This is a genomic window from Bacteroides sp. OF03-11BH (genome assembly GCF_003604005.1).
GTDB lineage: Bacteria > Bacteroidota > Bacteroidia > Bacteroidales > Bacteroidaceae > Bacteroides > Bacteroides ovatus.
In genome coordinates, this window is sequence record NZ_QTMW01000039.1 from 1 (window position 1) to 55,569 (window position 55,569).

45 protein-coding genes, 2 tRNA genes, 3 pseudogenes and 1 riboswitch are annotated in these 55,569 nt (G+C 41.6%); of the genes and pseudogenes, 15 read left to right on the plus strand and 35 right to left on the minus strand.

Annotated features, from left to right (window positions below; genetic code table 11):
* The first annotated feature begins 200 nt into the window (after positions 1–200).
* A tRNA-Asp gene (locus DXA54_RS21160) sits at positions 201–274 on the plus strand.
* A gap of 55 nt (positions 275–329) precedes the next feature.
* A tRNA-Asp gene (locus tag DXA54_RS21165) sits at positions 330–403 on the plus strand.
* A 217-nt stretch (positions 404–620) separates the two neighbouring features.
* On the opposite strand, the gene DXA54_RS21170 is transcribed toward DXA54_RS21165, so the two are convergent.
* The 6 genes and pseudogenes from DXA54_RS21170 to DXA54_RS21195 form a co-directional block, all read right to left on the minus strand.
* The gene (locus DXA54_RS21170) at positions 621–1,043 is read right to left on the minus strand and encodes a GNAT family N-acetyltransferase (protein WP_004311505.1); all 423 of its coding nucleotides are present in this window, start codon (positions 1,041–1,043) and stop codon (positions 621–623) included.
* 64 nt (positions 1,044–1,107) lie between these two features.
* A complete protein-coding gene (locus DXA54_RS21175) occupies positions 1,108–1,686 on the minus strand; it encodes a Crp/Fnr family transcriptional regulator (RefSeq protein ID WP_004311506.1) in 579 nt (192 codons plus the stop codon).
* A 105-nt stretch (positions 1,687–1,791) separates the two neighbouring features.
* Complete coding sequence (locus tag DXA54_RS21180; RefSeq protein WP_004311507.1) at positions 1,792–2,355, minus strand: flavodoxin; 564 nt, start codon at positions 2,353–2,355, stop codon at positions 1,792–1,794.
* 98 nt (positions 2,356–2,453) lie between these two features.
* Positions 2,454–2,528: pseudogene (locus DXA54_RS28600) on the minus strand (sugar O-acetyltransferase); the annotation flags it as partial.
* Positions 2,529–2,583: 55 nt separating this feature from the next.
* Positions 2,584–3,411: a carboxymuconolactone decarboxylase family protein gene (locus tag DXA54_RS21190; protein ID WP_004304034.1), complete on the minus strand. Its 828-nt coding sequence runs from the start codon at positions 3,409–3,411 to the stop codon at positions 2,584–2,586.
* 11 nt (positions 3,412–3,422) lie between these two features.
* Positions 3,423–3,791, minus strand: a pseudogene (locus DXA54_RS21195) (putative quinol monooxygenase); the annotation flags it as partial.
* An 831-nt stretch (positions 3,792–4,622) separates the two neighbouring features.
* On the opposite strand from DXA54_RS21195, the gene DXA54_RS21200 reads away from it, so the two are divergent.
* Together DXA54_RS21200 and DXA54_RS21205 are read left to right on the plus strand one after the other, a co-directional pair.
* Positions 4,623–8,834, plus strand: a complete 4,212-nt coding sequence (locus DXA54_RS21200; RefSeq protein ID WP_004311436.1) for an acyl-CoA dehydratase activase — start codon at positions 4,623–4,625, stop codon at positions 8,832–8,834.
* A gap of 4 nt (positions 8,835–8,838) precedes the next feature.
* Positions 8,839–9,459, plus strand: coding sequence for a TetR/AcrR family transcriptional regulator (locus DXA54_RS21205; protein WP_004304037.1), 621 nt, complete (start codon positions 8,839–8,841; stop codon positions 9,457–9,459).
* Between the two features lie 189 nt (positions 9,460–9,648).
* Here DXA54_RS21205 and DXA54_RS21210 read toward each other — a convergent pair whose 3' ends face one another.
* From DXA54_RS21210 to DXA54_RS21255, 10 genes and pseudogenes are all read right to left on the minus strand, one after another.
* Positions 9,649–10,071, minus strand: a complete 423-nt coding sequence (locus tag DXA54_RS21210) for a pyridoxamine 5'-phosphate oxidase family protein (protein WP_004309698.1) — start codon at positions 10,069–10,071, stop codon at positions 9,649–9,651.
* A gap of 92 nt (positions 10,072–10,163) precedes the next feature.
* Complete coding sequence (locus DXA54_RS21215; RefSeq protein WP_120080620.1) at positions 10,164–11,042, minus strand: helix-turn-helix domain-containing protein; 879 nt, start codon at positions 11,040–11,042, stop codon at positions 10,164–10,166.
* 123 nt (positions 11,043–11,165) lie between these two features.
* A pseudogene (locus tag DXA54_RS21220) lies at positions 11,166–11,713 on the minus strand (Crp/Fnr family transcriptional regulator).
* Between the two features lie 40 nt (positions 11,714–11,753).
* Positions 11,754–13,118 carry an MATE family efflux transporter gene (locus DXA54_RS21225; RefSeq protein ID WP_008648610.1) on the minus strand — a complete coding sequence of 455 codons (1,365 nt, stop codon included), beginning with the start codon at positions 13,116–13,118 and terminating at the stop codon, positions 11,754–11,756.
* 237 nt (positions 13,119–13,355) lie between these two features.
* On the minus strand, positions 13,356–14,921 hold the full coding sequence (locus tag DXA54_RS21230) for an STM4011 family radical SAM protein (RefSeq protein WP_120080636.1): 1,566 nt from the start codon (positions 14,919–14,921) through the stop codon (positions 13,356–13,358).
* A gap of 11 nt (positions 14,922–14,932) precedes the next feature.
* Positions 14,933–16,210: an STM4012 family radical SAM protein gene (locus tag DXA54_RS21235; protein WP_008648612.1), complete on the minus strand. Its 1,278-nt coding sequence runs from the start codon at positions 16,208–16,210 to the stop codon at positions 14,933–14,935.
* Positions 16,207–17,061, minus strand: a complete 855-nt coding sequence (locus DXA54_RS21240; protein WP_004304043.1) for an STM4013/SEN3800 family hydrolase — start codon at positions 17,059–17,061, stop codon at positions 16,207–16,209. The genes DXA54_RS21235 and DXA54_RS21240 overlap by 4 nt, the downstream gene beginning before the upstream one ends.
* Positions 17,048–18,058: an STM4014 family protein gene (locus DXA54_RS21245; protein WP_004309702.1), complete on the minus strand. Its 1,011-nt coding sequence runs from the start codon at positions 18,056–18,058 to the stop codon at positions 17,048–17,050. Before DXA54_RS21245 ends, DXA54_RS21240 begins: the two co-directional genes overlap by 14 nt.
* A gap of 3 nt (positions 18,059–18,061) precedes the next feature.
* Positions 18,062–19,135 (minus strand): STM4015 family protein, encoded by a 1,074-nt coding sequence (locus DXA54_RS21250; protein ID WP_004321288.1) that lies wholly within the window; start codon positions 19,133–19,135, stop codon positions 18,062–18,064.
* Between the two features lie 201 nt (positions 19,136–19,336).
* Complete coding sequence (locus DXA54_RS21255; protein ID WP_008774604.1) at positions 19,337–20,473, minus strand: OmpA family protein; 1,137 nt, start codon at positions 20,471–20,473, stop codon at positions 19,337–19,339.
* Between the two features lie 430 nt (positions 20,474–20,903).
* A riboswitch (cobalamin riboswitch) is annotated at positions 20,904–21,125 on the plus strand.
* Between the two features lie 129 nt (positions 21,126–21,254).
* Here DXA54_RS21255 and nrdD point away from each other — a divergent pair.
* Both nrdD and nrdG read left to right on the plus strand, forming a co-directional pair.
* Positions 21,255–23,348, plus strand: coding sequence for an anaerobic ribonucleoside-triphosphate reductase (gene nrdD, locus DXA54_RS21260; RefSeq protein WP_008774605.1), 2,094 nt, complete (start codon positions 21,255–21,257; stop codon positions 23,346–23,348).
* The gene (nrdG, locus tag DXA54_RS21265) at positions 23,332–23,817 is read left to right on the plus strand and encodes an anaerobic ribonucleoside-triphosphate reductase activating protein (protein ID WP_004297064.1); all 486 of its coding nucleotides are present in this window, start codon (positions 23,332–23,334) and stop codon (positions 23,815–23,817) included. Before nrdD ends, nrdG begins: the two co-directional genes overlap by 17 nt.
* A 79-nt stretch (positions 23,818–23,896) precedes the next feature.
* On the opposite strand, the gene DXA54_RS21270 is transcribed toward nrdG, so the two are convergent.
* From DXA54_RS21270 to DXA54_RS21295, 6 genes are all read right to left on the minus strand, one after another.
* Positions 23,897–25,057, minus strand: a complete 1,161-nt coding sequence (locus DXA54_RS21270; RefSeq protein WP_008774606.1) for a MalY/PatB family protein — start codon at positions 25,055–25,057, stop codon at positions 23,897–23,899.
* 3 nt (positions 25,058–25,060) lie between these two features.
* Positions 25,061–25,924, minus strand: coding sequence for a DUF3737 family protein (locus DXA54_RS21275; protein ID WP_004309705.1), 864 nt, complete (start codon positions 25,922–25,924; stop codon positions 25,061–25,063).
* A gap of 11 nt (positions 25,925–25,935) precedes the next feature.
* Positions 25,936–26,487 (minus strand): cyclophilin-like fold protein, encoded by a 552-nt coding sequence (locus DXA54_RS21280; protein ID WP_032844245.1) that lies wholly within the window; start codon positions 26,485–26,487, stop codon positions 25,936–25,938.
* Positions 26,488–26,504: 17 nt separating this feature from the next.
* Positions 26,505–27,536, minus strand: coding sequence for an alpha/beta hydrolase (locus DXA54_RS21285; protein ID WP_120080622.1), 1,032 nt, complete (start codon positions 27,534–27,536; stop codon positions 26,505–26,507).
* 129 nt (positions 27,537–27,665) lie between these two features.
* On the minus strand, positions 27,666–28,871 hold the full coding sequence (locus tag DXA54_RS21290; RefSeq protein WP_004309707.1) for an MFS transporter: 1,206 nt from the start codon (positions 28,869–28,871) through the stop codon (positions 27,666–27,668).
* Between the two features lie 16 nt (positions 28,872–28,887).
* The gene (locus tag DXA54_RS21295) at positions 28,888–29,583 is read right to left on the minus strand and encodes a flavodoxin family protein (RefSeq protein ID WP_004309708.1); all 696 of its coding nucleotides are present in this window, start codon (positions 29,581–29,583) and stop codon (positions 28,888–28,890) included.
* 190 nt (positions 29,584–29,773) lie between these two features.
* On the opposite strand from DXA54_RS21295, the gene DXA54_RS21300 reads away from it, so the two are divergent.
* Both DXA54_RS21300 and DXA54_RS21305 read left to right on the plus strand, forming a co-directional pair.
* Positions 29,774–30,679, plus strand: a complete 906-nt coding sequence (locus DXA54_RS21300; protein ID WP_004297072.1) for a helix-turn-helix domain-containing protein — start codon at positions 29,774–29,776, stop codon at positions 30,677–30,679.
* Between the two features lie 141 nt (positions 30,680–30,820).
* Entirely contained in the window at positions 30,821–32,578 is a 1,758-nt protein-coding gene (locus DXA54_RS21305; protein ID WP_008774607.1) for a 1-deoxy-D-xylulose-5-phosphate synthase, read from the plus strand.
* Between the two features lie 174 nt (positions 32,579–32,752).
* Here DXA54_RS21305 and DXA54_RS21310 read toward each other — a convergent pair whose 3' ends face one another.
* Positions 32,753–33,643 carry a helix-turn-helix domain-containing protein gene (locus tag DXA54_RS21310; RefSeq protein WP_004304051.1) on the minus strand — a complete coding sequence of 297 codons (891 nt, stop codon included), beginning with the start codon at positions 33,641–33,643 and terminating at the stop codon, positions 32,753–32,755.
* Positions 33,644–33,798: 155 nt separating this feature from the next.
* Here DXA54_RS21310 and DXA54_RS21315 point away from each other — a divergent pair, with 155 nt between their 5' ends.
* Complete coding sequence (locus tag DXA54_RS21315) at positions 33,799–34,470, plus strand: YczE/YyaS/YitT family protein (protein ID WP_055235313.1); 672 nt, start codon at positions 33,799–33,801, stop codon at positions 34,468–34,470.
* Between the two features lie 156 nt (positions 34,471–34,626).
* On the opposite strand, the gene DXA54_RS21320 is transcribed toward DXA54_RS21315, so the two are convergent.
* The 3 genes from DXA54_RS21320 to DXA54_RS21330 all read right to left on the minus strand — a co-directional run bounded on the left by DXA54_RS21320 (position 34,627) and on the right by DXA54_RS21330 (position 39,771).
* Positions 34,627–37,986: a S41 family peptidase gene (locus tag DXA54_RS21320; RefSeq protein WP_120080624.1), complete on the minus strand. Its 3,360-nt coding sequence runs from the start codon at positions 37,984–37,986 to the stop codon at positions 34,627–34,629.
* Positions 37,987–38,003: 17 nt separating this feature from the next.
* Positions 38,004–38,825: an MBL fold metallo-hydrolase gene (locus tag DXA54_RS21325; RefSeq protein WP_120080626.1), complete on the minus strand. Its 822-nt coding sequence runs from the start codon at positions 38,823–38,825 to the stop codon at positions 38,004–38,006.
* A gap of 406 nt (positions 38,826–39,231) precedes the next feature.
* Positions 39,232–39,771 (minus strand): flavodoxin family protein, encoded by a 540-nt coding sequence (locus DXA54_RS21330; RefSeq protein WP_004326660.1) that lies wholly within the window; start codon positions 39,769–39,771, stop codon positions 39,232–39,234.
* A 194-nt stretch (positions 39,772–39,965) separates the two neighbouring features.
* Here DXA54_RS21330 and DXA54_RS21335 point away from each other — a divergent pair, with 194 nt between their 5' ends.
* The 6 genes from DXA54_RS21335 (at position 39,966) to DXA54_RS21360 (ending at position 45,919) form a co-directional block, all read left to right on the plus strand.
* Positions 39,966–40,655: a Crp/Fnr family transcriptional regulator gene (locus tag DXA54_RS21335; protein WP_004304055.1), complete on the plus strand. Its 690-nt coding sequence runs from the start codon at positions 39,966–39,968 to the stop codon at positions 40,653–40,655.
* Between the two features lie 136 nt (positions 40,656–40,791).
* Positions 40,792–41,628 carry an AraC family transcriptional regulator gene (locus tag DXA54_RS21340; RefSeq protein ID WP_004304056.1) on the plus strand — a complete coding sequence of 279 codons (837 nt, stop codon included), beginning with the start codon at positions 40,792–40,794 and terminating at the stop codon, positions 41,626–41,628.
* Positions 41,629–42,004: 376 nt separating this feature from the next.
* Complete coding sequence (locus DXA54_RS21345; protein WP_120080638.1) at positions 42,005–43,078, plus strand: alpha/beta hydrolase; 1,074 nt, start codon at positions 42,005–42,007, stop codon at positions 43,076–43,078.
* A 9-nt stretch (positions 43,079–43,087) separates the two neighbouring features.
* Positions 43,088–44,281, plus strand: coding sequence for an MFS transporter (locus DXA54_RS21350; protein ID WP_120080628.1), 1,194 nt, complete (start codon positions 43,088–43,090; stop codon positions 44,279–44,281).
* A complete protein-coding gene (locus DXA54_RS21355) occupies positions 44,278–45,117 on the plus strand; it encodes an aldo/keto reductase (protein ID WP_004309718.1) in 840 nt (279 codons plus the stop codon). The genes DXA54_RS21350 and DXA54_RS21355 overlap by 4 nt, the downstream gene beginning before the upstream one ends.
* Before the next feature lie 40 nt (positions 45,118–45,157).
* Entirely contained in the window at positions 45,158–45,919 is a 762-nt protein-coding gene (locus tag DXA54_RS21360) for an NADPH-dependent oxidoreductase (RefSeq protein ID WP_004297088.1), read from the plus strand.
* A gap of 66 nt (positions 45,920–45,985) precedes the next feature.
* Here the strand turns inward: DXA54_RS21360 and DXA54_RS21365 are convergent, their stop codons facing one another.
* The 9 genes from DXA54_RS21365 to DXA54_RS21405 form a co-directional block, all read right to left on the minus strand.
* Positions 45,986–47,266: an alginate export family protein gene (locus DXA54_RS21365; protein WP_008648626.1), complete on the minus strand. Its 1,281-nt coding sequence runs from the start codon at positions 47,264–47,266 to the stop codon at positions 45,986–45,988.
* A 29-nt stretch (positions 47,267–47,295) separates the two neighbouring features.
* On the minus strand, positions 47,296–48,087 hold the full coding sequence (locus DXA54_RS21370) for a cytochrome c biogenesis protein (RefSeq protein ID WP_004297090.1): 792 nt from the start codon (positions 48,085–48,087) through the stop codon (positions 47,296–47,298).
* Positions 48,084–49,319, minus strand: a complete 1,236-nt coding sequence (locus DXA54_RS21375) for a cytochrome c biogenesis protein ResB (protein WP_004304069.1) — start codon at positions 49,317–49,319, stop codon at positions 48,084–48,086. Before DXA54_RS21375 ends, DXA54_RS21370 begins: the two co-directional genes overlap by 4 nt.
* Before the next feature lie 12 nt (positions 49,320–49,331).
* Positions 49,332–50,813, minus strand: a complete 1,482-nt coding sequence (gene nrfA / locus DXA54_RS21380) for an ammonia-forming cytochrome c nitrite reductase (RefSeq protein WP_004304071.1) — start codon at positions 50,811–50,813, stop codon at positions 49,332–49,334.
* Between the two features lie 39 nt (positions 50,814–50,852).
* A complete protein-coding gene (nrfH, locus tag DXA54_RS21385; protein WP_120080630.1) occupies positions 50,853–51,452 on the minus strand; it encodes a cytochrome c nitrite reductase small subunit in 600 nt (199 codons plus the stop codon).
* A gap of 162 nt (positions 51,453–51,614) precedes the next feature.
* Positions 51,615–52,106, minus strand: coding sequence for a DUF4625 domain-containing protein (locus DXA54_RS21390; RefSeq protein ID WP_004309723.1), 492 nt, complete (start codon positions 52,104–52,106; stop codon positions 51,615–51,617).
* A complete protein-coding gene (locus DXA54_RS21395) occupies positions 52,103–54,262 on the minus strand; it encodes a TonB-dependent receptor (RefSeq protein WP_120080632.1) in 2,160 nt (719 codons plus the stop codon). The genes DXA54_RS21390 and DXA54_RS21395 overlap by 4 nt, the downstream gene beginning before the upstream one ends.
* A gap of 87 nt (positions 54,263–54,349) precedes the next feature.
* Entirely contained in the window at positions 54,350–54,664 is a 315-nt protein-coding gene (locus DXA54_RS28810; RefSeq protein WP_120080634.1) for a hypothetical protein, read from the minus strand.
* Between the two features lie 145 nt (positions 54,665–54,809).
* The gene (locus DXA54_RS21405) at positions 54,810–55,430 is read right to left on the minus strand and encodes a DNA-binding protein (RefSeq protein WP_008648634.1); all 621 of its coding nucleotides are present in this window, start codon (positions 55,428–55,430) and stop codon (positions 54,810–54,812) included.
* Positions 55,431–55,569: the final 139 nt, after the last annotated feature.

Below are 55,569 nucleotides of genomic sequence, written 5' to 3' on the forward strand. Positions count from 1 at the left end.
AAACGTGAATTTTTTAAATATTAATGTAAACAAGGTATAGTTGCCTTTTTTTCATTACAAAAGTACTCAAAATGAGACACTAAGCATTTTTCTTGTTTTTTCTTGAAAAAAACTTTTCTCAAAACGCTTGCAGGTTTACAAAAAACAACTACCTTTGCACCCGCAATCGAGAGAGATGCAGATTAATAAATTGAAATTCTGGTGCGTTAGTTCAGTTGGTTAGAATACATGCCTGTCACGCATGGGGTCACGGGTTCGAGTCCCGTACGCACCGCTTCTTTCACTAAGAAGCAGAGAGAAATATAAATGAGTTAATCCAATTAAAATTTGGTGCGTTAGTTCAGTTGGTTAGAATACATGCCTGTCACGCATGGGGTCACGGGTTCGAGTCCCGTACGCACCGCGAAAGCAAATAGTAAATTAAAGCAAAGCTCTGAAATTCAAGAAATTCAGAGCTTTTTTCTTTTTCTTCACTTCATTTAAAACAGAGTTTAAGTAGGCGATAGATGTGCCCATTCAAACTCTACAATGATTTTTTAACCAATCATTTTATTCAAATGTAACATTCATCTTCAATTAAAGGTACCTATACTAAGCATCTGTTTATAATTGAACAGAGACTACAACTGCATGTGTAAAATAGGATATTCCTTACCTTCTCCGTCCAAATTCGACCTTTTATATATGTTAAAACCCATATATTCATAAAAACCGACAGCTTGAACATTTTGCTCATTCACATCAACTTTAGTTACTTGCAAATTATCTATGGCATAAGTTATTAATTTTTTTCCGATTCCTGCGCCTCGATACTTATTGTCAATAAATAACATTTCAAGATTTCCTTCTGCAATTCCCATAAATCCGATTAAGATTCCCTCTTGTTCAAATCCGAATAGATTAACATACTGAAAATATACCGGAAGTCGTTCCTTATAATATAGAAAATCTTCCTCTTTAAGAAAATCATGTGTACTCAATACTGCACTTTCCCAAATTTCCATCAAACGTGGATAATCCGTAACTTTAATTTTTCTAATCATACTTGTAATTGCAATTTAAAGCCGCAAAGTTCGTTACTTATACATTCAAAACACTGAACCCAAGTTAAAAAATACGTTTACGGATTCTGCTTAGTGCTTGCTGTGTGATACCCAAATAAGAAGCTATATCTTTTAATGGTATATAGTTTAATGTAATACCATATTCTTCCATCATCTGTAGATAATACTGTTCAGGAGAATATTTAATCAAGTCGATATTTCTTTTCAAAAGTTTATTCAACAATATAGCATTTAAATCTTCAAATACAGTTTTTACTTTAGGGATAGCGGTATATAGTTCATTTACTTGCTTCTTGTCTATTCGGTAAATAACACTATCTACAATTGTTTGCACATTAAATGCAGACCTAGTTTGTAATGTAAAAGATATGTTTGACATTGAAAATGTACCCTCTTTACAAAACCAGAAAGTTTGTTCTTCCCCGTTATGATTTAAAAGCCAACAACGTAATATTCCATCAAAAACGAAATAACTATACCTCTCTGTTTCTCCTTCCTTAATCAAAAATGTACCTTTACTAACTAATATTCGTTCAAAATATTGGTCGAATAACTTAAACTCCTCCCAATTAAAAATATTAGTACTAAAATTAAATTCTTTAAGTAGTTTTTCTAAAAGCATAATCTAAATATGATTCGTAATATACTTACTCATTTAATATATTCACTATTACTTCCGCCCTATTTAACTTCTCATATTTAGTGAATATATTTTCAGTAGCCATTTTTATATTACTCCTTTCGCCCAGTCTCCGGCCTGCTTGACACTTCCGTTCAACAATCGGCTTTCTCCCCATACGATTTTTGGATAAAGTTTCTTGAGTTGTTTTACACTATTAGTTATTGAGCTTCCTCCGGAAGTAGCAAATGGAATAACGGTTTTACCGGAGAAATCATATTTCTCAAGGAATGTATTGACCGGACGCGGACATAAATTCCACCATATCGGGTAACCAAGGAATATCACGTCGTAATCTTTCAGATTAAGCGCTTCTCCCCCCAATTCTGGACGTGAATTTTCAGTCGTCATTTCAATTGAACTACGGCTACTCTTGTTGTTCCAGTCGAGATCTGCCGAGGTATAGGCTGTAGCGGGAGTTATCTGATAAAGTTTGCCGCCAACCGTTTTTGCAATGGCATCGGCGGCTTTTTCTGTAGTTCCAGTACAAGAGAAATAGGCAACCAGGATTTTCTTATCGGACTGTACATTAGTATCCGCTGTCTGATTCTGCGCTTTTGATGAGCAGCTAAAGCAAAGGAGACTCATAAATATGAATATAATCTGTTTCATTTTATTTTGATTTTAAATATTTCTTATCATTAATTAGTTTAGACATTATCACGATGGAGTAACCCCACAGGCGTTTTCATTCTTCCATTACTTTGATAATTGCCCATATCGTCCATCAAACGATGTATTTCTTCTGTATTAAGCGCTTTGCGCGTCTTTACATATTCCTTAAAATTCCTCGGTAGTCATATTATTTCCTTTCAAAAGATAAAGCAGGATTAGCAAAAATCATCGTTTAGTCTGTTCGAGTTTGTTATACTCGTCATCTGTGACCGGCTCAAGCCACTCATTGGAAGTGTTTTCACCGGAAACTTCGAAAGCCAGATGAGCAAACCAACTGTCGGCAGCAGCTCCGTGCCAGTGTTTCACATTGGCAGGAATATGGATAACCGTACCAGGCAGAATCTCTACCGCCGGTTTACCTTCTTCCTGATACCAGCCTCGACCGGCTACACCGATAAGCATCTGTCCGCCACCTTTCGTTGCACGGTGAATATGCCAGTTATTGCGGCAACGTGGTTCAAAAGTAACGTTAGAGATATTCACCTGCTCGCGCGAAACCGGAGCAAGATAACTGTTACCAATAAAATACTGTGCATAGGCTGTATTGGGTTCGCCAATAGGGAAAATCATCTCACGCTGGAAAGCTGTTTTGGCATCCTCACCAACAATATCTTCAGACCATACTCCTTTTGCCAAATTGAACGCTGCCCACGCTTTCGGCCAACCTGCATAGAAACCTATATGAGTGATAATCTCTGCGATCTCCGTGCGGGTGATGCCGTTCTTCTTCGCCGACTGAAGATGATAAACGAGCGAATTGTCCGTGATTCCCATACTGATAAGGGAGGTAATGGTTACTAAACTGCGGTCACGCAGACCGAGTTTGTCAGTGCGGCTCCAAACTTCTCCAAAGAGAACATCGTCATTAAGTTCCGCAAACTTGGGGGCAAACGTTCCTAACTGGTCGCGTCCTGCCGTCTGTACTATCTTTTCTTGTGCCATAACATTGAGTGTTAAAATACTAAATACTGAAAATAAAAGGAGTTTATTCATAATCATTTCGTTTATTGAATGAAGTTATTAATGCAATTTGCGGGGTTAAGCGGCATTTGGTCAGAGAGTACGAGAGTCTTAACCATGTGCAGCGTTCCTTGCTTGTACTTTTGAAAATGCTCCGATGCAATATGAGATTTATAAGCCTCCTGACTCGCGTAAGTTTCAAGAATAGTTATCCTGCCAGGATTCTCTTTTTCGCTGACGGCATACATAGTCAGCACTCCCGGTTCAGTACGCAAGGAGACTTCACCCACTTCGGTCGCATATTTCATATATTCTTCAAGATACTCCGGATAAACCTCGATTTTCGATAGCCGCACAATACCGTCAGCCGCCATAGGTAATTTGGCGCACATACCAGGCTGCTGTTTTATATCCTTTTTCCCTGTCATACTGCATGATAACATAACGAATAAAGACAAAACACTTAGAATTGTTTTTATCATCATCTTCTATCTTTTCATTGTTAAACTTCTGATTGCAAATTTACTGCGATAAAACGAATGGAATTGTATATCAATTACGGATTTTTGTACCCAAATCCCCGATTCTGTAATAAAGCCGAATAAAAATCAGATATTAGAAGTAAAGTTATTCATCTGTTTTGAGACCGATAAGCTACTTTTCTCATCAGACTCTTGACAAATGACTTTTTATGTTGTATCTTTGAGAAAAGAAAAAGTATAAACAACATGAAAATAGAAAGAAATAATCATACATAAATCATAAATAACCTGGTATTTTACAATACCACTCCTATACGATATGGGGCAATAGTCGAATGATTATTGCCCCATTTTGTTTATAATTCAGCTTAAAATCTCTCGTCTGATCCTAGAACTGTTCTACAATAGTTTATAATAAACTCGAATACCGTTTTACTAAAACTATCAAAAAGTTTATTATAAACAGAATCCGGGTTTATTAAAAGCCACGTTACCTTTTGTCAAAAATAGAGTAAACAAGATTTCTAAGATTCACCATAAAAGATCTACTACAACCCAACAAGTAATATAAATACACAATTATTCATTTACGTCTTTTTTTACACGATCGTTTTCCTCCCTCACATTCCATCTTTCTTTTTTCCCAATTCGTTAATTAAATCAAAAACTTCAATTACGATTTGCCGTATCTACCATATTTTTACATACATTTGCATCTGACACAGATGTCAAACACGAGGTCTAATTTAAGATATTTGGTATATGAATGTATATAAAGTGGGTTTAGATATAGGCTCTACTACCACTAAGATGGTAGTATTGGATAAAGATGGAACTACAGTCTTGTTTTCCGGATACAAAAGGCATCAGGCAAAAATACAAGAATGTTTACTCGGATTTCTTTATCAAATAAAGGAACAGTTGGGTGATATTCCTTTATCTTTCCACATTACGGGCTCTGTTGGAATGGGAATTTCAGAGAAATGCTCTCTGCCGTTTGTGCAAGAGGTTGTAGCTGCAACAAACTATGTGTGCCGGGAGCATCCGCACACAGCCACTATGATCGATATTGGAGGAGAAGATGCGAAAGTTGTTTTCTTTCAGGACGGACAGGCTACAGACCTGCGCATGAATGGAAATTGCGCCGGCGGAACCGGGGCTTTCATTGACCAGATGGCTATTCTGCTTGGAGTCTCCATCGACGAATTGAATGAACTAGCACTTCGTTCCAATCAGGTATACTCTATCGCTTCACGCTGCGGAGTATTCTGCAAAACGGACATACAGAATCTGATAGCCAAAAATATATCTAAAGAAAATATAGCAGCTTCCATTTTCCATGCAGTAGCCGTACAGACCACTGTCACACTTGCACGCGGTTGCAATATCGTAGCTCCGGTATTACTCTGCGGTGGCCCATTGACTTTTATTCCGGCCCTTCGAAAAGCATTTGCCAACTATCTGAATCTGTCACAAGATACAGATTTCATATTACCGGAAAAAGGAAATCTGATCCCTGCCTGGGGAGCAGCATTGGCAGAGAACAATGAAGAAAGTATTCATCTCTCCAACCTGATACAGGTAATAGAAAACAAACTAAGTGTTACCTCACCTTTCCAGAGTGATCTTTCTCCTATATTCGACAGTGAGGAAGAATATCGGTCATGGAAAAAAGAAAAAGACCAGTATAAAATTCAATATGCCAGTCTGCGTCCCGGATTACAGGAAGCAACTATCGGCATAGACTCCGGCTCTACTACCACCAAAATCGTAGTACTCGACAACAATCATCGTATCCTTTACTCCTATTATCACGACAACAACGGAAACCCTATAAAAACAGTAGAGAACGGCTTGCAGAAACTATATGAAGAATGCCGGAGACGAGGAACTACCCTGCGCATAAAAGGAGGATGTTCTACCGGTTACGGAGAAGATCTGATAAAAGCGGCTTTCCACATGGATGCGGGAATCATTGAAACCATCGCTCATTATGCTGCTGCCAAACATATCAGCAAAGAAGTTTCTTTTATCCTGGATATTGGAGGGCAGGATATGAAAGCCATCTTTGTGAACGACGGAGTAATCAACAGAATCGAAATCAATGAAGCCTGTTCCTCCGGTTGCGGTTCTTTTATCAGCACATTTGCGCAATCGCTGGATTACAGTGTGGAGGACTTTGCCAAAGCAGCTTGTTTTTCGCAAGCACCATGTGATCTGGGTACACGTTGCACAGTCTTCATGAACTCCAAAGTAAAACAGGTACTTCGGGAAGGAGCGTCCGTAGCGGATATAGCTGCCGGATTATCTTATTCCGTTGTTAAAAACTGCCTGTATAAGGTTCTGCAATTAAAAGACACGGAGATACTTGGCGACCATATTGTCGTGCAGGGAGGAACCATGCGTAATGATTCCATCGTACGAAGTCTGGAAAAGCTGACCGGGAAACAAACCTTCCGCAGTAACTGTCCTGAATTGATGGGTGCTCTTGGTTGTGCCCTATATGCCAAACAAATCGAAAATGCCCGGGTGACGGAGCTGAACGAGATGCTCCAATGGGCGCAATATACTTCCAAGCAACTTCAATGCCGGGGGTGCGAGAACCAGTGCGCCATTATGCGATATACGTTCAACAATGACAACCATTACTTCTCCGGCAACCGATGTGAAAAGGTATTTTCCAATAAAGGAAGCCATGCGGACAAAGGCATCAATACGTATGATAAAAAGCTGGAATTATTATTCGACCGGAGCGCAGACATTCCACAACCCCTATTTACCATAGGCATTCCACGTATTCTGAATATGTATGAGGAATACCCTTTCTGGCATACCTTATTTACTGCTTGCGGCATTCAGGTACAGTTGTCGGCCCCCTCTACATTCAGCAAATACGAGACTGCTGCCGGCATGGTGATGTCTGATAACATCTGCTTCCCTGCCAAACTTGTGCACAGTCATATCCGTAACCTGACACTGCAAAACGTCAACCGGATATTTATGCCGTTCGTTGTTTTCGAGAAAAAGGATAAGCAACAGCAAAACAGCTATAATTGCCCCATCGTTTCCGGTTATTCGGAAGTCATCAAAAGTGTACAGGAAGAGAATATACCGATAGATGCTCCGACTATCACCTTCAAAGATGAAGCATTGCTGTATAAACAATGCTATGAATATCTGAAATCTTTGGGTATCAGGGATGAGGTATGCAAAAATGCCTTCTCACGCGCATTACAGGAACAATATGCTTTCGAAGAAAAAATTGCTGCCTATAATCAGGAAGTTCTGAACGAGGGACGGGAAAAACACAAACTGATTATCTTACTCGCCGGACGCCCTTACCATAGCGATCCACTGATACAGCACAAGGTTTCGGACATGATTGCTGCGATGGGAGTTTATGTGATAACTGATGATATTGTCCGCCAGCAGGAGATTTCATTGGAAAAGACTCATTACCTCTCTCAATGGGCATTTACCAACCGTATTCTGAAAGCAACCAAGTGGGCGGCAATGCAAGAGGGTGACATACAATATATGCAGATGACTTCTTTTGGCTGCGGTCCGGATGCTTTCCTTATAGATGAAGTACGTAACTTGCTGAAACGATACGGCAAGAATCTTACTTTGCTCAAGATAGACGATGTTAATAATATCGGCTCCATCAAATTACGAGTCCGCTCGTTGGTGGAAAGCTTGAATTTCAGTTTGAAACATTCTCAAGCGAAAGATCCCGAGCCATTTGTTTCAACTGCTCCTTTCACCAAGAAAGACAAAAAGAAGAAAATCCTCGCTCCATTCTTTACGCCTTTCATTTCACCACTCATTCCATCCATCATGAAAGTGGCCGGATATGAAATGGAAACGTTACCGTTGAGCGACACCGCATCTTGCGACTGGGGATTGAAATACTCCAATAATGAGGTATGTTATCCGGCAACATTGATTGTCGGCGACATAGTAAAAGCCTTTAAAAGCGGACGTTATGATCCTGCCAATACGTGCGTTGCCATCACACAAACCGGTGGACAATGTCGTGCCAGCAACTATATTTCACTGATAAAAAAGGCATTGATTGAGAATGGATACACCAATACACCGGTGGTATCACTTGCTTTCGGCAGTGGTATTGAAAATGAGCAATCCGGTTTTAAAGTAAACTGGCTCAAGGTTTTGCCAATCATACTTGCGTCTGTGTTATACAGTGATTGTATCGCTAAATTCTATTATGCAGCCGTCGTTCGTGAGAAAGAACGGGGACAGGCCGCCCGTCTGCGCGATCTTTATCTGGATACAGCACAGCCCATCATCCAGAAAAATAAACCGGAGGACTTGTTGAGTTACTTATATCTCGCTGCCAGAGACTTCAACAAAATCTGTGAACAGAGATCCTGTCACAAAGTAGGTATTGTTGGAGAAATATTCCTGAAGTTCAACCCTTTTGCTCAAAAGGACGTCACCTCATGGCTCATCAACCAGAAGATCGAAGTGATTCCGCCACTGATAAGTGATTTCTTCATGCAGGGATTTGTCAACCTGAAAGTGAGACAGAACCAACACTTGCAGCGAAAACTCACTCCCGACTTTGTTATCGACTGGTTATACAAGAAAGTCCAGAAGCAGATTAATAAAGTGAATGAAATCGGCAAAAATTTCAATTACTTCACGCCGTTCGAATCAATCTTTGAAAAGGCAGAAAAAGCTAAACAAGTCATCTCCCCGGGCACCCAGTTTGGAGAGGGTTGGCTGATATCCGGTGAAATACTATCCTTTGCTTCCCAAGGAGTCAATCATGTCATTAGCTTGCAACCTTTCGGATGCATTGCCAATCACATTGTAGAAAAAGGAATAGAAAAACGTATAAAATCGCTGTGCCCTCAAATGAATATACTATCTTTAGACTTTGACAGTAGCGTCAGCGATGTGAACATAACAAACAGATTATTACTTTTTATTGACAACATAAACAACTAAAATTATGGCTACAACGGAACATAGCGATTTAGAGCAGCAAATAATAAAAACTGCCCAACAACTTTTTATAGAAAAAGGATTTGTGGAGACCAGCATGAGTGATATTGCTGCAACGGTAGGAATCAACCGGCCCACTTTACATTATTATTTCAGAACCAAAGATAAGATGTTCAAAGCCGTGTTCGGCTCGATAGTCATGTCTTTAATGCCGAAAATACAGGATATAGTAAAACAGGATATCCCATTTATGGAGCGACTAAGCATGATTCTGGATGAGTATATTGAGCTTTTCACAAGTAATCCCTGTCTTCCCAGATTCATTTGCGGAGAAATACAGCGTGATGTAAACCACTTGCTTGCCACTGCAAAAGAACTTCAGTTCGGAGATGCTTTATCCCAAGTGAAAGACAGTATACTGACAGCAATGGAAGACGGTAAACTTAAAAAGGTTCCGATACATATTGTATTTCTGACTGTCTACAGCCTATTGAGCTATCCATTTCTTGCCAAGAACCTGATAGTATCTTTATTCTTGGAAGATGAAGCCGCTTTTGCTGACTTCCTGCAAGAATGGAAACAAAACATCATCAACCAATTGCAGAACTTATTGTGTTATGAGGAATAGTATAGATACTATATAAGGAGGTGTGTCATAATGAATAATAAAACGCAGATTAACGCAAATTATCGCAGATTATTCCAATTATATTGATATATTAATCAACGACTTATAAAATTATTTCTGCGATAATTTGCGTTAATCTGCGTTTTGACACACTCCGTTATTACCATTCCAATCACCCCATCTTGCACCTTATTCGACCACAAAATCTTCCGATTTAAAATTACTATAGAAACGTCCTGAAATAGCAGTAAACTTCAATACACAGTAATCGGGATCCGTCACTCCCTCCGGATAATACATGGTATCTCCCTCCTGCCAGATCATCTCTTTACTGGCACTATCCGTCAAGACATCCATCGTACCGCGTAGCATGACACCTCTAAAGAATCTCGTATCACAGAAGTAGATACACGCATGGTTGTTCTCACGGTATTGCGCCACACGCATGGACGAAGTATTTGTTGTCAGATAAATAGTTTTTATCCCCTTTCTTTTTCTGGGTTGCAGCATTGCTTTGATGGTAGGAAATCCTTCACCGTCTATCGAACCGATAAAAGCTGTTTTCAGCTTATCAATCATGTTGCCTACTGTTTTTTCCGCGTCTCTCATCATTTTACTTTTTATTATTGGTTTATTATCTGATGCGAAAGTAGAGAAATGCCAGGAAAGCAATGCAATAAAAAGAAAGGTAGAAATAGCACTTTTTACGGTTTGTGTACTTTACGATACAATAACGGAGTTTCTCTCGTATGCTGCCGGAAGCTACGGATAAAATAAGAAACCGTTGAAAAACAGAGTTCAAATGCAATATCAGCTATAGGAAAGTCCGTATAAACAAGCAGCCTCTTAGCCTCTTCCATCACCTTGCTCTGAATATATTGTTTTGCGCTGATTCCCATGGTCGAGGTTATCATCTCATTCAGATAATTAGGAGTAATGCAGAGCTTATCCGCATAATATTGAACCGAATGTTGCTCTTTTGCATGTGTAGCAACCAAATTCATGAATTTACTTACATGATTATTGGAAACTTCCCTACTTCTGCCCTCCTCTATCGAAGTCATTTTAAGGTAAGCACGGTCCAGCAACATCAGGACTTCATAAAGCAATGCTCTCAAAACGTGTACATCGCCCTGTTGATACGAATCAATCTCCATCTTTATATCATGCAAGGTTTCAAGTATGCGTGTATAAAGCTCATCAGACAAATGTAGTAGCGATGAAGAACTTTCTATCTGAAAAAACGAAAGATGCTGTACAAACAAAGAATCTTTAAAGAGGAAAGACAAAAATTCTTCTTCGAAAATCAGAGCATACCCATTGGTGATATGATGAGTATCCCAGTTCCGGATTTCCCCCGGTTTAGAGAAAAGAACGTCACGAGGAATTGCTTCATAGGTTTGGTTATCGACTGAAAAAGCTCCCTTACCTTCTGTTATAAAAGTAATATCATAATAATTTAGAGTGTGGACAGCACTTTTAGCCAGGAACTTCTTCACATACTTCAGTTCTACTACATCGACCAAAAGTTCACTCCCATACTTATGCTTATAAAAAGTATATCGAGGTATTGAGTTTTTCATTCAGAATACAAAAATAGTATTCCTTACCAAATAATCCAAAGACTTTTCAAATTCGATTCGATTGAATAAGCCATGAACCATCTGATAAGGAATACATAGAAAAATATGTCTAGGTTATATTTCCTATTTAGAACTTCCGGCCAGATATCCCAAACTGGTCACATCTGCCCCAAGTAATGATTAATGTGCTTCAATGGCACCCTGTACAGAATATCCGGAATTTCCGCCAATAAAGAGAGGTACCTTTCCCTTACTGTCAGCTTGCGGGCATTCATATCCTCTTCCTCTTTAAAGTAAAACTGATACTCCATCAGTTGACGGACCAGATTCGCAAATGAAATTGAAGATGCACACAACTCTTCAATCTCCTCTTCACTGATGTAATAAGCAGCACATTTCGTCAGTGTCTTGATAGAATACTGACTTGAATTATAGCATAACACAGCATCACCCGCAGAGAAAAACCGATTGGTTCTCTCTTCTCCTTCATGAGTGGTATATGTATGCAAAATACCGGAAACAATAATGTACAAGCTCTGTTCTGGCAATGTGGCAGAAGCAATCGTTTCTCCTTTATCCAGATACACCATTTCCATTCGAGCCAACAGCTCTTTCACTTCTCTTTCATCCACCTGATACTCAAAACAGAGTTTCTTCAAATAAGCTTCCATACAAAATAGATTTTAGTTAATATATGTCACTTAAAAACACCTAATTCGACATAGCAGGCATCATTGTGCCTCTCAAATATAATTTCCTTTGGGTATATCGTAAATACCAGATACAAATCAATAATGAAACGACCGTTGAAATGGGTGGAGCAAATCCCATGATAAACAGCGACGAGCTATCTATCTGGCTGAACCAGTATGACAACGGTATACGGAACAGGAAAGTGGCTATCAGACTGTGAATCATCGGGAATAACGAGTTTCCTTGTCCGCTGAAATAAGAATTAATGCAGAACACGAAACTAACCACGATGCAGTCGATGCTATACCCTCGCAAATAATCTGCCGCCATTGCCACCACAGCAGCATCTTTCGTAAAGAAAGCAGTAAGAGTCTCCGGCAGGAATTGCGAATACACGCAAACCGACACACCAAAAACAAGAGCAATCCCAATCCCCGAAGCCAGACATTTATTCATTCTCTTGATAAGTCCCGCTCCATAATTCTGTGCAGTCATGGTTGCCACAGCCGATGATATAGCCATCGGAGGCAGCATAGCAAACACGATGATTTTCTCAACAACACCCAAAGAAGCAGATGCAATGACTCCCATCTGATTGACAATGACAGTGATAATCAGAAAAGAAACATTGATTAAAGCATCCTGCAAAGCAATAGGTGCTCCCAACACCAAGATCTTTTTAGACAGATTCCGGTTCAATCGAATATCTTTCCGTGAAAAGTCAAAATGGAATCCGTGCCGGTATAAGAACCAGAGCGCTATTCCAAAGCTGACTCCTTGTGCAGTTACAGTAGCGATAGCCGCTCCCGTAGCCCCCCAATGGAAATAACCGACCAATATAAAATCGAGCACTATATTTATCACACATGCCAGCCCAACAAAATAAAGTGGTGTTTTAGAATCACCCAGTCCACGCAAAATACCACATACAACATTATATCCCACTATAAACAGAATACCCAGAGAGCATACCAAAATATAGCTTTTCGTATCTGCCATAGCTTCTACGGGAGTATGCATCAGTTCTGCTATCCGACCATGAAAAAGTACCATGACCAAAGTTAGCACTACGCCGGTTATTGAAAACAACCATACGGAAGATCCGATAGTAAAAGCTACTTTCCGATTGTCTTTGGCTCCGGTAGCAATAGCAATCAGCACTGTTGTCCCGGTAGTAATACCCAGAATAATACCTGTTATTGTCTGCATCACCTGACTACCAATAGCTACGGCTGCCACACTTGCCGAATCATCATATTGTCCGACAACGAAAAGGTCAGCCCCGCCATAAAGTGCCTGAAGTACATTAGCAATTAAAAAAGGTACTGCAAACTGCAACAATACCTTCGGTACGCTTCCTTGTGTCAAATCTAACTCTTTCATAGTTTCTTCGATACTTTTCCTCTTTATCTTATTTTGTTACAACATAAAAAAAGTGCCGGACAAGCGAATGATTTGCACCATTCATCTTATCCAGCACTATAATTATTATTATAGCACCCTCCGATGAGGATTTTTATGCCTGTCCCTATTTCAGGGCTGCAAATATGGGCTTTGTTTTCATAATTACCAAATTTTAACCGGTTTTTATTTTCTTATGGAGATGTAACTAGCTATATATCAACTATTATCAGACGAGGTTTGATCTATAGGATCTCCGTTAGAAAAACGAAAGAAAGCTGCCAACCGATCCGGATTCAGCGTATAACGTGCGCGTTCTTTTAATAAGGGTTCCGCATTCATTACGGCACAAGAATGAGAAACCACGGACATCATCGGCCAGTCCTTTAACGAATTTCCTACAACTAAAGTGTGTTCAGAAGCTAAACCCAAAGCCTTACATAACTGAAGCACCCCCTCTTTTTTACTCGCTTCAGGATGAATGACTGTTATCAGCGGAGCTTTATGAAAGACCTGGCAGGGATTTTCTTTCAACCGGGTAAGAATAGATTCTCTCTGTTCTTTATCACGTACCAATATACTATACTTGTAAACCACTCCTTCATAACTATGAATAGTAACTTTTGACGATTCTCCATATATCTCCGGATATACTTTCACCGGCAAACACTTAATCTGCCGCGAATAAGATAATAAACCTCCATCTGCAAACACTCCTCCCCTGAATAAATCGAAAAGAGCCTTTCCCAGCTTTTTCTTCGCCTGCTCCATCGACAGAGAAGTGGCAAGATATAAGGAAACGGACTGTGCCATATATCGCAAAGCGTTAGCATAACTTTCAGGAACTTTTCCCTGTGAATCAGTCAGTGTTCCATCCACATCGAAGAAAACAGTCGTAATAAGTGGCTTGTCAGGTATTCGCCAGAACGCCTCTTCTCCCATGATTCGATGTAAAGGGTGATTGTTCAGGTTACTAAACGCAATATAACAATCACAAACCTTCCTCTCGCAAGATAGCGGCACAACAGCTCCATCACCTTGATAAAAATTACCAATCTTCACCCGGCTTCGGGGACAAACATACATATCCCCTTTCCAATCGATAAAACAATTATTCCTTCCTCCTGCGCAAACTTCCCATTGTGCCGGAGCATTCTTCAAGTCATACTCGAAAAGATTATCCAGTTGACTGAAAAACTGAATATCTTCCTGACTTAATGGTGTCCTTAACCCTTGCATAGCATTAATGAATAAATAAATATCCGGCAAAAGAGTATTCCGTAAATCATTGAGTACGGCCTTTGCAGAGGGATTTCCTACCGCTCCGACACATACCTGTATTCCCGCATGATGGAGTATATGAATCTGATGTGCAAATTTCTCTACCGAAGTCATCTCTGGATGAAAACTGGCCCAGAGCCTTATCTTACTTATCATAGTGGGAGTCACACGAATCTCATCAAGCCAGTGTTTAGCCGGAAAAGAAAGGTTAGTCTGACAGGAAATTCCAGCCACCTGTGGCAATGCTGCCAAATGCATCATTCCTTTCCGATAATAACGATGGATCAATGCTTCACCGTAAGGAATAATAAATAACTGCAACGGCTCCCCTTTCCATTGTTCAATAGCTGCTATAAAACGATTCCATGCCTGTTCATCCTGGGTCGTATCTGCCAGATGCGACTTCTTGCCGAAAGGGCAATAAGAACAGGTATAGTTGCAACTATTCAATTTGCCGCGATAATATATACGCCTGAAGGAAAGTAAAGAGCCTTCGTTTTCCATTTCTATTTCGTTCAATAAGAATAAGTTTCCATCAGTTCTCTTATTTCAGGAGTAATGAACAACTGACCAATATAATCGGAGTATGCCATTCCTTCGGAAGTCAGACAAACACGACCGTTATCCGTATTTTCTATCCATTGCCGTTCAGCTAACTGTCGGAACAACGTCACATTATCCGGTGATTCTCCAAAGCGACGCTTATATTCGGTCTTGTCAAGCCCCATATAATACATCAGATTCTTAATGATAAAACGTTGCCGCCGTTCTTCCTGCGAAAGAATAAATCCATTACGAGCCACTGTAAAATCAGTAGTGCCCATATAATCATCTATCTCTCCGGCAATACAACGCTGGCAAACAGTATACCGGGTGGCATAATGCAAATTACCCAGGTAACTGCGTCCCCCGGAGCCACACGACAGCATCACTTCATCCCCACATGAGATTTCCGCATCAGTAGACGGATGATGAATAAAACGTCGCATCGAAGTTTGTAGAAAACCTCTGTCTTTCAACAAATCACAAGCGGCACAATACATCTGAAAACAGACATCGTCGGATTCCCGCTCCGTGATAGCCGTTCCCGGTCGTACATATAGCGGATAGATAAAGAGTTCGTTAGGCTGAAACAGAAGAGCCTGTTCCAATGAATAAAGAAAACTGGCTACAGTTTGTCCTTTGATTCCGTAAATCAAATCAATATTAAAAAATGGGAATTGCCTCTTCCGGATAGCCTCCAGCGCCTGATTAATCATGTCTTGCCGGGGACGTCTTTTCAAAGCTGTTAATTCTTCGTCAAGGAAACTCTGTACGCCAATACTCACACGAGCTACTCCTGCTTGCTTCAACAAGTCCAAACGGGTAGGATCGGCATATTCCGGCGATGTTTCTACGGAAGTAAAGGTATGTGAAGGATGCACTCCGAATAAGGCAGCCGTATCCAATAGGTATTCCAGTTGAGGAACAGTGAGGAGCAACGGTGTGCCTCCTCCAATGGCGAAACTATCAAATGCCAGTCCGGTAGTGAGTGGAGACAACTGTTGCGCCTGCTTGTGAAGAGTTTCCAAATAAGTTGCGATATAATCCGCACGATTTGTTTGCAGAGAAAACAGGTTGCAATATCCACATTTATGACTACAAAAAGGAATATGGAAATAAAGCGATGCTTTCTGTCCTTCCACCTGTTTCAGGTAAGGAACCAGCGAAACCGGGGACGGAAAAGAACGATAAGCAGTTTTATGTGGATAACTATACATATAGTCTACATATCGTGGTAGCGGTTGATTCATTTTTTCGTTAAAATAAAGTGTTTGTAAGGGACTGTATAAACCGTTTCGTGGGATATGCAATGATATTCATATCCATCCTCTCCATAGCAAGTGCCATGATCGGAAAGAGCAATCACCAGCGTATTTCCCCGCTTCTGAAAGGCCTGAAATAAACGGGGTAGCTGACTGTCGACATATTGCAGCGCGGCAGCGTGTGATTCCTTATCATCCTTCATCTTGCCTTCCACATAATGACAGTTCGGATAATGAATAGCAGAAAAATTGATATACATAAAAATCCGTTTGTCCTCCGGATAGTTTTCGAGTTTCTTCAATGCAAAATCAATTTGTTTTTCAGTACTATCGGGTGCCGTGCATCCAAAGGTCGGCAGCCAATAACTTTTAGTAAAGTAACCGGGAAACACACGCCCCAGTTCATTACGCTTGCTGAAGAAGTTCACCCCTCCTATACAAATCGTTTCATAACCTACATTGGCAAGGCTTTGCACAAAAGTTGCTTCCGTAAACGGATAACTTCCCGCAGGCGGAATACGTCCCGTACCAGCTTGCACAGGGAAAAACAACCACTTACGGCTGCGTAGCGAATGAGGTTCCGCCGGAGAAGGCAGAAATCCTGCAAAGATGGCAAAATGAGACGGGTAAGTAAAATTTCCCGGCGCATGTCTTTTTTCCCATTCTCCTCCGTGACTGTTCAGTACCGGTGTTCTTCCTGCCTCTTCTTCCTCCTTGCTGACATCATAACGCAAGGTATCAAAGCAAAGCATCAATATATCATGAGTACCCACCACCTGATTCATATCCAGATCCGGATTTTGGGTCTGTTCGCCAGCCGGCAGTTCATCTATTTGCATGGTTATATCTCTTTTTTATGTTTTTTATCTGTTGAATATAAATAGAATTATGAGCAAACATATCCTGATACACATGATCTCCCTGTCCGTTGACTTCTATTATATAAGGAATATCTGTTCCTCTCTCTATCAGTACATCCACTCCGGCATATTGCAAATCCAAAGATTGAACCGCTTCCTGACACTGAAAATAGATTTGTTGCCGCACTACTTCCGGCAAAGACAATTCGTTCCACCAATGTGCCTTATTGTTCAGATGCAGATTGGTTATGCTTCCTTTACTGCATCTCACAACGATATAATCAATTTCAGATTCCCGACACACTACACGAAGATCATAATTCTCTCCCTGCAACTGCTCTTTAGGAATCCATTCTTCTAAAATAGCTTCTGTTTGCATCACAGCTTCCGCCAACGGGATCATCTCTTTTTCCGTACTCAAACGGTTGATACGTTTAGTGTTATGAATGACTCCATCCACTTGTTGCAAGGTAGTATAGACTACCCATTTATTCCGGTTGGGTTGATAGCGAACAGCCATAATACCTCCCGCCCCCGAACCGTAACGGGGTTTCAAAAAGCATCCTCTACCGCAATCGGCAAGAAGCTCTCTCAACTCATCAAAAGAACGGGGAGAAGGTAACATCGGAGTCACTTTCAACCCTCTGTCCATCAACACTTGTTTAGTTTCCTTTTTATCAAGAGCACGTAATAAAGCATGGGGAGTATTCAAAAAGCACACGTCATCAGATAACCTCATCTCGCCTAAACGTTGCAGTGTCTCCTTATATGCCTGATTCAACAGCGCATATTTCAGGAAATTCGTTTCATCGCTTACACAAGGTTCCAGTTTGATAACTGCCTGCCGTAGTTGCGGCAAGCAGTTAAAAAGTTCCCCGTAAGTCATAAAACGAACTTCCACCTGCAAGTGTTTGCCTGCTTCAATAAAGTATTCTATACGTTTGGACAGAGAGTTGCTGACAACGATTATCTGCATCTCCTATTCTGTAATCATCGGGTAATACCACAATTCACCATCATATTCATCTGCCTCTTCAGTTTCAGCAATATCTATTTTCATAGGGAGACTCTGCAACTGTTTCTTCATCTCCTTGCTCAAATAATTATAGCGCATATTGATAAACTTCAAATGAGCGATCTTATCCATATTATCCAGCAATAATTGGGCACCTTCATCTTTGAGAGTACCAGCCGAAACATCCATTGTTTCAAGTTGGGGAAGAATATCCGACTCCAGGAACATTTCTACAATCTTGTCCTGTTCTTCAGAGTTGACGATCCCCAGATAAGTCAGCTTCGGGAAACGTTCTTTGGAGAACAACGGACGGAATATCTCAATATCAGCTTCAAATCCATAATCTTCCACACCAACATATAGAATCAGTTTTTCCAGATTGGGGAAATCAGAACCAAGAATATCTTCTACCACTTCGGTAGGCAGGCCACCACTGATAATTTCGAGTGACCGCAACTCCGGCCGTGAAGTCTTTCCCAAACGCAGATTATTGGTTCCTTTGATTTTCAGATCTTTCAATTTAGGCATGGCATCGAGCAGCGGACTAATATCAGCTTGTTCAATCCATGAAATCTCCTGTTCTTCCTGCTCAATATCTCCCCAGAACAAGCCTTCTATTTGTGCGAACTTCTCCTTATTTTCAATCATTCCCTGCAATAAGGCAGAACAGTCGCCACCCTCATAATCCCAACAACCGATTGTTATTTGTTTATATTCAGAGAGATGTTTATCTTTCAATATCTTATCCAGAAGATTCACATTGTTTTCATACTCATCATAACTCAAAGTATATTTCTTGGCTTCCACTTTCATTTCACGTGCAGTTTCTTCAGCAGTTTCTACATACCCTTTTTTGGTCTTTTCCGCAATCAGTTTGCTGGCTGCTTTTTCAGCTTCTTCAGTCGTTGCGTAGTTTTTCACTTGTGTTTGTCCGTCGGTCCCCAACTTACCATAATTTACAGTAACATCTGTTCCGACTACCTCTATGCTCCAGAATTTCTGCGATTTAAAATCTTGAAAAACGAATACTCTCTTCATAATACAGTTTTTAATGGTTGATATTTGCACACTCAACACAGAACGCGCATGAACAATACCTGCAAAAATAACCATTTTATGTAATGTACAAAGAAATCTGTTTACTAAACTTTCAGAGTATTCAAAAATACAACCCAAGATATGCAACAAAGGCTGCCTTTTGGGGCAGCCTTCATTATTCTATTTCTGTAATATATCAGTTTAATCTTCAATAGTACATATACTTACACGGTTCCAATCCGGTTCAGTAAACATATCGCCTACACCCTGACCTTCAGCAGTGATACGAGATGCACTGATTTTATACTTGTTGACCAAGATCGTTTTTACAGCTTCTGCACGTGCTGCGGCAATTCTGGCATTCACTTCAACACTACCTTCCGGAGAAGCGTATCCCTTAATAACCACTTTAGAATCAGCATATTTCTTCAGGTAAGAAGCTACACGTTCCACATTAGGAAGTTGTGAAGCGTCAACTGACGATTTACCTTGTCTGAAAGTAATGATAGATTCGGGTACACGGGCGGTTTTCACTACAGTCTCCACCGGAACCACTTTTGTGCGGCATGCTTCAAGTTCTTCCTGCAATCCGTTGATACGTTGGTTTGCATTGCTGATCTCACCATCTTTGTTGTTTACATCTGCACGAAGTGCATTGATTGAAGAGTTCAGTCCGTCAATTTCGGCTTGATTATATACTCTCACTTTGGCAAAATGATGTGTTCCGTTACTTGTCTTAAAGTGATATGTCAATCCGGCTGTCAACTCAAAACCTGCGTTATTAGCATTGAAACGGCTCTTTGTTTCAGGGTAAGTACCTTGCATATCATACACAATGGCAGGTTTGATTCCTAATGTCCATGCTTTACTTTCACCCAAGTTGAAATTGAAATTCAATCCCAAACGCGTAGACCAGGAGTTCTGATCGCCATCGCCATTCACATAATAATGTAACCAACCCATTCCGGCCACAGCTTCCACTTCAAACAAACGAGGTTCGCCCGTGTAACTTGCAAATAGATTCATCAAATTGACTTTACCCAATACGCTGACATCCGAAGCATCGAAAGCCGTTTTACTGGATGTGGTATTGATATATCCCATTCCTTGGAATCCCAAACCGAAGATAGGAGTTAATTGCTTTGAGACTCCCACTCCAAAAGTGGGACGCATACCTTTAAAGAAAGCACTGTGAGTAAGGGGAGTAACTCCACCGGCATTTACTCCGACAGACCAATTATCTGTAAGTTTGGTACCTTCTACAACTGATTGGGCATTTGCTACTGTAAAGCCACCCAATATAAAAGCTAATAAAATAATAGATTTTCTCATATTCATAAGTTTTAAATGTAATGTTTTATCTGCTAAATCATTAGAAATGTATTGTTTGTTCATGTCTAACTTTCTAGTTCATTTTTTAATTCGTTATTCACTTTAAACAACATATCATATCAAAAATTAGTTCGCAAGCCATGAGCTCTATTAACATCTATTATGCTTTCGAAAAATCTAAAATATGGAAACATCAATGCAAACGCCTCATTCCCTGAAGAGAAAGGGATCCCAACATCGCTAACCATTATGCATCTTGTTTCATTATTCTACACTTTCATTCATCCATCAGGCAGGAAATACATAAACCGGACTCTACTAAAATACGAAGAATAGAACATAAACGGAAAGTTATCAGGTTGTTAATGCCATATATCGTTCTGATAAAGAGCGAATATTTTTCTTCCTTTTCAATTGGAATCTTGATTTAATTTCTAACTTTGCCGCCAACATCGGTTTCCGGAATGGCATTATCACCAGACGGAATTAAAAGGGAATCCAGTGAAAATCCGGAACTATCCCCGTAGCTGTAAGTTTTATCTCTCTCATAAAAAAGAGAAATGTTATGGCATTCATTTGCCACTGATTCATGAAACGGATCGGGAAGGCGCCACAACAAAAACAAGTCAGAAGACCTGCCGATAAAATTTCCGTTATTCCAGGCTTTCGGGTGAAAGGCAATAGAACGAATCGTACAGGTCCATTTTATTACAAGTCTCCAGAAATTGTCGTGCATGAATAACTATGTAGGCACTAAATCTATTTTGTTAATTCTTAAAATATAGGTATGATTAGTTCGGAGATATTCATTATCAAAAGAGACGGAAAAAAAGAAGCTTTTTCCCTCGACAAAATCAAAAATGCCATATCCAAGGCATTTTTATCAGTAGGTAGTTTTGCTACGCAAGATGTGATAACCAATGTGTTAAGCCGTGTCAGTATCAGTGACGGAACAAACGTAGAGGAAATCCAAAACCAGGTGGAAGTCGCCTTGATGGCAGAACATTATTACAGCGTGGCCAAAGCGTATATGCTGTATCGTCAAAAACATTTGGAAGACCGTGAAGTCAGAGACAAACTTAAATTCCTCATGGATTATTGCGATGCTTCCAACCCTGCCAGCGGTAGCAAGTACGATGCCAACGCCAATGTGGAAAACAAGAATATCGCCACGCTGATAGGAGAACTGCCCAAATCCAATTTCATCCGCCTCAACCGCCGCCTGCTGACAGACCGTTTGAGGGATATGTATGGTAAAGAGGCTTCCGACCGTTATTTGGAACTCCTGAATCATCACTTCATCTACAAAAATGATGAAACCAATCTGGCAAACTACTGTGCCAGTATTACTATGTATCCCTGGCTGATAGCAGGAACAACAGCAGTAGGAGGCAATTCTACCGCCCCGACCAATCTGAAATCCTTCTGCGGAGGATTTATCAACATGGTATTTATCGTATCCAGTATGCTAAGCGGCGCATGTGCCACTCCTGAATTCCTGATGTACATGAACTATTTCATAGGTTTGGAATACGGACAGGACTATTATAAACACCCTGATAAACTGGCAGACTTGTCTCTGAAACAAAGATCGATCGATAAAATCATCACAGACTGTTTCGAGCAAATCGTATATTCCATCAACCAGCCTACGGGTGCCCGCAATTTCCAAGCAGTTTTCTGGAATGTGGCTTATTATGACAAGTATTATTTCAATAGCCTTTTCGAGCACTTTGTTTTCCCCGACGGAAGCAAACCCGACTGGGGTTCGCTTAGCTGGTTGCAGAAGCGTTTTATGAAATGGTTTAATGAGGAGCGTACACGCACCGTTCTGACATTCCCTGTAGAGACAATGGCACTCCTGACCAAAGACGGCGATGTACTGGATAAGGAATATGGCGACTTCACCGCTGAAATGTATGCCGAAGGACATTCATTCTTCACCTATATGAGTGACAATGCCGACTCTTTGAGTAGCTGCTGCCGTCTGCGTAATGAAATACAGGACAATGGCTTTAGCTATACATTGGGAGCCGGAGGAGTCTCTACCGGTTCGAAGAGCGTGTTGACCATCAATCTGAACCGTTGTATACAGCATGCTGTAAAATCAGGTATTCTCTACCCTTTCTTCCTGGAAGAAGTAGTAGACTTGGTTCACAAAGTACAGCTTGCCTATAATGAGAACCTGAAATTATTGCAGGCAAAGGGTATGTTACCTTTGTTTGATGCGGGTTATATCAATATGAGCCGCCAATATCTGACTATCGGCGTGAACGGACTGGTGGAAGCAGCCCAATTTATGGGAATCGACATCAACGACAATCCGAAATACGAGGCTTTTGTGCAGGAGATTCTCGGCATGATTGAGAAATACAATAAGAAATATCGTACCAAAGAAGTACTTTTCAACTGCGAAATGATTCCTGCCGAAAATGTGGGTGTGAAACACGCGAAATGGGACAAGGAAGCCGGATTCCAGACTTACCGCGAATGTTACAACAGCTATTTCTATATTGTAGAAGACAAATCGCTGAACATTGTCGATAAATTCCGCCTGCACGGGCATCGTTATATCGAGCATCTGACGGGTGGTTCGGCTTTGCACATGAATCTGGAAGAGCATCTTAGCAAAGAGCAATACCGGCAGTTGCTTCGTGTTGCCGCTACCGAAGGTTGCAACTACTTCACATTCAATATTCCGAATACAGTATGTAACAAATGCCATCATATCGACAAACGATATTTGCATGAATGTCCCGAATGTCACAGCGAGAATGTGGATTATCTGACCCGCGTCATCGGATATATGAAACGTATCAGCAATTTCTCCCAAGCACGGCAAAAGGAGGCCGATTTAAGATATTATGCTTCGGTACGCTGATTATGATATTGTTTTTCAGGAGATACCGGATGAGGTAACATTAGCCATCAACCTCTCCAACTGCCCCAACCATTGTAAAGGGTGCCACAGTGCATATCTAATGGAGGACGTAGGAGAACCGTTGACGGAAGAAAGTCTTTCTACCCTGCTCGGTAAATATGGAAAAGCAATTACCTGTGTCTGTTTCATGGGCGGTGATGCTTCACCCGCAGAAGTGGAACAATTAGCTGCTTTTTTACACAAGCAGACCATCACTCCGGTAAAAGTCGGATGGTACTCCGGGAAGAGCAAGCTGCCGGAGCACTTTGATGTATCTCATTTCCAATATATAAAGTTGGGACCTTACATCGAGTCTCTGGGAGGATTAAAATCTGAAACGACCAATCAACGGTTGTACCACATAGAAAATGGAATAATGGAGGATATAACTTATCGTTTTCTCCCCCATCATTCCAAAAAGATTTCTTAATAAGAGAAACGCTCAAACGGAGTATGTTATATTTACCGTTTGAGCGTTCTTTTTTCTAACTACTTCTTTTCATTCGTATTTATGATTTCAGTACCCGCTTCAATCTGTTTAATCCTTCTATCAACCGCTGTCGCGGACACGCAATATTGATACGGATAAACCCTTCACCAGTCTCTCCATACAGACTGCCTTCGTTCACCCAAAGTTTTTCTTTCTTCAACAAGTCTTTTACTATTTCTGCTGACGTTTGATTCAAGACCGAGCAATCCACCCAAACCAGATATGTACCTTCCAACATCATTACGGGAAATTCCGGAAGATATTCATCAAAATAACCTTTTAAATAGATGTAATTCGCAAACAAATAGATTTTAAGTTCTTCCAGCCATTCTTCGCCCTCATTGTAAGCAGCCATCAACGCCTCCACTCCGAAAGGATTCACATCACAAACTTCATTTATATTAATCGCTTTATCTATTCTCACCCGTACATTTGCATCTGCAGAAATAATATTGGCTATCTGAAGCCCTGCCAGATTAAAAGCCTTGCTAGGCGAAACAAAGGTTACCGAATTCATAAGAAACTCTTCTGATATAGAAGCAAAAGGAGTATATTCATGCCCCAGAAATACCAATTCACAATGAATCTCATCCGCAACCACAAAGACATTATTTCGAATACAAATCTCACCTATCCGCCTTAACTCTTGTTTGCTCCACACTCTTCCGGCAGGATTGTGCGGATTACATAACAACAGAAGTTTGACCTTCGGGTCTGAAACTTTCCGCTCCAAATCATCAAAGTCAATCTGATAGCCCCTGTTTCTATATACCAAAGGATTGGCAATCATCTCGCATCCGTTATTACGGATAGAGGAGAAAAAACAGTTATATACAGGTGTCTGCACCATTACTTTATCTCCAGGCACTGTCAATGCTTTAATCACAGCAGATATTGCCGACACAACACCGGTGGTATAAATAATCCACTCTTTTTCCATCCGCCAGGCATGTCGTCGAGCAAACCAATTTACAACTGCCTCGTAGTATGCATCAAGTACACATACATATCCGAAAATTCCATGTTCCACCCGTTTCTTCAGTGCCTCCACGACAGGGGGAGCCGTACGAAAATCCATATCAGCTACCCACATCGGCAATACATCCGCATCTTCAGCCGAATCCCATTTATAAGAATTCGTTCCTCTGCGTGGAATAATTTCATCGAATTTATACTTCATATTTCAATTAAAACAGGTTAGATCATCCCAAAGTTTCAATTCGCAATTTGCTGGTGATTTAATATTTTCGTCCAAAATGATTGCTCCGAAACTTTCGGCAACAATACTTCCCGTACGAGGATTTTTTACGCTATGAACGGGACTTTTAATCGTTGCCTTCACACTACTGTGTTCAAAAGCAAGGTCAGCATCTTCTGCCATCGTACAATTTTCCATCACCAGATCATGTGCGTAGCAAAGCGGTTGAGTCCCCGAAATCCTGCAATTTACCAAACGTAAGTTTTTAGAATGCCATCCCAGATATTCTCCGTTCAACTCGGAATCATAGACTGTTACATTTTCCGTATTCCAGAAAGCATCTTTGGAGTTGATAACTGCATTATGGATTTCTACATTCTTGCAATATTGGAACGAATAGTTCCCGTTTTGGGCATAGTTTTGTATCTTAATATTCTCACTGTGTATAAAAAGGTAATCCGCTTTATCAATCTGTACGTTCTTCAGCTCTATATTACGACAATACCAAAACGTTTCCAAAGCATTAGGCAACTGCACGTTTTCGAGTTTTATTCCGTCCATTTCACGGAACATCTTCGGTGCTTCTACCAAGGTATCTGCCATTTGCAGACTTTGAGAGTACCATAGAGCAGCACGGGCTCCCTCTGTAAAGAGACAGTTTTTCACAATGAATCCGTTGGTATGCCAAAAAGGATATTTTCCTTCAAAGCGACAGTTGATTGCTATAATATTACTACATTCTTTCAATGCAGATTCACCGGCGTGAATTGTTACATCTTCCAGTTGAAGGTCGTGGGTCGCGAACAGAGGACGTTCGCCTCCATATTCTTTATTTCTTATTTGTTCCATTAGTTTATTCTTTAATCTGTTATTTCAAAAGTTACATTTACGCCTCCTGAACCAAGGGCGGAGGCCAGTCCTGAAGGATTTGTTATACGTCCTAAACGGGTATAAGTATATGAAGTGGAAAAGGTTTCATAAAATAGGACCACACAAGTGGAACCGTAAAGCATCAAGTCACCTGTCCGAATAGTCCCGGGATTGGACGACGCTGTCGGCAAACCATTCGACAGATAATAATATTTTTCATTACCATGCAGTTCAGACATATCCACTGTCATAGGGAGTAGTCTCTTAAATGCTTTCGCAGTCTCATTATTTTCCAATGTGGCATTGAATGAAACAGGTCCGATTGTTATTTTAAGATTATTGCTCACTGGGGTATCATCGTTATTGTCGTCATTATCATCGGGATTATTGCCATTATTGTTACTGCCATTATCACCGGAACCAGAACCATTACCCGGAATCACTTGTTGACCTGTTCCCTGTATGGGTTCATCTTCGCTACATGATGCGGAACCGATCGATAATGTCAGCATAGTAAGAATTGCTATTATATAGTATCTCATATTTATAGTATTAAAACTTATTTCTTTAGATATTCCTTAAAGAAGGATTCCAGTTTATTAAATGGAATAAGGCTCACACGATCGTAAAGATCTACGTGTCCGGCACCGGGTACTATATACAATTCTTTAGGTTCGGCAGCCAATCGGTAGGCGTCTTCACTAAATTCACGTGAGTGGGCATTTTCACCGGTAATGAAAAGCATAGGGCGGGGTGAAATAGTCTCAATATCTTCGAAAGGATAGAAATTCATAAATTTCACATTACTTGAAAGTGTAGGATGAGTGGTGGTCATAGGAGTTGCTCCGTCGGGGGTAAATTCTCCTCTTTGTGTACGGTAGAACTCATAAAACTCCCGTTCAATCGGACTGGACTTTTCTGTCAGTTGATGTACAGTACCACCTGTATATTTAGTTTCTCCACCTAAAAATTCAGCATAACGCTGTTCTGCCGCTTCAGCCATTATTTGCTTTCTCTGTTCCAATGTCAATGAGTGTTTTAACCCATTACGGCTAGCCGTACCCATATTGTACATACTGATTGTCGCAATGGCTTTAAGGCGAGGGTCTATTTTCGCTGCACTGATAGCAAAACTTCCACTGCCGCAAATACCGATTACTCCAATTAGATTCCGGTCAACAAACGGACGGGTACCTAAAAAATCAACTGCGGCACTAAAGTCTTCCGCATAAACTTCCGGCAGAACAGCATTGCGCGGCTCGCCTTCACTCCCACCCCAAAAAGACAGGTCTATGGAGAGTGTTACAAAACCCCGTTCGGCCATTTTCGTTGCGTAAAGATTCGCGCTCTGTTCCTTGACAGCTCCCATTGGATGTCCGATAATGATTGCAGGGTATTTGTCCCCTTCTTTCATATTCTTAGGCAGAAACAAATTTCCGGCTACCTTCATTTTATACTGGTTGGAAAAAGAAACTTTCTCCACACTTACCAAATCACTTTTATAAAAGTTATCTGCATCTGTCTGTGCAGAAGAAAAACTAGTTCCAAGCATCATCATAAATACAGTTGTTAATAATAAAATCCGTTTCATATCTCTTATTTTTAATTATTAAAGAATTGATTGTCTACTTTCTACATTACAAAAATACGATGAAAGAAAGAGACCGTTTGTAGATGAATTACTGACATAATAACCCCAATTACGGATTATATTTTTTTATTATTCTGTTACAATATTGATATTAACCTGCTTCCGGATATGCGCTACGCGAACCCGCAGATAAACGAATACAATACTCGCAATCAGGAAAAGCAACGAGCCGAAAACAGAATATCGTGTGCCCATTTCCGTAATAAAAGTTCCGCATATACCTGTACCAATCGTTGTTCCTAAATTGGCTGAAGTCAGAAACATTCCATTGGCAAAGTCTGGAGCTTCGGGAGCGGCATCTGTTATCATATATTGCATATTATTACTTGCTATACCCGCCAATACGCCTAAAATAAGGATGACAATTACCATAGCTCCAATCCATTCTCCAACAATGAACAGACAGATATATGAAACCAATAACGCAAAAGGCATGAGGATAATTGAACGCCTGGCGTTTATTGATAGCAGTTTTCCCGCCATCACATTACCCACAATATTTGCCAAACCATATACGAGCAACACTGCACTTATCACATTATATGAGACCTCCGTTACTTTTTTCAGGTAATCCGACATATAGCTAAAGAATCCGAACATAGCTCCATTAATCAAGGTAACAGCAATAATTGAATACCACATCGTTGTTTTCTTCAATACGCTAAGCTGTGCACCATAAGATACTTTTTCTTTTACAGGCATGGAAGGGATAAACAGAATCGTAGCAACAAAGACTAATGCGTTTACAACAGTGAAAAACAACATCGCCATGGAGAACGAAACTTCGCTGGCAATATAACTGGTCACCGGAACGCCCAGCACCATGCCGGCGGACACACCGACAAAGACTTTAGAAACAGCCTTGGGAGCCTGTTCCTTGCTGACAGACGCCGCGGCTACCGTAAAAGCCATAGAGACATATACCGGATGCAGGAAAGCGGGAAGTATCCGTGCAATCAACAATACTGTGAAATTAGAGGTGAACATGGATATTACATTACTTATTGTAAACAATCCCAATGCCAGCAACATTACTTTCTTCCGGTTAATCCCCGAAAATAATAAAGGTGTCGCAGGGGCTGACGCAGCCACCACCAATGCGAAAACACTTACCGTCCAGCCGGCTTGAGGTACGGAAACATTAAAAGTTGTGGCTATCAAGGGCAGGATCCCCACTACTCCCATTTCGGTGTTTATAATTCCAAATACACCGACCGTAAGGATAAAGACGAGCAAACCGCCCGAATTGAGTTTTAATTTATTTTTTTGTTCCATAGTTACTATATGCTATTTATAATTCCAATCCCATTTTATAGGCGTTTTCAAGATGTACTTTATCAATCTGCCGTGCCAGTTTCTCGCATCCGGTACAACCGCCGGCACAATATAATCCCACTTCATTCCAACCTAACGCCTGATTGAGAAGACGAAAATATCGTATGGGCTGTTCGAAGGTCGTATCATTATCATCACCGGCTGTCATCAGTAATACCGAATCTTTTTGAGGATATTTATCATCGACAGAAATGGCATAAAGTCTATCAATGAACGATTTCAGCTTTGCCGTGATTGTCCAAAAGTAAAGAGGAGAAGCCATAACCACTGTATCACATTCCGCAAACAAAGGATATATATCCTGCATGTCGTCGCGAACAGTACACTGATGTGCAAGACGCTGACAAACTCCACATCCCCGGCACCCTTCTATCCGCATACTACCCAGATAAACCTTCGTCACAGAATGTCCGCGCTCTACCAATCCTTTAATGTATGCATCGGTCAGTCGGTCTGTATTGCCGCGTTTTGTGCCTGCACTCATTATTACAAGTATCTTTTTCATATTTCCCTGATGTGTTTTATCGATTAGCGAAGGAAGTGAAGTGTCTGTCGTTTCTTTACTATTCAAACACCGATAAATAGTCGTACCACCTAATAGTACGCCTCCGGTTGTTAGTAACACGCTTTTCAAAAAATGCTTTCTATCCATATTCTCTCTTTTATTAATTTCCTCTGATTCATCAAGTTTTATTTAACATGGCAAAGGTCAGAAGGATATAAAGAAGCCGTTGTAGACGGATTACGGGTATGATAACCCCAATTACAGATTAGTCATTTCCCTACTATGAAAACAGAACATTTATCTGTATCTTTGTTACCGATTCCAAATACCAAAAGCCATGGATAAAGTTATAAAACTAGAGAATGTAAATCAGTATAACGAACTGTACGGACTGGAAACATTGCATCCTTTGGTTAGTGTCATCGACTTGACCAAAGCAACGAAAACAGTTAACCATATCCAGATGAACTATGGTCTTTATGCTCTTTTCCTAAAAGAGAGCAAGAGCTGTGACATTAAATATGGTCGTCAGTATTATGATTACCAAGAAGGAACCATTGTCTGTTTTGCCCCAGGTCAGACAGCCGGTGTGAGTACCATTGAAGATGAAATCAATCCGGCTGTTTATGGTATTATTTTCCATCCGGACCTGATTCGCGGCACCTCACTTGGAAAAGATATTAAGAAATATACTTTCTTCTCTTATGCAGTAAACGAGGCTTTACATCTTTCAGATCAGGAAAAGGAAATAGTCATGGATTGCCTGAAGAAAATCAGTATCGAACTTGAGCATGGTATCGATAAACATAGCAAAGCATTAATCGCCATGAATATCGAACTGTTACTGAACTACTGTATGCGTTTTTATGAACGGCAGTTTATCACCCGGAACAGTGCCAATAAAGATGCTCTTACAAAGTTTGAACAACTTCTGGATGAATATTTCCAAGATCAACTTCCCATACAAAACGGGTTACCTTCCGTGAAGTACTTTGCTGATAAAGTCTATCTCTCCCCCAACTACTTTGGTGATATGGTAAAAAAAGAAACAGGAAAAACTCCACAGGAACATATTCAGACCAAAGTAATCGAACTAGCCAAAGAACGTATTGTCGATACGGAAGAAACCGTCAGCCAGATAGCTTATTCGTTAGGATTCCAATACCCGCAACATCTCTGCAGATTATTCAAAAGACGCGTCGGATGCACGCCTAATGAATACAGAAATCAGGCTTTAGCATAAAAATATAGTCCCTCAAATAAGGGAACTGTAATATAGGTAAAACAATCCGTAATTCATATACAAACAGATTTCAAGTCCTGCTGTATCTTTGCAGTGTCATAAAGAAATAAGTAAAAACATTATTTAGAAAAACTGTTTGATATGTACTTAGAAAATATTTATTCTCCGGCAGATGTAAAGAAGCTGCCGGTAAAAGAGCTAAACGAGCTAAGTGATGAAATCCGTGTGTCACTCCTACAAAAGTTAAGCGAACATGGCGGGCATTTCGGACCCAACTTCGGAATGGTGGAAGCAACTATTGCCTTGCACTATGTATTCAATTCTCCAAAAGATAAAATCGTATTCGATGTATCGCACCAAAGTTATGTACACAAGATGCTGACTGGCCGTAAAAACGCTTTTCTTCATCCGGAAGAATACAATCTCGTGTCCGGTTATACCGAACCACAAGAAAGCGAACATGATTTTTTTGTTATCGGTCATACTTCCACTTCTGTCAGTCTGGCCAGCGGATTGGCTAAAGGACGCGACCTCACAGGCGGCAATGAAAATATCATAGCTGTCATAGGCGACGGCTCCTTAAGCGGAGGGGAAGCTTTTGAAGGATTGGATTATGCAGCAGAGCTTGGCACCAACATGATTATTATCGTCAATGATAACCAAATGTCTATCGCTGAAAATCATGGAGGTTTATACAGAAATCTAAAAGAATTGCGTGACAGCAACGGTCAGTGCGAATGTAATTTCTTCAAGGCGATGGGGCTGGATTATATATATGTAAATGACGGTAACGATGTACAGGCGTTGATTGAAGCATTCTCCAAAGTGAAAGATATTCAGCATCCGATAGTAGTACACATCAACACTTTGAAAGGTAAAGGTTATGAACGTGCCGAACAGGATAAAGAGACTTATCACTGGCGCACTCCATTCAATCCGGAAACCGGAGAAGCAAAAGTCAGTTATGAGGAAGAAGATTACAGCGAAGTAACCGCTCAATATCTGCTGAAAAAGATGAAAGAAGATTCTCGTGTGGTAACAATCACTTCAGGTACTCCTGCCGTTCTCGGATTCACTCCGGACCGCCGCAAGGAAGCTGGCAAACAGTTTGTAGATGTCGGCATTGCAGAAGAACACGCAGTAGCTCTTGCTTCGGGCATCGCAGCCAATGGCGGAAAACCTGTTTACGGAGTGTATAGTACATTTATCCAACGTTCATACGATCAACTTTCGCAAGACCTCTGTATCAATAATAACCCGGCTGTTTTGTTGGTATTCTGGGGTACACTGTCCGGAATGAATGATGTAACTCACCTCTGCTTCTTCGATATTCCGCTCATCAGCAATACTCCTAATATGGTTTATCTGGCACCGACTTGCAAAGAGGAATATCTTGCTATGCTAGAATGGAGTATCCGCCAAAATGAACACCCGGTTGCAATCCGTGTGCCGGCAACAGATGTAATTACTTGTGGGGAACCGGTGGAGACTGATTATAGTGTTCTCAATCGCTATAAAGTGACGCATCGTGGATCGAAAGTAGCCATTCTTGCTTTAGGTTCGTTCTATGGATTGGGACAGTCGGTTGCATCACTTCTGAAAGAAAAAGCCAATATTGACGCAACACTCATCAATCCGCGTTACATCACCGGTGTAGACAACGAACTGATGGATGAACTGAAAGCAGATCACGAATTAGTGATTACGTTAGAAGACGGTGTATTGGATGGCGGTTTCGGTGAAAAGATTGCCCGTTATTATGGTGCTACAAACATGAAAGTTCTGAACTTTGGAGCTAAAAAAGAATTTGTTGACCGATATGATATACAGGAGTTTCTCCATGCCAATCATCTGACGGATGAACAGATTGTAGAAGATATCACAGCAGTGATCGGTTAAAATCAAACCCATTCACTATATATTCAGGTAGGTTGATGTATACGGTCTTTAAGGACAGTTGAGTTGCATCAACCTACTTCCATTTTTATTCAAATCAGCCAACTTATTATTTAAATTCATTATATTCTCTATTCAGTTCAGTAATTCCCCATTCAGTTCAGCAATCCTTTCCGTTCAAATCAATAATCCTTTCCGATAATTCAACGGAGTCTGTCCCGCATTTCTTTTAAAGAACTTACAAAAACCGGCTGCATCACTAAACCCCAGTTTAGCAGCAATCTCGCCAACCGTAAATTTGGTAGAACTCAATAAAGTACGCGCTTCCATTACTAACAATTCATTAATAAGGCTATTGATAGTCTTACCTGTTCCAAGACGTACAATGCGTGCCAGGTACTGTTCACTAATAGCCAGTTTATCCGCATAAAAGCTCACGAAATGTTCTTCCCTGAAATTACGGGTAACGAGTGCATGAAATTCTTGCAGAACGTGATCTTTACGACTGATCTCTTTTTTGATAACGGTCTTTCGGGAAAGAAAATCTGCTATATCCAAAAACAGAGAATTGCACGCTGCCTGTATACGCCGGAAAAGGAAATGATGTTCAATATTCATCAGATGCATCAATACTTCCAGCTCCTTATGGATGATTTGAGCTTCATACTCTGTCAACTGAATCGTATATTGCTTATTCCGCCTCATGGTTGCCAACAGGATTGCCGTGATTTGTGTCAGATATGAATCGTCCGTCCGCATAGATTCGGAAAGGGCGAGAGTGATAAATTTAATATCCCGGCTTGAATAAAGATGTTCCGTGAGATAATTTGCTCCGTGAATAAGTAACATATTCGGTTCTATCGCAATAAACTCTCCATTCAGTAGAATTTCCGAACGGCCTTCAAGAACGAATATCATATAAAGCTCCCGATTGAAATAACATTCATTTGCCGGATAACTTCTATCTTTATATTCACTCCGGAAACAGACTACCTCCTCTTTATAATGAGGAAGTTCAGGATGCTCCTTCAATAGTTGCGTATTATCAAATATACGAGATTTTACCATTTACACCTTTATTTTATGACGTAAAAATACGATTTATTTCGGATATGACAAAAACTGTATGGAATTAGATAATCTATTTCAGAGTAAAAAACAAGACCTTTGCATATCCTTTTCAATACATGAGAAAGGAATCAATAGAAAGAGGTTAAAAAGACATGGAAATGAAAGAGATTTTTAAGAGGTATTTAGTGTTTGTTATCGGACTCTATTTTTTAGCGGCAGGTATCGTGTTGATTATACGCTCGGCATTGGGAACTACTCCCATATCGAGCATCAATTATGTATTAAGCCTGAATAGTCCTTTATCGTTGGGTACTTGCACATTTATCATCAACATGTTGCTTATCCTGGGACAGTTCTGGTTAATCCGAAAGAATAGAACCCGACAGGATATTATTGAAATTTTTCTTCAACTACCGTTCTCTTTTATCTTTTCGGCATTCATTGATTTCAATATGATGCTGACAAGCGAACTGCATCCCGCTAATTATGGTATGTCGATTGCTTTATTACTTACAGGATGCATGGTGCAGTCTATCGGAGTAGTGCTTGAACTGAAACCAAAAGTAGCCATGATGAGCGCAGAAGCATTTGTGAAATATGCATCCCGCCATTATAACAAGGAATTTGGAAAGTTCAAAGTTTATTTTGATATTACTTTGGTTACATTAGCCGTGATTCTCTCGCTGCTGCTGAATCAAGGTATTCAGGGAGTACGAGAAGGATCACTCATTGCCGCTTGTATAACGGGGTATATCGTCAGCTTCCTGAATCAGAAGATAATGACTAGAAAAACCCTCCATAGATTACTGCCGGTCTGGAAGTAAGCCCTATATCTATTTAAAATAAACGCCTTATAAAAAGAGTCATATAAAAAGGTCAATATAAGAAAATCACTATAAAAGAAAGTCGCTTCTCTGTTAGAATCTGATTGATTCTTTCAAAGAAGCGACTCTTTATTTTAGATATAATTATACTCGTATTTACTTCTTCTGACTATCTATCTCTTTCAGAAGTTCATCCACAGCCACCTTTAGTTGGGTATCCTCTCCTTTGACTACTGTTTCCGGATTATTGGCAACCTTTACATCCGGTTCCAATTGGGTATTTTCCAAATAACTGCCGTCAGGCAAACGATAACCGACGATAGGAATACCAAAGACCAGTGAAGGATCTTGTAAAGTTTCCCAAGACACACTTGTCATAGTACCCGGAACAGGCATACCGACAAGTTTGCCAATCTTTTGATGTTTATATACCCACGGAGTTCCGTGTGCATTCGAGTAGTTGGCCTCACATTGCAGCATAATGGAAGGTTTGTTCCAACGACGACTCGGCATATCACAGGCTTCACGTCCACGCACTACTTGTGTAAAATACTTCTGACCACTGAACAGTATTTCAATATCTTCATGCAGACGGCCACCACCGTTGAAACGGGTATCAATCACAATGCCTTCGCAGTTGTTATATTTTCCAAGAATGTCCGAGTATACAGTACGGAAGCTATCATCTCCCATCGACTGAATATGAACATATCCCAAACGTCCTTTCGACCATTTTTCAACATCTGCCGCACGTTGTTTTACCCAACGTTTGTATAACAATCCATTCAGTTGCCCGTTGGCGACCGGCATCACCACTTCTTCCCAACGCTCTTTATTTTGTGGATTGTAGATTGAAATCAATGTTTTTTTCCCTGCTTTATTATTCAGCAGACAGGTTATGTCATTATCGAGAGTTATCTCTTCTCCATTAATCTTTTCAATGATGCAACCAACCTTTACTTTGGTACGTGAATGATCGAACGGACCTTTTTCTATTACTTCGGCAATCTGCATTCCTTTTCCCTGATAATCCCAGTCGAACAAAAGTCCGAGATTAGAAGTGACATCTCCTTTTCCTTTGGGAGAATAACGTCCTCCGGTATGTGAAACATTCAGCTCACCCAACCACTCACTCAATAATTCTGCAAAGTCATAATTGTTATCAATATGAGGCAAGAACTTACGATAAGCATTAGTCATAGCATCCCAGTCAACCCCGTGCATATTGACATTGTAAAAACGTTTTTGATGTTGTTTGTACACATGGTCAAACATCGTTTCACGTTCGGCAGCCAAGTCCATTTTCATTTCAGCCTGATAGCTGATGGACTTCAAAGCATCCGACTTGGCATCCATCTTTTGCATAATCCGGCTTCCCAACAAAAAGATATCTCCTTTTTTGTCCAACATCAACGATGCCCAACCGGTATTGAGTTTGTGCAGACGCTTCGTATCTTTTTCACGGAGATTCATTTTCCAAAGGTCATATCCACCTTCGAACGCGGAGAAATAGTAAAGATCTTCCCCGTCTTTTGAAAGTATGGCACTACCCAAGTCGGATGAATTGGGAGTCAGACGTACGATACGGTCTTCAATGCCGTTCAGCTCGACAAGTATCTCTTTTTGGTCTGCCTTATCCTCGGCGGACTCTTCCTGATCGCTATCTTTGCTGCTATCTACCTTGCTCTTTTCCTTGTCGGACTTGCCTTTGTCAGCCTTTCCCTTGTTAACATTTCCTTTATCTGCTTTTTCCGCCTTAGACTTCTTTCCGTCTTTCGTCTTCTCATCGTCTTTCTCCTTTGCCTTCTTCTGTTCCTTTTCAAATTCCTTGAGTAATTCGAAATCTTCCTTACTCAAACGGTAACGATCATAAGCATCCTGATTGAGAAACACCAACATCACATCTTGCTGCGATCCCCAGGAAGCGTGCGCACGCATACCATAGCGTTCGGTTTGGAAAAGAATAGCATTCCCATCGAGTACCCAACGCGGAGCACCACTGATATATCCACTATTTGTCAGATTAGTAATTGCCCCTCCCTGTGCGCTGACAATGCCTACATCCGAATAAGGATCGTGACGGTTACCTATAAATTCAAGAGTGAACCATTTACCGTCAGGCGACCATTCGTAATCGAATCCTCCTCCGGTGTTATACCATGTAGAACCATCCGTTACCTGACGCACCTTCTTCGTCTTCAAATTGAGTACCATCAAACGATTACGGTCTTCGATAAAAGCCAATTCTTTACCATCCGGTGAATATTGCGGATAAGCACGTTCTACCGTTTTGGACGGTAATAATACTTCCTCTTCAATAAGAGTGGCATTAGGGAAATTCGGGTCTTCCTTACGACTTATTTTGGCGGTATAAAGTTGCCAATTACCGGTTCGCTCGCTGGCATAAACCAGTGTCCGATTGTCCGGAGCAAAAGAAACGGCAGCTTCTTTTGCCGGAGTATTTGTGATTTGCTTGGTGGTAGCATAATCAGTTGAGGTCACAAACACATCACCACGTACAATAAAAGCAACTTGTTTACCGTCCGGAGATACAGAAGCGGAAGTTGCTCCCTGTGAGAATTTAAGTGTAGCAAGCTGCTGCTCATCATCACGGACAAGTTCTACTTTTACTTTTTCCGGACGTGCACCAGACTTCTGTGTGTATAACTCACCATCATAGGTATAGCATAAGGTACCTTTATCGCTGACAGACAAAAAACGTACCGGGTGAGTTTTGAAAGTAGTCACAGCTTTCACTTCCTGTGGGGTATTCAAAGGGAAAGTATACACATTGAAGGAACCTCCATCACGCTCACTTAAAAAATAGACAGCATTACCATCAGGTGCATACACAGGATTACGGTCCTCTCCTCCCCGGTTTGTCAGGTTCGTATGTTTTCCCGTTTGGGTATTATATAACCAGATATCTCTCGTAATGGAAGAAGTATGATGCTTTCTCCATTCATCCTCAAACCCTTTACGATCCTGATAAAGAAAGTTCTTCCCTGTTTTATCAAAACAGACCAGTTCTGCAGGAGTGCCCAGCACTTGCTCGGTACGTCCGCCGGCAACAGGAACTTTATATAATTCCGTCATTGCTCCTGTAGGAAACAGGGCACTGCTTGCCGGATCCTGTATAGAGGCAGAGAAAAAGACATACTTTCCATCCGGAGTAAAAGTTGACGGTATTTCTGATGCAGAATGGTAGGTCAACCGCCGGGCGGCACCTCCGTCAGCAGGCATAATGAATAAGTCAAAATTTCCATTCCGGTCACTGGCAAACGCAATTTGCTTGCCATCGGGCGACCAAACCGGATTGGCTTCATAAGAGGTTTGTGTGGTGAGTTGAACAGCTGTTCCTCCTTGTGCAGGGACTTTATAAATGTCACCCTTGTAACAAAAAACAATTTCTGATCCATCCGGTGAAATACGTGCATCACGCATCCACAAAGGAGTAATTGCATAGCTGGATAATGCTGATAGTACCAGCGCTAAAGAAGTTATTAGTTTCTTCATATCAAATTATTATAAATTTATTCCGATAAATCGGTTTGAATTAGTTTTCCCGTGTAATTATAAAATGTGCTGTCACCAAAGTCTTTGTAAAAGAAGGCATATTTATCCACTCCCGTACAATGACAAACGCCAATCTGTCGGGGAAGATATTCCTGTAAATAATCTGCAATGACCTGATATTTTTGTTTTTCCGCATTATGGATATGAAAACCTCCTAGAAGTAACTTACAAGGAGATTCGGGAAAGGCAGCCTGAACCGTACGCAAAATATTAGTTATTCCCCGATGAGAACAGGCACTTAATACGGAAAATCCTTCCGGTTCCACCAATACCACCGCCAATTCATCCTGAAAAGTATCCGGTATTTTGCATCCATCTTCTTGCTGAACCCAAAAACGTTCAAAATGGGTATCTGCCTGATTTATAATATCAATAGAGGGAAAAAGGAAAACTCCGGAAAGCAGCTCGGTCTGCTTTGTAATAAAGCGGAAACGGGAACGATCGAGGTTTTGTGTATGCATCATCCCGTTCTCACGTTCATCCTTGAATTTAGGAGAAAAAACCTCACGCTTACAGACAACGGTTGCCTGCGTATTCAATTCCAAAAAATAACGTAGTCCGCCCGTATGATCGCTATGACCATGAGATAATATCAAATAATCGACTTTTTGCAAGTCAATATGCAACAAGCGGGCGTTACGGATAAACAAGTCGGATGCTCCCGTATCGAAAAGTAACCGATGTCCCGATGTCTCAATATAAAGAGAAAGACCATGCTCTGCCTGCAATTTACGTCCATAGACACAATTCTCCACAAGAGTCGTTATTTTATAGCCCATGACACTTAGTTAGTTATCAAACGAATTATACAAAATAAAAAGTTCTGCCACAAAATTATAATAATTCTGTGGCAGAACAAGCAATCCAGTCAATTAAGTAATCGTAAAAAGGGGAAAAAGGTGAGGGTAGTGAGGGAGGAATTGCAACCTTTTATTTTTATATTTTATTTTTTCCTATCTATATTTTCTCTAAAAAAAAACACGAATGTTAGAAATCCTCCCTCACTACCCTCACCTTTTCCCCTCTTCTTATAAAAAAAGACGGCGGAAAATCTGGAAAACATAACCGTCTTTTCCAGATTTCCCGTCAGGTTTTAAAAGTTAAGTTCAAAACTATATCTCAAATATTCGAACAAATCCATTTATCATATTCTTTATGAATATCTTTAATATGGAAAACAAACAGTTACACCATCTTTCCCATATTATATGCTTCCTGCATGTAGGGAGTATCTTTAATCTCTCCTACTTTCCATGCACCGATTCCATAGACCGTCCCTTTTTCCAGTGGTCCTTCCAAGCAATCGAGGAAGCCACGGAAGCCGTCGATAGTACGCTCCATCATTGCTTTATCGTTTTCTGCTGCCGCAATAATGAAATAAAATTCCTTATTGGTTATTTCCGTATAACGTGCGCAACAGCGGTCAATCATTATCTTCATCTGCCCGCACATGGTGTAAAAATAGACCGGGGTTGCCATTACAATCACATCGGCAGCAATCATCTTCTCCACGATTTCCACTGCATCATCCTTCTGCGGACAAGGTTTACCGTACATACTGCAAACACTGCATCCCGTACAAGGATGAACCGTTTTGTCTTTCAGAAAAATCTTCTCTACTTCATTGCCCGCCTCAATAGCACCTTTCATAAATTCATCACAAAGCAAATCCGAATTACCACCTTTACGTGGACTGGACGAAATTATCAAAACTTTTTTAGCCATAACTTTCTTTTATTACTTTCATCTTTCAGAATTAATCAGTCTTTTCACTCTGCAAAAATAGACAATTTATAACATAGCGAATGTATATAAATTACAGAGAAATATACCCAGATTACAGATTCAAACATAACAAAAGATTTTTTCTACCAATATTTAATTTATATCTTTGTCCACAATACGAACAACATGATACAATGAAAAAAATACAACTGACCGACACACATAAAGAAAAGCTGTTTCAAATCCCCCTTTTCCGGAATTTGCCCTTAAACATTAAAGAATCCCTATTGGAGAAACTAGATTTCGTAGTCTATATAGCAAACAAGAAAGAGATAGTTGTTACGCAGGGAACGCCTTGCAACAAACTGTATGTGTTGTTGGAAGGGAAATTGCGCACGGATATTATCGACGGACTGGGAAATGAAGTGATGATTGAATATATCATTGCGCCACGCACTTTTGCCACTCCACATCTTTTTAGCTCGGACAACACATTGCCGGCTACTTTCACTGCCCTTGAGGACAGTGTGATACTTATGGCAACAAAGGATTCTACCTTTAAAGTTATCAGCCAGGACCCGCAAGTATTGCACAATTTTCTCTGCATTGCAGGCAATTGCAATATCTGTACCGTATCACGTCTGAAACCACTCTCCCGCAAGACTGTCCGGGAAAGATTTATCGTTTATCTGTTCGAGCACAAGAAGAAAGATTCCCTGATAGTGGAGATTACACATACGCAATCCCAACTTGCCGAATACCTGAATGTATCACGTCCCGCCTTATCGAAAGAAATTAATAAGATTATCAAGGAAGGGCTTATCACTATGGAAGGGAAACGGGTGGAAATTTTGAATAAGGCCGCTTTAGAGAAATTCATATAATAAAGAAACAGGGGCAGGGTTGAAACTAAGGAATAATTTGGCTCTTATATCGAAAACAAGTTAAATATATAAATGAGCCGAAGAGAAATAAAACTGTTTTTGCTATATTTGCAATCAGAAAGAAAAGCAAAAAAATATGACAGATGAACAATTAGGGCAAATGAAGCTTATCTTCAATTACAACGATGTATTCTACAGCTTCTTCTATGATGACCTCAGCGGCTGCGTACATCGCTCCCGCGAATATGCCATCAATTACGTCTATTCGGGCGAGATGATTCTCGACAATGGCAATGAGCAAATTCATGTCGGAAAAGGCGAATGCGTCTTCATACCGCGCGACCATCACATTACGATGTACAAGAAGACGAAAGATGGTGAACGCTACTGCGGTATCTTCCTGATGTTCACACGTCGTTTCTTACGTGAAATGTACGGTAAGTTGGAACAACGTAAAGTACCGACCAATACCGCGAAACTCAATTCCGGAGTGATAAAACTTCCGAAAACGGCCGAACTCGCCAGTCTGTTCGCTTCGATGACGCCCTACTTCGATCCGAAGGTGAAACCTGCGGATGACCTGATGCAACTGAAATTGCAGGAAGGTCTGCTCGCATTATTACATATCGACAAAAAGTTCGCGCCGACGCTTTTCGACTTCAATGAACCGTGGAAAATAGATATTCTGGAATTTATGAACGAGAACTACATGTACGAGCTCACGATGGAAGAGATGGCACACTACACGGGACGCAGCCTTGCCACATTCAAACGGGATTTCAAGAAAATCAGCGACCTCACTCCCGAAAAATGGCTTATCCGTAAACGACTCGAAGTAGCTTACGCCCTGATGAAAGAGGGCGGCAAAAAGGTCGTGGATGTTTATGCCGAAGTCGGTTTCAAGAACCCGTCTCACTTCTCAACCGCCTTCAAAAAACAGTACGGTATGCCGCCGACCGCCACATTCGTGTAAATCGGAGCAAAATATATTGAGTTTTTTAATTAAATTATTTAAGCCTCACTGCGACATCGCAGTGAGGCTTAAATATCAACTTACAGCTTGTTCCTTACAGTAACCTTACGGTAAGGGCAGCCCTGATAATTTACCGGAAAATATAGAGCATACAATCTTCATAGCAATGTGTATGCTGATGCCATATTGTCCACCGCCAAACTTGATTATCATAAATTCAGAACTACTTTTCCAGCCATTTGCATGGAGCTTTTAAGAAAATAGATAGTTGAGCTTTTGAGTAACTCCTTTTGAGCCCGACAATAATGTGCCGCTTATTTTATAGCCGTACCTTTGCAATATGAAATAGAACAATAACCATTTAAATAATAGAATGATGAGAACAGCGAATTTTAAATCCGCAGCTATCGCAGCCTTGTTAAGTATGGGGTTGCTTACCGGCTGCACGAACGGTATCACAAATCAAAAAACAAGTAATCATATGGACACATTGAATCTTACACAGGAATGGGACAAAAAGTTCCCACAGAGCAACAAGGTTAATCATCGTAAAGTAACCTTCAAAAACCGCTATGGCATCACACTTGCCGCCGACTTGTACGAACCCAAGAATATCGAAAGTAAAGTCCCTGCCATTGCCGTTAGCGGCCCTTTCGGGGCTGTGAAGGAACAGTCATCGGGACTTTATGCGCAGACAATGGCCGAATGCGGATTCCTCACCCTTGCGTTCGACCCCTCTTATACGGGCGAGAGCGGTGGCGAACCCCGTAATGTGGCATCGCCCGACATCAACACCGAAGATTTTAGCGCGGCAGTGGATTTCCTGATTGCACACCCCAATGTAGATGCCAAACGCATCGGTATCATCGGCATCTGCGGATTCGGTGGTATGGGACTGAATGCCGCGGCAATGGACACGCGCATCAAAGCAACAGTAGCTTCTACAATGTACGATATGAGCCGCGTGAATGCCAACGGCTATTTCGATGCCGAGGACAGTGCCGAAGTACGCCGCAACAAACGCGAGGCGATGAATGCTATCCGGACCCGTGATGCACAGAACGGCACGGCCACTCCCGGTACGCCCGGTCTGCCCACTAGCATCAAGGGCGACGAGCCGCAATTCGTCAAAGACTACTTCGATTATTACAAGACTGAACGTGCTTTTCACGCCCGTGCCATCAATTCTAATGGTGCATGGAACCCCACGATGGCTCTTTCGTTCATCAATATGCCATTGTTAACCTATATCCACGAGATTGACAATGCTGTATTGCTCATTCACGGCGAAAATGCCCATTCGCGTTATTTCAGCGAGGATGCCTTCAAACGCCTCAAGGGCAACAACAAGGAGTTACTAATCGTTCCCAGAGCCAACCACACCGACCTTTACGACCGGAAGATTCCGTTTGACAAACTGGAAGCATTTTTCAAGTCAAACCTCAAATAAAATAAAAACATGAGTATATCAACTAAAAATAAGCATAACCACTTGTTGATGTTCATCCTCACACTCGGAGTATTCGGAATATTGAATACTGAAATGGGAGTAGTGGGCATCATCCCTATCATTGCCGAAACCTTCGGTGTTACGGTGCCGGATGCGGGTTGGACGGTCAGCCTCTTTGCGCTGATCATTGCCTTCTCTGCTCCCGTCGTACCGTTACTTTTTTCACGGGTAAACCGTAAAACGGTCATGGTGCTCGCCTTGTCCGTGTCCGTGATTTCCAACCTCGTTTCGGTCTTCACGACGAACTTTACCGTACTGTTGATAACCCGTGCGATTCCGGCATTCTTTCATCCGCTCTATGTATCCATCGCTTTCTCAACCGCAGCCTCTTCCGTTAGTCGGGAGGATGCTCCGAAAGCCGTTTCCAAAATCTTTGCCGGAGTATCGGCAGGAATGGTGCTCGGAGTGCCCGTGACGAGCTACATCGCCAGTGAATTTTCATTCTCTGCAGCAATGGTATTTTTTACCGTTGTCAATGCATTTGTACTGCTCGCCACTATTTTCCTCATACCGTCCATGCCCGTTAAGGAACGGTTATCGTATGGCACACAACTCAGCGTTTTGAAAAAACCCGTATTGTGGAACTCCTTCCTTGCGGCATTACTGATGAATGCAGCCATGTTCGGATTTTACAGCTACTTGTCCGATTACCTGATAACGGTTACAGATGTCTCCTTCAAGGTAATCAGCCTTCTGCTGTTTGTTTACGGCATGGCAAATATCGTCGGAAATATCGCAGCCGGAAAATTGTTGGCACAACGTCCTTTCGCCACGTTGAAATACGTACCTGCCATCATGGCGATACTTTATCTCGTACTTTACGGACTAGGGAAACTGACCATACCAACGTCAATTGTCATTCTGATATTGGGAATATTCGCAGGTATTGCAAATAACGGGAATCAATTCATGGTATCTACGTCGGCAACCGAAGCACCCGATTTTGCCAACGGATTGTTCCTGACCGCCGCAAATCTCGGAACAGCGTTGGGAGCGGCAATATGTGGCATGTTCATAACTGTATGGGGAACACAATCATCTCCGTTGGGAGCTGTGGCATTCCTGCTTGTCGGAGTGGCAAGCATTATTATCAGGAATAGCTTAATGAGCCGCAATAAACACATAATGGCAGTGACAATATGAAGAAAACAGAACGACCAATAATCACTTTCCCGAATGGACAAACTGTTTGTCCGTTGGGACAAGGCACATGGAAAATGGGACAATCCGCCGCACGGCGGCATGAAGAAATACGGGCATTACAACATGGCATCGAGCTGGGAATGAACCTTGTCGATACTGCCGAGATGTACGACAACGAGGAACTGGTAGGCGAAGCTGTCCGCGACTGTAGAGAGAAAGTGCTTCTCGTGAGCAAAGTTTTACCGAGTAATGCAAGCTATCGTGGAACGAAACTCGCCTGTGAACGAAGTTTGCTGAAGCTCGGAACGGAGTATATCGACCTCTACCTGTTGCACTGGAAAGGACGCCATCCTTATGAAGAAACCGTTCGGGCGATGACCGAATTGCAACAAGAGGGAAAAATCCGTTTATGGGGTGTCAGTAATATGGACACAGCCGACATGGAACGTATTGTTTCACTGTCCGGTGGAAGCGGCTGCGCCACCGATCAGGTACTCTATAACCTCGGCGACCGGGGCATAGAGTTCGACCTCATGCCGTGGTGCGCTGCCCGTAGAATGCCGCTTATGGCTTATTCGCCCATCGGAGAAGGACGACTTCTGCACCACCATACATTGGTGGAAATCGCCCGGCGACACGATGTATCGCCTGCACAAATCGCATTGTCGTGGACGATGCGTCAGCCCGGTATCATTGCCATACCCAAAGCCGGTAATGTAACCCATGTGGAAGATAATTTCCGAAGCCTTTCCATTCATCTGACAGAGGAAGATTTGCATGATTTGGATACCGCGTTTCCCGCACCGGCACGGAAAATACCATTGGCAGGTTGGTAATAACATGAAATGCTATAAATTATGAACTATAATAAGAAAAATGAATAAAGTCATAGATAGTATGCTGGCACATCGTTCCATCCGTTCATACACCGACAGAACGGTAAGTGATGAAGATTTAAACTCCATCATCCGTGCCGTACAAGCCGCACCGAACTGGGTAAACCTGCAACTCGTTTCCATAATTGCAGTAAAGAATACCGACCATAGAAGACGTTTAGCCGAATTATGCGGAAATCAGGTACACATTGCCGAAGCTCCCGTATTCCTCGTGTTCTGTACTGATTACCATAGGGTGGCTCTTGCCTGCCATAAGAAAGAGCAAACGCTCGATGAAGTAATGCAGGACATTGACACATTGCTCGTGGGAGCTCATGAAGTCGGTATCGCTCTCGAAGCGGCTGTCGTGGCTGCCGAATCATTGGGATTGGGAACAGTCCCTATTGGAGATGTACGTAAAAATGCGCTGGAAATTGTCCATGAATTGCAACTTCCGGAATATGTCTTTCCTATGTTGGGATTATGTATCGGCTACCCCGCAGAAGAACCGGGATTAAAGCCTCGTTTTCCACAACAGGCTGTCTTTTTCGAAGAGACATATAAGACTGATTTAAAAGATAAACTCGCTGAATATGACGTTATCTACGCCCATTATCTTAAAGAACGTCCATGGAATAATCGTGTAGGCAACTGGACAGACCTGGCAGCTGATTTCTACCGACATCCGTTTCATTACAAAGGAGTTGCGGATGCCTTAAGTCAACAGGGATTTACCTCGGCTAAAAGCAGATATTCGGTATAGAGATCAAAGTCCTAAAATCCCGGTCAACATAAGTCAACCGGGATTCTCATCATTCTGTTTATTTCTCTACCATTTAGTGAAAAATACTTTCGGATTGATATTCAACGATACCCATCCCCAATCCTGCCAGCTTTTATGATTGCCGGTTTTCACAGCGTCCATCGTCTTCGTACCACGCATAAAAGAATATCCGGCAGAGAGTTTCACATCTTTCATGATCGACCAGTTTATCTGATAATCGACTTCCGAACCTAAATATTTCTTCAAGTCCTGAACCTTTACAGCTGTACTAAAATAATGGTAATTAAGTTCCATATCTACCTTGCCAGATAGACGGAAACGACCTCCGATACGAGCATCCATCAATCCCGGTGCATAACCGTTTGCAAATGTAGAAGCATAAAAATAATCCATTGCTCCATAGAATTTATGATGGGTCCCATAAAGAGGATCAAAAGCCTTATACTTACCGCCATTTCCTTTATCACCGCTTAAATAATCAAAACTAGCCACGGCTCCCCATGTCTGATTAAACGTATAGGCGGCTTGTATGCTACCCATCAAAGCTGAAACTTTCTCCGCAGCTTTATTCTTACCCATCTGATAGTAGAAAGCACCATCCAGATTCCAGTTACTATTCTTATAAGTGAGGTAAGTACCCATTGTTTGTAAATAGCGGGTATGAGAATCATCCGTGGCTTTATCACCCGTTTCCAATCCCAGATTCATAAACAACAAAGAAGCTCCGAACGGAACATTATCCGCTTTATAATGATACCAGACGGTTTGCATATTCTTATAAGGCTGTCCGGTAGAAGAATCATAGTAAGTACCTCCACTTGTTCTATTGTCATTATTCTGGTTAAAAGCAAGAATCAGATGGACTTCATTATTTTTGTTGGCATATCCCAGCTTCAATGCATCGTGGTAACGGCCCGCTACATTCCAATCCAGTCCTCCCAAAATACGTTCATCATCATAAATCAATGACTGACGTCCCAGTTGAGCAAAGAACCCTTCACCAAAGTTCAGTTTCGCCCAAGCCTCATTCAACATAAAACGCCCATTCTTCTCAATCTGCGGGTCTTGTCCCCAAACACCGACATGCTGTGCCGACATCTTTAGTTCCAGATCCGAACGTTTATAATCCATCGAGAGGCGTGCACGGTTATTGATGAAAGATGTAGGAGCTACCCCTTCATCCCGTGGAGTCAGTGCACCATTCCGATACTCCGCACGAGGTCTGATTTGCATAGACATCGTAAATTCATTCTCTTTCTCCGTGTTTTGTGTATATGCCATGCTTGGCAATAGCATAAGCAAGAATGACCAATAAAGTGTTTTCATTGATATTGAAGTTTAAGTGATTCGATATTTCAATTTAAATTATAAGTATGCACACTGACTCCTTGCGCGGCCGGAAGGTAATTGATTCCATACCAGCACATTTGCAACAGGACAAATGATACTAACAGAATAATCAACGCAGGACGTGCCTTCAATGGCTTGCCCAATCTGAAATGGATATACACCAGATAAGCGAACCAGGTAGCTGCCGCCCAAGTCTCTTTCGGGTCCCAAGCCCAGTAATGTCCCCAGGCTTCTTTTGCCCAGATAGCTCCGGTAAGCATACCTAATGTCATAAATGCCAGACCTACATAGGTGAGGTTGTCACACAAATCCATTTCTTTCCGTTCAATCTCCTTCTTTTTGAACCAAAGCAGATAGACGGCCATCACCGTCGCCGCTCCCAACATAGCATAAGCAAACATATACACAATGACATGAGGGGCAAACCACGGGCTTTGCAAAGCAGGCATCAACGTCTTATTATGAATCTCCGGTTTGAAGATATTGATACAAATAAAGACCAATGAAAGGATACAACTGAAACTTAAAATCCATTTATACTTCCAGCGTGCATAGGTTATCAATCCCGCCAACGGAAGGAAGAAAGAATACCACAGCCGTGTCTCTCCCATTGTCCGCATCGGAGGACGTTCTAATGAAATCCACATTCCGATAATGAAACTGAAGAAAATAGCCAGACCTAAGAAAGTAAATCCATAAGCCCATCCCGTTTTTGTACCTTTCCAGGCAGCAAAAGCTCCCAAAGCCCAACAAACCAGTGCGGCTATTGCAAATAGTATAAAGTATTCCCAACTCATGCTTTGTCCTCCTCTTTCCTCTTTTGTGCGCTGACAAACAGACAGATGGCTCCTGCCATCATCATTATTATTCCTGTGTAAACAACCGGCAACCACGGATCGCGAACCAACTCGAAGACACTGATATCGCTCCATCGTCCCTTTGTTTCATCGTAACTAAGTTGATAAATTTTCCAACCTTCTATCTCCATCGGGCGGTTCACTTCAATGGTTCCTCCCGTGATCGTTCCTTCTTGTGTGTAAATCTTCACTTCCGATACAAATCGCTGCGGTTCCCGTTCCGGCATTACAATACTGGTTAAAGAATCCAGCCGGATTGCCTTATAGGGAAAAAGAAAACTACCGCAACTTACCCATCCCTCTTTGGTTGTTTGATTCTTCTGATTGACTGCTTTCAGATAGACAGCATAAGTCGCTCCCATCGAATGAAATTCAGTAAACTTCAAAGTATCTTCGGTAGCCACAGAAGCAGCCATCGGAATAGATTGCTCAATAGTTAGCTGCCAGTCCTGCAAGCTGCCATTTGTCACTCCCTCTTCCAACAATACATGTACAGGAGATTTTTCGGGAAGCGTACGGCCGGTTTCATTATCAATCAACATCAGTTTCGGAGGATATTCGTCGATAGTGAAATCCTTCAGTTCGATAGCCAGCGGAAGTTCAATCAGTTGACCTTTATCATCCGTAGCCCGCCATTCGGCACTTCCCATCCGGGTTGTCATTTTCAACCTTTGCATATCGGCATTTCCCAAAGTGGCTGTTATCAGTGCAATAAACAATCCGATATGATTCAGTAGGAAAGAAATCCTGCTGATCTTCAAAGAGAAACCGGTGCGAAGGATTGTCAGCCCCAAGGCGGTGACCATCCAAAAGTAGAGCAGGACAAAAGGCCAGGAAGAAATCATCTGCGAAAATCCCAGCAGATCAGCCGGAGCATGACCGGAAGGAGCCTGCCGGATCAGTCCCATCACTACCGTCATGCCGACCACCCACAATAGAGACGAGACAGCAGCGGAATAATGACTCAACCATCCGAATAAATAGACACGTTTGCGAAGAAGGTGCATGGCTACCAAAGCAATGATATAAACCACTAACACAATCACATTGACCGGACAGGCAAACAGGTCCCAATGTATGGCTCCCACTGTCATTTGCAGCAATAGCCCTATCACCAGTAATCCTGCGCCAATCACCAGCCCTTCTTTATAACTCCATGGTTTGCTCCACATATATAAATTCTCTTATTTCTGTGCCAGACGGCCGTTTTCTTTCGCTTTCTCCAACCATGCCGGAACAGTTGTTTTCAGGAATTTCTCCTTAGCCGCTCTTTCAGCATCCATATCCAAGCCGATATATTCCTGTGCTTTTGCCTTTGTTGAAATGTCCGGCATCGGAACATCTCCCGTATATCCATTCTTTGCCAATACTTTAGATACAGCCAGACGGGCTTGCATGGCACGATCCAATCCATGAGAAAGAATTCTCTGAATTTCCTGCGGTGCATGGAATGAACCTCCGTGTGAAGCTACTCCGAAGTCCCAACGCCATTGTGCCTGACGAATCAGTGCGAGCACATCTTTCATCTGTGTTTCTGTAGCACCCTTGTCCCAGGCAAATTTAGCTTCGATATGTGCTTTTGCCAATTCCTGTTCCAGACGGTTACGGATTTCATTCGCTTTACGTTGGCGTTCGTACACATTATTACGTAAAGTCTCTTCACTTTCGCGGTGACAAACCTGACAGGTGCGGTCAATCATAGCCAACGGGCTTTGGATATGGTGATCGCTGAATTTCACACCACCTTCACTCTTATACGGCATGTGGCAATCGGCACAAGAGACACCTCTCTGTCCGTGGATACCCATCTGACAAATCTCATAGTCAGGATGCTGTGCTTTCAGAATCGGAGTACGGCTCAATTTATGAATATAATCATAAAAACCGGCCTCATCATAATAAGCCTCCATATCTTCTACCGTAAAACCTTTGTCCCAGGGGAAAGTCAGATACTTACCATCCCCTTTGAAATAGTATTCCACATGACATTGTGCACATACCAATGAACGCATCTCCTGCGGAGTAGCTTTAGTGATGTCTTTACCCTGACGTTGGAAAGCCTCTATCAAAGCGGGACGACTGATATGAAGATTCATTGTTTCGGGATCATGACAATCGGAGCATCCGATAGGATTCACAATTTCGGCGCCCATAGCCCCCCATTTATTGTTATAGAAAGAATCGACACCCAATGCCTCCATCATACGGGGAACATCCGGACTCTTACAAGTCCAGCAGGTAGACGGTTGAGGACCTTCGGTCGGGCTCATGGGCGAACCGGTACGCAAAGATGCCGTAATATCCTCAATGGCATGCATGTGTCCCCGTGGAGTGGAATAATCTTTTGAGAAAGCATATCCCGCCCATAGAATCACCATTTCAGGACGTTTTTCCAAAGCATCTACAGCAATATTTCCATTAAATTCACTCTCAAAGTCAGTCTTTGCAGTCTCCGTCCAAGTCTGGTATTCACGGGGAAAGTCATCCTTAAACAGTTCATTTCGTGCTTCAATCCCTTTGATAACGTTTTTACGGTTATTGAAAATGCTGGCAACTTCCGCCCTCCGTTCCATCAACGCAGAAACGCATAATCCCAAAACAAATACAACGACCATTGAACCTCCGAACAACAGCCATCCTTGCCATGATTTTAATTTCTTTTCCATTGTATATCGGTTTTATTATTTTATTACGTATTTCATTTCTTATTTATCTTTCTGATTCACCATCTTCCGGAGCCATTCGGGAACAGGCGATTCCGGAAGAGGAACAATCGCTCCCGGAGTACCGGACAGGGAATTCTTTCCACCATGAGGAACATCACGATGGCAATCCCAGCAAGCCTTCCCCTCTCCTACCTGTGACATCATATAATCAATCTTCCCCGTCTTCACAAATTCCGTATTGAGTTGTGTATGACAGCGGATGCAATTATTCATAATCACTTCGGAACTGGCTTTATGAGCCTGAATGACCTGCGGCTCGCTTTTGGTAAGAAATGCAGCCACGTGTTTCATACCGTCCATACCTTTAAAGGTCCATTTCTTCACAGCATTTTCATGCGGCACATGACAATCATTGCAAGTGGCATTCCGGGCATGTGAACTATGGAACCAGGTTGCATAGTAAGGAGTCATAATGTGACAATTCACGCATGCAGCCGGGGCATCTCCAAGATAGGTATGCGCCCGGAGCATATACATAAACAGTGCTCCTCCACCCACAATAACACCGCCAATGATGACAGCCGCTACCTTCCATTTATAAGAAGGAAAGAGTCGATTTATTATTGGAAACTTCATCATACGAAAAAGTATTTTTCACAAAAGTAAAGGATTGGAAACAAAAAAGGTGTAATATCTATTACACCTTTCGAAAGAAAAAATACTCATTACGTAAAAAAACAGAATGGGAATGTGTCAAACGTCCCTTTTTGACCTCACCTCATTCTTTCTCTATGTATTGTCTTATTCATCATGGTGATGGTCTTCGTCTTCCACCTCATTACTTAATTTGATATTGCGTGCAATATAAGATTCGTTACCTGCGGCATCCGTGCAATAAACCATCAAATGATAATCTCCTGCAGTAGCATTGGCCGGTATTACAATATCGTGATGATGAATATGGGCGGTTTTCTGTCCAGACACATCGTAGGATCTGTTGAAACTAAAATCTACTGTTTCCTGTGCAGCCCTGCTATTACCTCCGTGTGAATGGTGGTCGAAATTACTATGAATTTCAATCTTATAGGATTTCAGCATGACATCATCCGACAAATCCATTTCAAAATGAACCCCATGTTCGTTTCCTATCTCCAAAGCCTGACCTTCTTCCGGTTCGTGAAGTTCAATCAGAGGTTTGGTCGTATCGCTGGAGTCATCATTATCACAAGAGGAAAACATGAAAGTAACTGTTGCCAAAAGGCTAATCATTGGGAGATAAAATTTATTTTTCATTTCAGTAATTTTTTAAATGGAACTTTGATTAATATCTGGAAGTTACGTCCCGGTTCGGGGATTTCAACTTTCCTGTAAAAACTAAGATGATTGTAATATCGGGTATCGAATATATTCCGGGCGGTCAGGGTTATTTCAATCTCATTGTTTCCACCTATCGGAATATTCAATGAACCACCCAGATGAAAGAGATTTGCTCCGGCTGTACGGTCTTCGTTACGGTCCACTCTATTTTGCCGGGCAATGCTCTGCCATTCTGCATACAACATATACCAATTCTTTTGCCAGGTTAATGTATTGCGCATAACAGGAGGTGGCGAGAAACTCAATGGAATATGTTCATCACAATTATAGGTGTAAACGTATTCAGCGGAAATCCGATAATTGAAGTTGCGCAGAAAATCAACATCTACGGTAGCTTCAGTTCCTGCAAATAGCGCTTCTGCTCCGGTATAGCGATAGATTTGTCCGGCATGAGGCAATACAGACCACTCTCCAGTAGGACGCAGAAAGATGTAATTGCTGAACCAACTGACAAATGGAGAGACGGAGAAAGAAATTCCCCGGTACTTCAGATGATAAGAAGCGTCCAGTTGCCAGCCTTGTTCGGACTTTAGGTTTGCATCTCCCTGTTCATGGCGGAAAGTGCCGTGATGTACACCGTTGGCAGCCAACTCATTCGCACCGGGCAGGCGGAAACTACGCCCGATATTCACCTTTACCAGATGTTTGTCGGAGGGAGTCCATACCAATCCCAGAGAAAGAGAATAATCACCGTAGTGCTTATTCACAGAGTGACTGTTCCACTTGTAGAAGTCTATCTGTTCCGGATCATAGCCCTGTTTCCGAAGATAATCGGCAAGGTAAGTATCTTCATGCGAAGAGATATTCATATATCCGTAGTCATATCGCACTCCTCCGCTGACTGAAAACACATTGTTGGGTCTGTATGTCGTAAGCCAAAGCATTCCGGTAGTGGAACGGCGATATTCAGGCAGTAAAAACGAATAGCCGGAAATGTCGTTCCGTTGATGTTGTCCATCCCACCCCAATGTATGTTCCCACGAAGAAGAACCAATAAAACGAGCTTTCACCGAAGCACTGAAAGTGTTCAGATTAAAAGCAAGTTCCTTGTCGGGGTCTTTCTCCGGTGCGGGTTGCGAACCATAGTGAGTATGGAAAGCACTCCACTCTTCACGGTGATTGTTCTGGAAACCTAAATCGCCTGACAAGATCAGTTTCTCCCATGCATATTGCTGGTGGGTGGTCACTTTCAGGTGATTCACTTTACTGAATGGCAATTCAATATTACGGTTGTCTCCATCATCTTCCACACGTGACGCATCGGGTATGCCATGTGCCCCCGGAAAGAATCCCGTCTTTTGATATACATTACTCACAGCATAATTCGCTTTATAGGCTCTTCGTTGATATTGGGTAAAAAGTCCGATATTGCGTTCAATGCCTGCTGTATTCTTGAGTTTACGCCCATATATGGGAATTCTTTGTGTCAGGTAGACAATAGAATCCGTCGGAATACGATAGTCACCGAAATGTTGTTCCGAATAACGAATATGGGAGTACCAGGCATTCTTCCTGATTCCCAGCATCAGTGATCCTCCGATGGTTCCATTGACTGATTTACCCAGCAGTGTGACATCTCCGAATACACGATTATCAGCAGGAACAGCCGACGGAACAACATCAATCACTCCTCCCATTGCATCACTGCCATAGAGCAGTGAGGAGGGTCCTTTCAATACATTGACTGCTCCGATATTGAAAGCATCCAGTTCTAGTCCGTGATCGGCTCCCCATTGTTGTCCTTCCTGTTTGATTCCGTTTTCCAATACAGCAATCCGGTTGAATCCCATTCCGCGAATCATCGGTTTGGAGAAGCCCGAACCAATATCCATTGCCTGTACTCCGGGAATATTCTCCATCGCCTGCATGAAGTTTCCTGTAAAATGTTTGCGCAAAAAATCCTGATCGGCTACATCAACCGTAAGGGCAGACTTTTTCGCTTGACGTTGCTGGTACGTTTCGGTTACCACAACATCAGGCAAAAGCATGCTCTTGATTGAATCGGATTTCTGTGCATGGACGGATAAGGTTACAAATAGCCCTATTACGCCCGAAATAATTCCGATACGCATCAATTACAATCTTTTATTTAATGTGTAAAATGAATGTAAGGATAGATTGAAAGCCAATCTATCTCCATTGAAAATATGAGTATGTAATCATGCGACCGGAGGCCCGCGTAAATGATGCGAATAAGTTCGTTTGCAAACAACCTTATCCTGGTAAATAATCGGCTCGTAGGGCACGAGCGTCAGTGTGCAATGAAATTCTATCGGTTGAGGTTCAGTAAAGAAAGAAAGAGAGTATTGGCAGATCGCACAATCATCAGATGATTGGTGAGAATGCTTTGCATGGGAACACGACTTTTCATCCTCACTTCCATGATAGTGAAAGCTCTTCACTACAAAGAAGGGAATGAATGTCATGAATAACATCCATGCTATATATACCCTTATATTTTTCTTTTGATACATTCTCCCTCTATTGATTAATAGAATAGCGGGACAAATATAACAGTATGAAAAATAATCAGCAAGTTATACATCTTAATATGTGTTACCGTGAATGACAAAAAACACAAAGCTGTCAGTAACAGCACGAGGATTTTTTAGTTGATTATCATTCTTCCTGTTGCCAGACATAAAACACGGTTCTTCCAGCTCCACGTTTACGAAGAATCCCTTTCTCAATGAAAGTATTCAAATCATCTATTGCTTTCAGCCGGGAAAGTCCGGTCAGGCTACTATATTCCAATCGGGTAATACCACCATTTTTCCTTAGAAATTCCTGTAAAAGCTGTTGGCGTTGCTCCATAGAAAATTCCACTTTTTGAGAAGAGTGTTTGGATTTGTCCACACGTTCCAACTCTATTTCACGCTTAATCTTCCTTTTGAACTCTTTGGAAGTGCGCAAATGCACGTTATCAAAACAGATTGATTCGGCACGAATCTCACGTTTAGTCATTACTTTATGCGTACATTTCAAAGAGATGCTAAAATGCCCGAGTTCGCCAAGTTCTACAACATATCCTTCTGATAAAGCTTCGGCAAGTTCATCGATCACAATTCCTACCACTGCATCTATCACATTATAATTAAATGTTTGGGAAGAGTGGGACACACGTTCCAGAAACTCTTTTTTCGAGTAGGTTCCGCTTGGGACAATGCGGGCATGAAGCGGTTGTTGTTCTCCTGTATTCTGAACGTCCGGTGTCTCATATAAATCATACTTTGCACTCATAAGTATCTTCGTTTTATTAGGTTCATGTATTTATACTCCTTTTGACTAACATTTAATCTCTTCAATACGAGAAGTTAGTCCTAACTATACATCAGGGCAGACGCATTAAAAATTATTTTCCTGTAAAAGTTGTGACAAA

Bases quoted from the DNA above. Each gene is read 5' to 3' on its own strand.
- DXA54_RS21170 (WP_004311505.1), bottom strand. From the start codon at position 1,043: ATGATTAGAAAAATTAAAGTTACGGATTATCCACGTTTGATGGAAATT.
- DXA54_RS21175 (WP_004311506.1), bottom strand. From the start codon at position 1,686: ATGCTTTTAGAAAAACTACTTAAAGAATTTAATTTTAGTACTAATATT.
- DXA54_RS21180 (WP_004311507.1), bottom strand. From the start codon at position 2,355: ATGAAACAGATTATATTCATATTTATGAGTCTCCTTTGCTTTAGCTGC.
- DXA54_RS21190 (WP_004304034.1), bottom strand. From the start codon at position 3,411: ATGAATAAACTCCTTTTATTTTCAGTATTTAGTATTTTAACACTCAAT.
- DXA54_RS21200 (WP_004311436.1), top strand. From the start codon at position 4,623: ATGAATGTATATAAAGTGGGTTTAGATATAGGCTCTACTACCACTAAG.
- DXA54_RS21205 (WP_004304037.1), top strand. From the start codon at position 8,839: ATGGCTACAACGGAACATAGCGATTTAGAGCAGCAAATAATAAAAACT.
- DXA54_RS21210 (WP_004309698.1), bottom strand. From the start codon at position 10,071: ATGATGAGAGACGCGGAAAAAACAGTAGGCAACATGATTGATAAGCTG.
- DXA54_RS21215 (WP_120080620.1), bottom strand. From the start codon at position 11,042: ATGAAAAACTCAATACCTCGATATACTTTTTATAAGCATAAGTATGGG.
- DXA54_RS21225 (WP_008648610.1), bottom strand. From the start codon at position 13,118: ATGAAAGAGTTAGATTTGACACAAGGAAGCGTACCGAAGGTATTGTTG.
- DXA54_RS21230 (WP_120080636.1), bottom strand. From the start codon at position 14,921: ATGGAAAACGAAGGCTCTTTACTTTCCTTCAGGCGTATATATTATCGC.
- DXA54_RS21235 (WP_008648612.1), bottom strand. From the start codon at position 16,210: ATGAATCAACCGCTACCACGATATGTAGACTATATGTATAGTTATCCA.
- DXA54_RS21240 (WP_004304043.1), bottom strand. From the start codon at position 17,061: ATGCAAATAGATGAACTGCCGGCTGGCGAACAGACCCAAAATCCGGAT.
- DXA54_RS21245 (WP_004309702.1), bottom strand. From the start codon at position 18,058: ATGCAGATAATCGTTGTCAGCAACTCTCTGTCCAAACGTATAGAATAC.
- DXA54_RS21250 (WP_004321288.1), bottom strand. From the start codon at position 19,135: ATGAAGAGAGTATTCGTTTTTCAAGATTTTAAATCGCAGAAATTCTGG.
- DXA54_RS21255 (WP_008774604.1), bottom strand. From the start codon at position 20,473: ATGAATATGAGAAAATCTATTATTTTATTAGCTTTTATATTGGGTGGC.
- nrdD (WP_008774605.1), top strand. From the start codon at position 21,255: ATGATTAGTTCGGAGATATTCATTATCAAAAGAGACGGAAAAAAAGAA.
- nrdG (WP_004297064.1), top strand. From the start codon at position 23,332: ATGCTTCGGTACGCTGATTATGATATTGTTTTTCAGGAGATACCGGAT.
- DXA54_RS21270 (WP_008774606.1), bottom strand. From the start codon at position 25,057: ATGAAGTATAAATTCGATGAAATTATTCCACGCAGAGGAACGAATTCT.
- DXA54_RS21275 (WP_004309705.1), bottom strand. From the start codon at position 25,924: ATGGAACAAATAAGAAATAAAGAATATGGAGGCGAACGTCCTCTGTTC.
- DXA54_RS21280 (WP_032844245.1), bottom strand. From the start codon at position 26,487: ATGAGATACTATATAATAGCAATTCTTACTATGCTGACATTATCGATC.
- DXA54_RS21285 (WP_120080622.1), bottom strand. From the start codon at position 27,536: ATGAAACGGATTTTATTATTAACAACTGTATTTATGATGATGCTTGGA.
- DXA54_RS21290 (WP_004309707.1), bottom strand. From the start codon at position 28,871: ATGGAACAAAAAAATAAATTAAAACTCAATTCGGGCGGTTTGCTCGTC.
- DXA54_RS21295 (WP_004309708.1), bottom strand. From the start codon at position 29,583: ATGGATAGAAAGCATTTTTTGAAAAGCGTGTTACTAACAACCGGAGGC.
- DXA54_RS21300 (WP_004297072.1), top strand. From the start codon at position 29,774: ATGGATAAAGTTATAAAACTAGAGAATGTAAATCAGTATAACGAACTG.
- DXA54_RS21305 (WP_008774607.1), top strand. From the start codon at position 30,821: ATGTACTTAGAAAATATTTATTCTCCGGCAGATGTAAAGAAGCTGCCG.
- DXA54_RS21310 (WP_004304051.1), bottom strand. From the start codon at position 33,643: ATGGTAAAATCTCGTATATTTGATAATACGCAACTATTGAAGGAGCAT.
- DXA54_RS21315 (WP_055235313.1), top strand. From the start codon at position 33,799: ATGGAAATGAAAGAGATTTTTAAGAGGTATTTAGTGTTTGTTATCGGA.
- DXA54_RS21320 (WP_120080624.1), bottom strand. From the start codon at position 37,986: ATGAAGAAACTAATAACTTCTTTAGCGCTGGTACTATCAGCATTATCC.
- DXA54_RS21325 (WP_120080626.1), bottom strand. From the start codon at position 38,825: ATGGGCTATAAAATAACGACTCTTGTGGAGAATTGTGTCTATGGACGT.
- DXA54_RS21330 (WP_004326660.1), bottom strand. From the start codon at position 39,771: ATGGCTAAAAAAGTTTTGATAATTTCGTCCAGTCCACGTAAAGGTGGT.
- DXA54_RS21335 (WP_004304055.1), top strand. From the start codon at position 39,966: ATGAAAAAAATACAACTGACCGACACACATAAAGAAAAGCTGTTTCAA.
- DXA54_RS21340 (WP_004304056.1), top strand. From the start codon at position 40,792: ATGACAGATGAACAATTAGGGCAAATGAAGCTTATCTTCAATTACAAC.
- DXA54_RS21345 (WP_120080638.1), top strand. From the start codon at position 42,005: ATGAGAACAGCGAATTTTAAATCCGCAGCTATCGCAGCCTTGTTAAGT.
- DXA54_RS21350 (WP_120080628.1), top strand. From the start codon at position 43,088: ATGAGTATATCAACTAAAAATAAGCATAACCACTTGTTGATGTTCATC.
- DXA54_RS21355 (WP_004309718.1), top strand. From the start codon at position 44,278: ATGAAGAAAACAGAACGACCAATAATCACTTTCCCGAATGGACAAACT.
- DXA54_RS21360 (WP_004297088.1), top strand. From the start codon at position 45,158: ATGAATAAAGTCATAGATAGTATGCTGGCACATCGTTCCATCCGTTCA.
- DXA54_RS21365 (WP_008648626.1), bottom strand. From the start codon at position 47,266: ATGAAAACACTTTATTGGTCATTCTTGCTTATGCTATTGCCAAGCATG.
- DXA54_RS21370 (WP_004297090.1), bottom strand. From the start codon at position 48,087: ATGAGTTGGGAATACTTTATACTATTTGCAATAGCCGCACTGGTTTGT.
- DXA54_RS21375 (WP_004304069.1), bottom strand. From the start codon at position 49,319: ATGTGGAGCAAACCATGGAGTTATAAAGAAGGGCTGGTGATTGGCGCA.
- nrfA (WP_004304071.1), bottom strand. From the start codon at position 50,813: ATGGAAAAGAAATTAAAATCATGGCAAGGATGGCTGTTGTTCGGAGGT.
- nrfH (WP_120080630.1), bottom strand. From the start codon at position 51,452: ATGATGAAGTTTCCAATAATAAATCGACTCTTTCCTTCTTATAAATGG.
- DXA54_RS21390 (WP_004309723.1), bottom strand. From the start codon at position 52,106: ATGAAAAATAAATTTTATCTCCCAATGATTAGCCTTTTGGCAACAGTT.
- DXA54_RS21395 (WP_120080632.1), bottom strand. From the start codon at position 54,262: ATGCGTATCGGAATTATTTCGGGCGTAATAGGGCTATTTGTAACCTTA.
- DXA54_RS28810 (WP_120080634.1), bottom strand. From the start codon at position 54,664: ATGTATCAAAAGAAAAATATAAGGGTATATATAGCATGGATGTTATTC.
- DXA54_RS21405 (WP_008648634.1), bottom strand. From the start codon at position 55,430: ATGAGTGCAAAGTATGATTTATATGAGACACCGGACGTTCAGAATACA.